The 57,671-nt window shown below is 70.5% G+C and carries 44 protein-coding genes and 1 pseudogene (2 of these 45 only partly in view); 19 read left to right on the top strand and 26 right to left on the bottom strand.

The features are described 5' to 3' along the window. The 4 genes in view from AB0I04_RS29040 to AB0I04_RS29025 are tightly spaced (at most 29 nt apart) and all read left to right on the top strand, a layout consistent with a single transcriptional unit that may run on beyond the window. On the top strand, positions 1-468 hold the 3' portion of the coding sequence (locus AB0I04_RS29040; protein ID WP_360891111.1) for a hypothetical protein. The gene continues 240 nt to the left of window position 1, outside the view; 468 of the gene's 708 nt are visible here — the last part of the coding sequence; its start codon lies off the left edge, out of view; it ends in the stop codon at positions 466-468. A gap of 29 nt (positions 469-497) precedes the next feature. Then, positions 498-1,226, top strand: coding sequence for a DUF899 domain-containing protein (locus AB0I04_RS29035; protein WP_360891108.1), 729 nt, complete (start codon positions 498-500; stop codon positions 1,224-1,226). After that, positions 1,223-2,176, top strand: coding sequence for a sigma-70 family RNA polymerase sigma factor (locus tag AB0I04_RS29030; RefSeq protein ID WP_360891106.1), 954 nt, complete (start codon positions 1,223-1,225; stop codon positions 2,174-2,176). Before AB0I04_RS29035 ends, AB0I04_RS29030 begins: the two co-directional genes overlap by 4 nt. Positions 2,177-2,189: 13 nt before the next feature. Next, positions 2,190-2,423: a hypothetical protein gene (locus AB0I04_RS29025; RefSeq protein ID WP_360891103.1), complete on the top strand. Its 234-nt coding sequence runs from the start codon at positions 2,190-2,192 to the stop codon at positions 2,421-2,423. 463 nt (positions 2,424-2,886) lie between these two features. Here the strand turns inward: AB0I04_RS29025 and AB0I04_RS29020 are convergent, their stop codons facing one another. The 3 genes from AB0I04_RS29020 to AB0I04_RS29010 are packed head-to-tail and all read right to left on the bottom strand — an operon-like array spanning position 2,887 to position 5,767. After that, a complete protein-coding gene (locus tag AB0I04_RS29020; protein ID WP_360891100.1) occupies positions 2,887-4,047 on the bottom strand; it encodes an SGNH/GDSL hydrolase family protein in 1,161 nt (386 codons plus the stop codon). Beyond that, the gene (locus tag AB0I04_RS29015; protein WP_360891097.1) at positions 4,044-4,376 is read right to left on the bottom strand and encodes a nuclear transport factor 2 family protein; all 333 of its coding nucleotides are present in this window, start codon (positions 4,374-4,376) and stop codon (positions 4,044-4,046) included. The genes AB0I04_RS29020 and AB0I04_RS29015 overlap by 4 nt, the downstream gene beginning before the upstream one ends. Beyond that, entirely contained in the window at positions 4,373-5,767 is a 1,395-nt protein-coding gene (locus AB0I04_RS29010) for an MFS transporter (RefSeq protein ID WP_360891094.1), read from the bottom strand. The genes AB0I04_RS29015 and AB0I04_RS29010 overlap by 4 nt, the downstream gene beginning before the upstream one ends. 84 nt (positions 5,768-5,851) lie before the next feature. Here AB0I04_RS29010 and AB0I04_RS29005 point away from each other — a divergent pair, with 84 nt between their 5' ends. Further along, complete coding sequence (locus AB0I04_RS29005) at positions 5,852-6,562, top strand: TetR/AcrR family transcriptional regulator (RefSeq protein ID WP_360891091.1); 711 nt, start codon at positions 5,852-5,854, stop codon at positions 6,560-6,562. A 289-nt stretch (positions 6,563-6,851) separates the two neighbouring features. Here AB0I04_RS29005 and AB0I04_RS29000 read toward each other — a convergent pair whose 3' ends face one another. Both AB0I04_RS29000 and AB0I04_RS28995 read right to left on the bottom strand, forming a co-directional pair. Next, positions 6,852-8,351, bottom strand: a complete 1,500-nt coding sequence (locus AB0I04_RS29000; RefSeq protein WP_360891088.1) for an MFS transporter — start codon at positions 8,349-8,351, stop codon at positions 6,852-6,854. Positions 8,352-8,502: 151 nt separating this feature from the next. Beyond that, positions 8,503-9,207 carry an NAD(P)H-binding protein gene (locus tag AB0I04_RS28995; RefSeq protein WP_360891085.1) on the bottom strand — a complete coding sequence of 235 codons (705 nt, stop codon included), beginning with the start codon at positions 9,205-9,207 and terminating at the stop codon, positions 8,503-8,505. Positions 9,208-9,331: 124 nt separating this feature from the next. Here AB0I04_RS28995 and AB0I04_RS28990 point away from each other — a divergent pair, with 124 nt between their 5' ends. From AB0I04_RS28990 to AB0I04_RS28980, 3 genes are all read left to right on the top strand, one after another. After that, a complete protein-coding gene (locus AB0I04_RS28990) occupies positions 9,332-10,060 on the top strand; it encodes a TetR/AcrR family transcriptional regulator (RefSeq protein ID WP_360891082.1) in 729 nt (242 codons plus the stop codon). 104 nt (positions 10,061-10,164) lie between these two features. Further along, entirely contained in the window at positions 10,165-10,326 is a 162-nt protein-coding gene (locus AB0I04_RS28985; protein ID WP_360891079.1) for a hypothetical protein, read from the top strand. 53 nt (positions 10,327-10,379) lie between these two features. Next, positions 10,380-10,841 (top strand): GNAT family N-acetyltransferase, encoded by a 462-nt coding sequence (locus tag AB0I04_RS28980; protein ID WP_360891076.1) that lies wholly within the window; start codon positions 10,380-10,382, stop codon positions 10,839-10,841. A gap of 40 nt (positions 10,842-10,881) precedes the next feature. On the opposite strand, the gene AB0I04_RS28975 is transcribed toward AB0I04_RS28980, so the two are convergent. After that, positions 10,882-11,232 (bottom strand): hypothetical protein, encoded by a 351-nt coding sequence (locus tag AB0I04_RS28975; protein WP_360891073.1) that lies wholly within the window; start codon positions 11,230-11,232, stop codon positions 10,882-10,884. 117 nt (positions 11,233-11,349) lie between these two features. Here AB0I04_RS28975 and AB0I04_RS28970 point away from each other — a divergent pair, with 117 nt between their 5' ends. From AB0I04_RS28970 to AB0I04_RS28960, 3 genes are read left to right on the top strand one after another with little or no spacing between them, the layout of a single operon-like run. Beyond that, on the top strand, positions 11,350-12,288 hold the full coding sequence (locus tag AB0I04_RS28970; protein ID WP_360891071.1) for a MerR family transcriptional regulator: 939 nt from the start codon (positions 11,350-11,352) through the stop codon (positions 12,286-12,288). 53 nt (positions 12,289-12,341) lie between these two features. Continuing rightward, positions 12,342-12,908, top strand: coding sequence for a GNAT family N-acetyltransferase (locus AB0I04_RS28965; RefSeq protein ID WP_360891068.1), 567 nt, complete (start codon positions 12,342-12,344; stop codon positions 12,906-12,908). Next, a complete protein-coding gene (locus AB0I04_RS28960) occupies positions 12,901-13,089 on the top strand; it encodes a hypothetical protein (RefSeq protein WP_360891065.1) in 189 nt (62 codons plus the stop codon). The genes AB0I04_RS28965 and AB0I04_RS28960 overlap by 8 nt, the downstream gene beginning before the upstream one ends. Here the strand turns inward: AB0I04_RS28960 and AB0I04_RS28955 are convergent, their stop codons facing one another. The 5 genes from AB0I04_RS28955 to AB0I04_RS28935 all read right to left on the bottom strand — a co-directional run bounded on the left by AB0I04_RS28955 (position 13,090) and on the right by AB0I04_RS28935 (position 24,737). Then, the gene (locus tag AB0I04_RS28955) at positions 13,090-13,860 is read right to left on the bottom strand and encodes a GNAT family N-acetyltransferase (RefSeq protein ID WP_360891062.1); all 771 of its coding nucleotides are present in this window, start codon (positions 13,858-13,860) and stop codon (positions 13,090-13,092) included. A 382-nt stretch (positions 13,861-14,242) separates the two neighbouring features. After that, the gene (locus AB0I04_RS28950; protein WP_360891059.1) at positions 14,243-16,912 is read right to left on the bottom strand and encodes a family 78 glycoside hydrolase catalytic domain; all 2,670 of its coding nucleotides are present in this window, start codon (positions 16,910-16,912) and stop codon (positions 14,243-14,245) included. 163 nt (positions 16,913-17,075) lie between these two features. Beyond that, a complete protein-coding gene (locus AB0I04_RS28945; protein WP_360891056.1) occupies positions 17,076-20,180 on the bottom strand; it encodes a family 78 glycoside hydrolase catalytic domain in 3,105 nt (1,034 codons plus the stop codon). Positions 20,181-20,223: 43 nt separating this feature from the next. After that, positions 20,224-22,725, bottom strand: a complete 2,502-nt coding sequence (locus AB0I04_RS28940; protein ID WP_360891053.1) for a beta-L-arabinofuranosidase domain-containing protein — start codon at positions 22,723-22,725, stop codon at positions 20,224-20,226. Then, positions 22,722-24,737: an alpha-L-rhamnosidase C-terminal domain-containing protein gene (locus AB0I04_RS28935; RefSeq protein WP_360891050.1), complete on the bottom strand. Its 2,016-nt coding sequence runs from the start codon at positions 24,735-24,737 to the stop codon at positions 22,722-22,724. The genes AB0I04_RS28940 and AB0I04_RS28935 overlap by 4 nt, the downstream gene beginning before the upstream one ends. A 161-nt stretch (positions 24,738-24,898) precedes the next feature. On the opposite strand from AB0I04_RS28935, the pseudogene AB0I04_RS28930 reads away from it, so the two are divergent. From AB0I04_RS28930 to AB0I04_RS28920, 3 genes and pseudogenes are all read left to right on the top strand, one after another. Then, a pseudogene (locus AB0I04_RS28930) lies at positions 24,899-25,027 on the top strand (IS607 family transposase); the annotation flags it as partial. Beyond that, complete coding sequence (locus AB0I04_RS28925) at positions 25,024-25,218, top strand: helix-turn-helix domain-containing protein (protein WP_360891047.1); 195 nt, start codon at positions 25,024-25,026, stop codon at positions 25,216-25,218. The pseudogene AB0I04_RS28930 and the gene AB0I04_RS28925, both read left to right, overlap by 4 nt. Positions 25,219-25,335: 117 nt before the next feature. Next, positions 25,336-26,241 (top strand): RNA-guided endonuclease TnpB family protein, encoded by a 906-nt coding sequence (locus AB0I04_RS28920; protein WP_360891044.1) that lies wholly within the window; start codon positions 25,336-25,338, stop codon positions 26,239-26,241. A 347-nt stretch (positions 26,242-26,588) separates the two neighbouring features. On the opposite strand, the gene AB0I04_RS28915 is transcribed toward AB0I04_RS28920, so the two are convergent. From AB0I04_RS28915 to AB0I04_RS28845, 15 genes are all read right to left on the bottom strand, one after another. Further along, a complete protein-coding gene (locus AB0I04_RS28915) occupies positions 26,589-29,579 on the bottom strand; it encodes a glycosyl hydrolase (RefSeq protein WP_360891041.1) in 2,991 nt (996 codons plus the stop codon). 108 nt (positions 29,580-29,687) lie between these two features. Beyond that, entirely contained in the window at positions 29,688-33,623 is a 3,936-nt protein-coding gene (locus tag AB0I04_RS28910; RefSeq protein ID WP_360891038.1) for a family 78 glycoside hydrolase catalytic domain, read from the bottom strand. A gap of 26 nt (positions 33,624-33,649) precedes the next feature. After that, complete coding sequence (locus AB0I04_RS28905; RefSeq protein WP_360891035.1) at positions 33,650-35,713, bottom strand: family 43 glycosylhydrolase; 2,064 nt, start codon at positions 35,711-35,713, stop codon at positions 33,650-33,652. 42 nt (positions 35,714-35,755) lie between these two features. Continuing rightward, positions 35,756-37,165, bottom strand: a complete 1,410-nt coding sequence (locus tag AB0I04_RS28900) for an L-fucose/L-arabinose isomerase family protein (RefSeq protein WP_360891032.1) — start codon at positions 37,163-37,165, stop codon at positions 35,756-35,758. Between the two features lie 203 nt (positions 37,166-37,368). Further along, the gene (locus tag AB0I04_RS28895; protein ID WP_360891029.1) at positions 37,369-37,584 is read right to left on the bottom strand and encodes a hypothetical protein; all 216 of its coding nucleotides are present in this window, start codon (positions 37,582-37,584) and stop codon (positions 37,369-37,371) included. Positions 37,585-37,654: 70 nt separating this feature from the next. Continuing rightward, positions 37,655-40,774 carry a family 78 glycoside hydrolase catalytic domain gene (locus AB0I04_RS28890; protein ID WP_360891026.1) on the bottom strand — a complete coding sequence of 1,040 codons (3,120 nt, stop codon included), beginning with the start codon at positions 40,772-40,774 and terminating at the stop codon, positions 37,655-37,657. A 160-nt stretch (positions 40,775-40,934) separates the two neighbouring features. After that, positions 40,935-43,529: a discoidin domain-containing protein gene (locus AB0I04_RS28885; protein WP_360891023.1), complete on the bottom strand. Its 2,595-nt coding sequence runs from the start codon at positions 43,527-43,529 to the stop codon at positions 40,935-40,937. A gap of 96 nt (positions 43,530-43,625) precedes the next feature. Beyond that, positions 43,626-45,677, bottom strand: a complete 2,052-nt coding sequence (locus AB0I04_RS28880; protein WP_360891020.1) for a bifunctional aldolase/short-chain dehydrogenase — start codon at positions 45,675-45,677, stop codon at positions 43,626-43,628. A 38-nt stretch (positions 45,678-45,715) separates the two neighbouring features. Continuing rightward, positions 45,716-47,137: a BNR repeat-containing protein gene (locus tag AB0I04_RS28875; protein ID WP_360891017.1), complete on the bottom strand. Its 1,422-nt coding sequence runs from the start codon at positions 47,135-47,137 to the stop codon at positions 45,716-45,718. A gap of 4 nt (positions 47,138-47,141) precedes the next feature. Continuing rightward, positions 47,142-48,305, bottom strand: coding sequence for an L-rhamnose isomerase (gene rhaI / locus AB0I04_RS28870; RefSeq protein WP_360891014.1), 1,164 nt, complete (start codon positions 48,303-48,305; stop codon positions 47,142-47,144). Positions 48,306-48,324: 19 nt separating this feature from the next. Continuing rightward, complete coding sequence (locus AB0I04_RS28865) at positions 48,325-48,645, bottom strand: L-rhamnose mutarotase (RefSeq protein ID WP_360891011.1); 321 nt, start codon at positions 48,643-48,645, stop codon at positions 48,325-48,327. A gap of 57 nt (positions 48,646-48,702) precedes the next feature. Beyond that, on the bottom strand, positions 48,703-49,776 hold the full coding sequence (rhaS, locus tag AB0I04_RS28860; protein WP_360891009.1) for a rhamnose ABC transporter substrate-binding protein: 1,074 nt from the start codon (positions 49,774-49,776) through the stop codon (positions 48,703-48,705). 19 nt (positions 49,777-49,795) lie between these two features. Further along, positions 49,796-50,839 carry an ABC transporter permease gene (locus AB0I04_RS28855; RefSeq protein WP_360891006.1) on the bottom strand — a complete coding sequence of 348 codons (1,044 nt, stop codon included), beginning with the start codon at positions 50,837-50,839 and terminating at the stop codon, positions 49,796-49,798. Continuing rightward, the gene (locus AB0I04_RS28850) at positions 50,829-51,848 is read right to left on the bottom strand and encodes an ABC transporter permease (protein WP_360891003.1); all 1,020 of its coding nucleotides are present in this window, start codon (positions 51,846-51,848) and stop codon (positions 50,829-50,831) included. Before AB0I04_RS28850 ends, AB0I04_RS28855 begins: the two co-directional genes overlap by 11 nt. Further along, positions 51,849-53,360 carry a sugar ABC transporter ATP-binding protein gene (locus tag AB0I04_RS28845; protein WP_360891001.1) on the bottom strand — a complete coding sequence of 504 codons (1,512 nt, stop codon included), beginning with the start codon at positions 53,358-53,360 and terminating at the stop codon, positions 51,849-51,851. Between the two features lie 344 nt (positions 53,361-53,704). Here AB0I04_RS28845 and AB0I04_RS28840 point away from each other — a divergent pair, with 344 nt between their 5' ends. The 5 genes from AB0I04_RS28840 to AB0I04_RS28820 form a co-directional block, all read left to right on the top strand. After that, positions 53,705-54,694, top strand: a complete 990-nt coding sequence (locus tag AB0I04_RS28840; RefSeq protein ID WP_360890999.1) for a substrate-binding domain-containing protein — start codon at positions 53,705-53,707, stop codon at positions 54,692-54,694. 1 nt (position 54,695) lies between these two features. Continuing rightward, a complete protein-coding gene (locus tag AB0I04_RS28835; protein ID WP_360890996.1) occupies positions 54,696-55,424 on the top strand; it encodes a (Fe-S)-binding protein in 729 nt (242 codons plus the stop codon). A 116-nt stretch (positions 55,425-55,540) separates the two neighbouring features. Beyond that, entirely contained in the window at positions 55,541-56,917 is a 1,377-nt protein-coding gene (locus AB0I04_RS28830; RefSeq protein WP_360891229.1) for a lactate utilization protein B, read from the top strand. After that, positions 56,914-57,507, top strand: a complete 594-nt coding sequence (locus tag AB0I04_RS28825) for an LUD domain-containing protein (RefSeq protein WP_360890993.1) — start codon at positions 56,914-56,916, stop codon at positions 57,505-57,507. Before AB0I04_RS28830 ends, AB0I04_RS28825 begins: the two co-directional genes overlap by 4 nt. 12 nt (positions 57,508-57,519) lie before the next feature. After that, on the top strand, positions 57,520-57,671 hold the 5' end (the start) of the coding sequence (locus tag AB0I04_RS28820) for a rhamnulokinase family protein (RefSeq protein ID WP_360890990.1). The gene runs 1,276 nt beyond the window's last position; 152 of the gene's 1,428 nt are visible here — the first part of the coding sequence; its start codon is at positions 57,520-57,522; its stop codon lies beyond the right edge, outside the window.

Genomic DNA, 57,671 nt, shown 5'->3' with positions numbered 1-57,671 from the left:
CCGATCGGCACGGTGGTCGAGGCACGCGACGACCCGGAACGGTCGTTCGACGGCCACCAGTTCGGGACGCCGTGGGACGACCTGCATCTCGCGTACTTCACCGGTGAAGCACTGTGGACGTACCTGAATACGCCGTTCTTGTTCACCTGGCCGGGGTTCGTCTGCGAGGAGATCGCCCCGATTGAGGCCGACGGTGAAACATGGCGGCGGCTGAAAGTGACCTTCCCCGAACACATCAAGAGCCACACCCGCACGCAGGTGTTCTGCTTCGGCCCGGACGGGTTGCTGCGCCGCCACGACTTCACCATCGACATCGTCGGCCGGACGGTCGAGTCGCAGCTTTACGCCGCCGACTACCGCGACGTCGACGGCATCGTCATCCCCGCCACGCGACGGGCCTACGCCCCAATGGGCGACGACCAGATCGTCTTCGTCGCCATCGACATGGCTGACATCGCCGTCCACTGATCCGAATTCCTCTCACAAGGGACATCACGATGAACAACACCTCCCGGGCCCAGGTCGTCACGCCGGCGGAATGGGAGGCCGCCCGGCTGCGCCTGTTGACGAAGGAGCAGGAGCTGACCCGCGCCCGGGACGCGTTGGCCGCTCAGCGCAGGCGGATGCCGTGGCTGAAAGTGGACCAGGAATACGCCTTCGACGGTCCGAACGGCGCCGCCCGGCTGCTCGACCTGTTCGAGGGCCGTCGTCAGCTGCTGCTCTACCGCGCCTTCTTCGAGCCAGGCGTGGACGGCTGGCCCGACCACGCCTGCGTCGGCTGCTCGCTGATGGCCGACCAGGTCGCCCATCTCGCGCATCTCCACGCCCGCGACACCACGCTCGCGTTCGCCTCACGCGCACCGCAACCCGACATCGAACGGATGAAAGCGCGCATGGGCTGGGCCATGCCCTGGTACACGATCACCGACAGCTTCGACGCCGACTTCGGCGTGGCCGAGTGGTACGGCACCAACGCATTCATCCGCGACGGCGACAACGTCTACCGCACGTACTTCATCAACGATCGCGAACACGAGCCGATGGGAGCAACGTTGGGTTTCCTCGACTTCACCGCACTCGGACGCCAAGAGGACTGGGAGGACTCCCCCGACGGATACCCCCAGGTGCCGCGATATTCGTGGCTGAAGCGACACGACGAATACGGCCCGACCGGGGCGAGCCGCGCACCCCACCACCACAGAATCGGCGGATCATGCACACCATGACTGAAGCCAAGGCCGGCGACAAGGATTTCGGAAGGCTGAGCGAACCGTTCCGGCGTGAGCTGCTCGCCTACTGCTACCGCATGCTCGGCTCGGTCGACGAGGCCGAAGAGGTGGTGCAAGACGTCTACCTCGACGCCTGGCGTGCCTACGACGCGTTCGAGGGACGGTCGTCGCTGCGTACCTGGCTGTACCGTATCGCGACCCGGGCGTGTTTCAAGGCGCTGGAAAAAAGTAGACGCAGGCCTCTGCCCGCGGATCTCGGCGCCCCCCAGACAGACCTGGATGCGGCGCTCGGCGCACAAGCTCGGGAGGTGCCGTGGCTCCAGCCGATACCCGACTTCCTGTTCACCACCGCACCGGCCGATCCGGCGACGGTCGTGGTAGAACGACAGACTTTGCGGCTCGCGCTGGTGGGAGCGCTCCAGCAGCTGCCGCCGCGACAGCGAGCCGTGCTGATTCTTCGCGACGTGCTGCAATGGCGTACCGCCGAGGTCGCGCAACTGCTGGAGATGACGACGGCGGCCGTCAACAGCGCGCTCCAGCGCGCCCGAGCCCAGGTTCCGCTCAGCCAAGACGACCTGACCGAACCCGCCGAGCCACGACAGCGGGCCCTGCTCGACCGATACGTCACCGCCTTCGAAACCGCGGACGTCGATCAACTCGTCGCGGTATTGACCGCGGACGCCAGATGGGAAATGCCGCCGATCGCGACCTGGTTCGAAGGCCGCGACACCATCCTCGCCTTCCTGGCCAAACAGATGCGAGTGATCGGACCGGCCGCACTGGTCCCCACCTCCGCCAACGGACAACCCGCCTTCGCGGTGTACGCCCGCGGCCACGACGGCGCACACCACCCACATGCGCTACACGTACTGACACTCACAACCGAGGGCGTCTGCCGGATCGTCGCGTTCCACGGCTCAGGGCTGTTTCCACTGTTCGGGCTCTGACGCGGCCAACGGCATGTCCGAACCAGAAAACATCACCCAGCACAACGAGGAGCTTCACGCACAGCTGCGACTGTTCTGCCACCTCATGCTCGGTTCGGCCGACGCCGCCGACCGCGTCATGCGGCAGATCTACCATCGCGCACTCGATCACCAAAACGATCAACAGCATCGGCAATCAGAACGCGCCCGACTATTCAGTATCGCCGCCGACCTCTGCGGGGCCCGCGGTCATTCATCGCACGAATAAGCCACGCGACGAACTCCAACGCCTGCATCTGGGCACCGTCACCGGCCCGCCAGGTCCTTCCGCCAGCGCACCGAGCTGACCCCGGCCGTCAAGAAGACCCTCGCCGCACTCGGCCTGCCCGAACCACGCCGCGTCTACGAGGCCACGCCAACAACCCACTGACCGGCGACGGGGCGAAGCAGCAACTACTGAGGCCATCCATGCTTGCGGAGGGCAGCGATGGGGAGGCGCTGACTGCTGATGGGTTCGACAGAGCCCTGATCGGCTCGGCTGAGGGGTGGTTCGGCAGGAGCCGGCGGATCGTCGCTTTGTATGATCTCGGGCTACCGGCGGAACTCCTTGACCTGCGAGAACACCGGCTTGTTAGATCGTCGATTCCACGTTGGGAAAGAGCGTCTTCCGTTCTCTGCGGGATCTGTGGGGAGGCTGCTGGGGCCGGTCGGTGACCGGCCCCAGCGCGGCGTTAGAGGACGGTGAGGTCGACGGCGTCGGCCATTGCCTGGTAGCCGGCATCGTTGAGGTGTAGGTGGTCGCCGGAGTCGTGGGCGGGGTCCAGCGTGTGGCCCATTGCCTGGGCCAGGTCGATGACGGCGTCGTACTCTCGCGACTCGCGGATCCAGGCATTGACTGCGGCGCGTTTGGCCTCGCTGTGCGGGGTGGAGAAGGCTGAGCCCTGCATCGGCAGCAATGTCGCCCCGACCGTCCGTAGGCCGGCGGCGTGGGCTTGGCGGATCATGTCCCGGTGCCCGGCGATGACCTGGTCTGCAGAGACCTGGGTGTAGGGCGCCAGGACCGGGAACGGTGACTGTGCTGCCATCTCGCTGATGGCGATGTCGTTGACCCCGGCGAGGATGATGACCGTGCTCACGCCGGGCTGGGTCAGCACGTCGTGCTGGAATCGGAGGGTGGCCCGGTCGCCCAGCCACGCTGAGTCGATCGTCACGCGGTTGCCGCCGATGCCCTGGTTCAGCACGGCGCGTGGTGGGCCCGCGGCCACCAGGCGCTGCGCGAGACGATCGGGGAACCGGTGGTCGGTGTCGGGAGTACTGCCAGTCCCGTCGATCAGCGAGTCACCGAGTACCACGATGCCGTTGCCGGGAGCTCCGGTCACCTCGACTCCACTGAGGTGGTACCAGGATTGTGAGGTCTCGGTGAAGACGGCACCGTCGCTGTCGGTGTGGTGTTCGCCCGCCGCGCGGTAGGTCGTCGCGAGCGCCTGGGCGTGGTAGGTCGCCGGTCCGGATGGCTCGGCCACGTGCATCGTGATGGTCACCCGGTCCAGTGCGTCGGTGTGAAACGGCACGGTGTCGGTGGCCAGGTCGGTGCCGGTCGGGACGGCGAAGGCGGGTTTACCGTCCAGGGTGAGCTCTTGCAGGGTGTCGGCCTTGACTGTGGCATCGCCCGCGGCGGCGGCGACGGTGAGGCCGGCGACCTGGAGAGGCCTGGTGCCGTGACGGTTGGACAGCCGTACTCTCAGTGCGTCGCCGCCGGCGCTGAGCCGGACGGTCTGGCGGATCGTCTGGTCGGCGAAGCCCTCTTCGGACCAATTGGGGGCGAAGCTGATGCCCGGTCGTTGCGGTGAGGTGGTCCAGGCGGCGGTCCAGCCGTGTCCCTGGCGGCTCATGCGAAGAACCCGACGACGCTGCGGATGCGGTCTTCGGAGAACTCCACGACGTCGTAGCCGGTGGCGATCGTTCCCAGCCGCCAGGTGAACAGTGCCCGGTCGTGGTGGGCGCCGATCACGGTGTCGAGGGTGAATCGCAGATCACCGAACTTCTGCTGGGCCCGGCCGATCGCCTCCGATAGTTCGGCGTGTCCTCGCAGCCCCGCGTAGTCGGGGTCGGCGTAGACCGAGTCCTCGGTGAGGACGGACTTCATCAGTGTCTCCCGGGCGGCGGTGTCGCGCTCGTTCCAGACGTCGAGGTAGGTGAGGATCAGGTCGGTGGTGCTCACTTGCCGACTCCTTCGAGGGTGGGGGACTGCTGTGTCCGGGGAGCGGGGCGGGAGGGGTCGAGGGCGAGGGCGATCAGGCCGCCGACGGCGGTGACGGCCGCAGCCGTCCCTCCGGCGACATGCAGACCGTGGAGGAGATGGCGCGAGCCGGTGGCGATCGCGACGAAGCAGGCCAGGCTCATCGCGCCGCCTACTTCCTTGGCGGTGGTGGCCAGTCCTGACGCGACGCCCTGCTCGTGGGGCGCGACGCCGGATCCGGCGGAGGCGAACAAGGTGACGAAGGCGATACCGCCGAACAGGCCCCAGACGACGCTGCCGGGCAGCAGGGTCCAGAAGCCGCCTCTGGCCGTGGTGCCCGCGACCATGACGGCGATGCCCGCGCCGGTCCCGATCGTCGAGACGGCGAGCGTGGTGCGGATCCCCCAGCGGCCGAGCAGCGCCGGGGTGAGTTTCAGAGCGGCGAGCATGCAGACCAGCGTGAGCGGCAGGAACGTCAGCCCCGCCTGCAGGGAGTTGTAGCCCCGTACGGTCTGCAGGTAGGAGGTGAGGACGTAGTAGCCGCCGCCGAGCGTGCCCTGGAAGATGGCGATCACGATCATGGTGGTGGCCAGCCCGCGGCCGCGCGCCAGCCGTAGTGGGATCAGTGGATCGCGGGTGCGGGCCTCCACCACCAGCAGCAGCGCGAGCAGGACCGACCCGGCGGCCAGTGCCCCTGTACCGCGCAGCGACACCCATCCGGCGTCCGGGCCGCTTGCCAGCCCGAACACCAGCAGCGCCGAACCCGCGGTGGCCAGCACCGCGCCCGGCACGTCGAACCCGCCGGGCGTGCGGCCGGGGTCGGCGGGCAGCAGCCGTGGCGCGGCCAGGGCGCAGCCCAGTGCCAGCGGAACGTTGACGAAGAACACCCACTCCCAGCCCAGGTAATTGGTCAGCACCCCGCCCAGCAGGGACCCGGCGGCCAGTCCCGCACTGCCCGCCATGCCCCAGGCGCCGAGCGCCCGGTTGCGCGCGGGCCCTTCGGCGAACCCCCGGTAGATGAGGGTGAGGGTCGCTGGTGTCAGCAGGGCCCCGCCCATGCCCTGCACCGCACGGGCGGCGACGAGCACGCCGGAGCCGGACGCCAGGCCGCCCGCCAGAGAGGCGACGCCGTACAGCGCCAGCCCTGTTATGAACATCCGGCGTGCCCCGAGCCGGTCCACGGCCCGCCCGCCGAACAGCAGGAGCCCGCCGAGCCCGACCGAGTAGGCGCTGACCACCCACTGCACCGACGACGGACTGAAGTCCAAGGCCTTTCCGATGTCGGGTAGCGCCACGTACACGATGTTGTAGTCGAGGGCCACGATGAGCTGCGTCAACGCCAGCAGCCCGAGCCGAAGCCGATCCCGTTCCATAACTCTCCTACACGCCGATAATTCTCTACACGCCGTTTAATGTAAGCACGTCGTACAGTAGCCCAACGCTGTAGAGTGTCAAGGGTGGAAGAACAGACCATGAGCCGCCGCGCCCGGCTACGCGCGCAGACCAGCGCCGAGATCAAGACGATCGCGCTCAAGCTCATGGTCGGCGGCGGCCCGGACGCCATCTCGCTGCGTGCCATCGCCCGCGAGATGGGCATGACGGCCGGCGCTATCTACAGCTACTTCGCCACCCGCGACGATCTGATCACCACGCTGGTCGGCGACGTCTACATCTCCGCCGTGCGGACCGCGGAGTCCGCACGCGATGCCGTGCCCGAGTCCGACCCGGGCGGCCGGATCCTGGCCTGGGCACAGGCCATGCGCGAGTGGGCGCTAGCCAACCCCGAGGGCTTCCGGCTGATCTACGGCGACCCGGTGCCCGGCTACCATCCACCCGAAGACGGCCCCGGCAAGGACGCCGAACTGCGCGCCTGCACCGGTCTGGTCGGCCTCGTCGCCGCCGCCTGGCCCACCACCCGCACACTCCAACGCGACGACCGGCAGTACGACTGGGCCGACTTCGCTCCAAGCCTGGTCACCCATGTCCGCGAGGACTTCCCCGACCTGCCGCCGACGGCACTCGCGCTGACCCTGCGCGTATGGGGCCGCATGCACGGCCTGATGGCCCTGGAGATCTACGGCCACCTGCGCACGCTCATCAACGACCCGGCCACCGTCTACCGCGACGAAATACGCGACCTCATCGCCTCCCTCGGCCTCACCTCGTGAACCCCGCCCGTCGGCAGAAACCCCGTTGCTCTCCACCCAAGCCATTCAGCGAGTCCCCAAAGCCGTCAGGTTGCCCTGCGAGACCCACAGACACAAAGCGGCCCCGAACGCGAAACGAGCAGGTTCGCAGATTCCTACAGGTCCAACGTCGTGAAACCCGTAAGGGATGGCGGCTCAGGGGGCGTTCGCCGTACGGGTTCGCGGGCGCTCTCAACGGTTGCACCTTCAGGCCACCGCTGCCGGGGCCGGCACCGATGCGAGGCTGCGCGTAGGCATCGGCTGGATGTGATCAGTCGGCGGGGGCGGCTGCCGGAGTCTTTGGTTGCATGGTGGCTGCGGCCTGGGCGATTTCGGTGCGCCGGATGAGGAGGAGCCCGATGGGGACGGCGGTCAGGCCGACGAGCCCGCAGACCCACAGTGCCGAGTGGAATCCGCCGGTGAGCGCGTCCGCGACAGCGTGGCCGTGGCCGAGCAGGTGACGGGAGCGCGTGGCCGCGACGGTTGACGCGACGGCTATGCCGATCGCCCCGCCGAGCTGCTGGGACGAGTCGATGAGGCCGGAGGCGATACCCGCGTCCCGCTCGGTGACGCCGGCCAGGGCCCCGATCGATACCGGGATGAACACCCAGGTGACGGTGCCGGTCAGGAAGAACGGGCCGAGCAGGTCCGCCACGAAGTTCCCGTGGACGGGCACCTGGGTCGCCCACAAGATCCCGGCCCCGGTCAGGGTCAGCCCGGCGGCCATCACCAGCTTGGCCGACACCCGGGTGACGAGCGCCTGCGCCAGCCCGGCGAACAGTACCCCGGTCACGCCGACGACCAGCCAGGCCAGGCCGGTCGTCATCGCGGAATATCGCAGGACCTGCTGCATGTACAGGGTGCCGACGAAGATGTACCCGTAGAAGCTGACCCCGAGCAGAAAGCCGACCGCATTGGACCCGGCCAGGGTCTTCAGCCGGAACAGCCGCAGCGGCAGCAGCGGCGCCTCCGCCCTGGCCTCGATGACCAGGAACGCGGCCAGCAGGACCGCCGCCGCCGCGAGCAGGCCCAGGGTCCGGGCGGCCGTCCACCCGACGATCGGCGCCTGCGAGATCGCGTAGACAAGGATCACCAGGGCACCGGTCACGGTGATAGCGCCGAGCGGGTCGTAGCGGCGGCGGGCTCCGTCCAGCCTGCTTTCGGGCACCACCCGCCTGGCCAGCAACAGCGCGGCACCGCCGACGACGACGTTGAGGTAGAAGATGTACGGCCAGCCCGCGTACCGGGTGAGGGCACCGCCGGCCAGCACACCAACAGTCGCGCCGCTGGCGCCGATGGCGCCCCACAGGCCGAGCGCCTTGTTGCGCTCGGCGCCCTCGGGGAAGATGTTCATCACAGTCGACAGCGCCGCGGGCAGCACCAGCGCGGCACCCAGGCCCTGAGCACCACGCATGACGACCAGGAACATGCCGCCGGTGGCCAGCGCGCAGGCCAGCGACGCCGCGGTGAACAGCGCCAGCCCGGCCATGAACATGCGCCTGCGGCCGAGCAGGTCGGCGGCCCGGCCGCCGAGCAGCAGGAACCCGCCGAAGGTGAGCGCGTACGCGGTCACCACCCACTGCAGGTCGGACTCGGCGAAGTGCAGCTTGGTGCCGATCGTCGGCAGCGCGACGTTGACGATCAGCAGATCGACCGCGGTCATGAAGTAAGCCAGGGCAAGCAGCGAAAACGCCCGCCACCGGCGGACTTCGCCGGGTGCTGCAGCATTCCCATCGCCGGTGTCGTACCTGGCGGCTGAGGCGTTACTCATTGCGGCCACCTGGGGTGGCTGGTCCTGCCGGGACCTTATCTGGCGGATCCGTCCTGTTCAGCACGGCGATTCCCTTCGAGAGCGGGTGCGGGCCGGAGGGCCCAGTGATTCGAGTGACAGGTGTCGCGTCCGCGGGTACCGCGGGTGGTGCTCAGTAGCCCACCGTGAACCGGCGCTGGACGAAGCGGGGCAGCTCCGCTTCGTCGATCACTGCGATGGCCGCGTCCTCGGCGGAGATGCGGCTGCGTCCGTCAGCGTCCATGACCGGCTGATGGTTGTCGCCGATGCGGAAACGGCCGGTGCGCTGCCCAGGCTCGGTCTCCACGGCGGGACTGAGGTAGGTCCACAGCCGGTTGGAGGTACGCAGCAGGTTCAGCGCGTCCCCGTGGCCGCGCATCGCGGCGGCGTACTCCTTGGGTAGCCCGAACTGCTCCAGCGCCGCGTGCAGGAGCTCGTCGGAGTCGGTGAACACCAGCCCGGGTTCGGCTTCCAGGCTCGCGGCTCCGCCGATCACGATGAGCCGCAGCCCGGGTCGGCTGTTCAACGCGGTCAGCAGCGCGGTGGCGGCCTGGGCGTAGAGGGTGGGGTCGGCGATGGACAACTCGATGCTGTCGGCCAGGTCCTTGGCGGCGTTACCGGGCCCGAATCCGCTGATCAGCACGTCCAGGCCGGGCAGGATCTGAGCGATGGCCGCGGCGTCCAGGACGTCGAGGCTCTGCCAGGTGAGGTTCTCCCGGCCGTCCTCGATGTGCGACGCGTCGCGGCTGAACGCGGTGACCCGGTGTCCGCGGCTGAGTGCTTCGGTGACGACCCGGCTGCCGATGGTGCCGGTGGCCCCGATGACTCCGATCTGCATGGTTCTCCCTGCTCGCACACGAATTTGTGGTTGACGCCGTCCCCGTGGGTGACGCCATGAGGAAACTATACGGCGTGAAGTTAAGATACGGCAACATGCAAGGTGACGCTGTAGACTCAGGTGCATGGCAGGCGGAAGAAGTAACGGGGCAACCACCGGACGGCGCGAGCGCCTACGAGCCGAAACGACCGCAGAGATCAAGACCGTGGCACTGGAACTCATGGCCTCGGGCGGACCCGACGCCATCACCCTGCGGGCCATCGCCCGCGAGATGGGCATGACCGCCAACGCCATCTACGGCTACTTCGCCACCCGCGACGACCTGGTCACCACACTCATCAACGACGTGTGCACCGCCCTGGCCGACGCCGTCGATTCCGCCTGGCAAGCCACCACGGCCGAAGACCCGGCTACCCGGATCCGGGCCTGGGCGTGCGCCTTCCGGAACTGGTCGCAGGTCAACCCCCAAGGCTTCCGGCTCATCTTCGGCGACCCCGTACCCGGCTACCACCCGCCCGAAGGCGGCCTCGCCCCGGACGCCATCCGCCGCATCTGCCTAGGGCTCACAGCGATGGCGGCGGCCGCCTGGCCCCACGCCGAACACCTCTACCAAGACAGCGACTTCGAATGGGCCGACTTCGACTCCGGCCTCGTCAATGAGATACGCCCCGCGTTCCCGGACCTGCCACCCGCCGCCGTCGCCCTCGCCCTGCGCATCCGCGGACATCTCCACGGCTTTGTGTCACTAGAGGTCTACGGGCACATGCAGGGCCAGACCCACAGCCCCGACAAGCTCTTCCACGAAGAACTCACCCAGCTCCTACGCGCCCTGGCCCTCCCCCCACGCATCTGACGGGCTTGCGCCTATCGGCCCGGTCGAGAGGCCGACCGACGAGGCGGTGTGTCCGGACCCTACCTGGGTAGTTTCTCCGTTCGTTCAGGGTGGGCGGCCGCGACGTGCCTCATCGCGGTCCGCTGGTGATTCGCGGCGCCGGCTTCGTCGGCCAGCCGATGTGGATCATCAACCTGCAGATGGAAGGGTCCTCGGGATCCCCCGGCCCGACCGCCGACACCTACTACCGGGCGCGCAACCTCTACGTCGGCCGGACCCGAGCCTGAGGCTCACCGCCCTTCTCAGGGGATGGAGGCAGGCACCTGCGATGATTCCTGTCATGCACGCACGGATCACACCGGCCGAGATGACCGACATCCAGCAGGTCCTTGTTGATCATCACCGGTACTGGGGAGAACGTGACCTTCGGCACCAGCACCTTCTGACGCTGGTGCGCGAGTTCGGTGAAACGTGCCTTGTCGCCCGAGCCGAGGATGAAATCCACGGGTATGTCATCGGGTTCGTCACACCAGCTGGTACCGGGTATGTACACCTCATCGCTACTCGAGACGACACCCGCGGCACCGGCCTCGGGCGCCGCCTGTATACGGCGTTCGCCGACGCCGCGTATCGCCAAGGCGCACGGCGATTGAAGGCGATCACGTCACCCGGAAACACCACCTCGATCGCATTCCATCGCAGCCTCGGCTTCGACGCGGAGGTCGTCGACGACTACAGCGGCCCCGGCCAAGCCAGAGTCGTCTTCCACCGCGTTCTGCCGCTCGACCCGGCGCAGCCCTGACCAGCCAGCCGTCCCCTCACCTGCAATCGCCCCCAGGTCGTTAGACGTCGCGAGTCCTCAGCAGATACGTGTGCAACTCGTCGGCGGTCGTTTCGTCGAACCGCGCCAGGGCCACGTCGAGGAATCGCAGTTGGTCAATGTCGCCGTTCGCCACGCAGACCTGGCCGTCAGCCCATCGCCACAGCGGGCGCCCGCCCGTGTCCGGAGCCGGTGACCATTTGGGGAGCGCGGGCAGGGCGGCTTGGGTCCGTTGCCGGCGTTGCAGGCTCGTCCAGGCGGCGGCCGGATACCTGCGAATCAGGAAGTCGAGTTGCAGGAGTTCCCTCGCTTCCGACGGCGATCGTTTCGCCAACGAGTCGACCAGTTCCCGCAGCGCCGGTAGAGAGCGCATGAGCCGTTCCTCGGGGGTCATCGTCACATCCCCTTTCGCCGGACCGGAACGAGACGGCGACGCTCGGCGGGCGGATGGGCTTGAGTCTCCCGTAGAGGGAGACGCCAAGGTGGGGGCATGGACGGCGACACTCTCTACTCGATCGGCGAGCTGGCCCGGCGGACCGGTCTGACGGTCAAGACCATTCGGTTCTACTCCGATCGTGGAATCGTGGCGCCGGTGGACCGTAGCCCGGCCGGCTACCGCCTCTACGACATTGACGCCGTCGCGCGGCTGGAGCTTGTGCGGACGCTGCGGGACCTGGGGCTGGATCTGCCCACGATCCGCAGGGTCGTGGACCGGGAGCTCTCGCTTCCCGAGGTCGCCGCAGCGCACGCCGAAGCCCTGGCCGTACAGATCCGCGTCCTGCGCCTCCGGCATGCGGTGCTGACGGCGGTGGCCGAGCGGGCGCTCACTGCTGAGGAGACGGATCTCATGCATAAGCTGGCCCAGCTCTCCGAGGACGAACGCCAACGTCTGATCGGCGATTTCCTCGATGCTGTTTTCGGCGGTCTCGGCGCCGACTCCGCGTTCGCTGGGGTCAGGCGCTCGATGACACCCGAGATACCCGACAACCCCGAGACGCAACAGATCCAGGCATGGGTGCAGTGGGCCGAACTCGCCCTGGACCCGGACTTCCGCGCCAGCGTGCGGCGGATGGCCGAGGACCACGCGGCCGAACAGGCACAAGGCGACACCATGCGCTTGCGCCGCGATTTTGCCGCAGTCGTCCGTGACCAGGCCGGCCCCGCTCTGGCGGCGGGTATCACCCCGGCCTCTCACCAGGCCGATCCGATCGTTGCGGCGCTCGCGGCTCACTATGCCCACGTCCTCGGCCGCCCCGACGACGCCGAGCTGCGCCGCCTGCTGCTGCTCCGGCTGGACAGCGTGACCGACCCGCGCTGGGATCGGCACTTCCAACTGCTCGCAGTGATCAACGGCTGGCCCGCTCCAGAGAGCCTGGCACCGGCGTTCGACTGGGCCGCCGAGGCCGTACGCGTCCGAATGGACCGGTAGTGGGCCGGTGGCCGTCGGCAGTGGAGCAGAACGCTGCCGCATACGATCGGCCGGTGAACGACACCGTCACCCTGCATGCGGGCGCGACGCCGTCCGCTCCCGCCCTCGTCCTTCGCCCCTGGTGCACGGAGGACGTCGCCGACCTCGTCGACGCGTACCGGGATCCCGCACTACGCCACTGGACCAGGTCGGCCGTGGAGAACGAGGCCGATGCGATGCGGTGGGTACGGCGCCAGGAGCGAGGCTGGGCAGCAGGGGACCGGTTCGGATTCGCGGTCCTTGAAATGCGACCTGATGCGATTCGCGGGCCGTTGGTGGGCCATGCGGTCCTCAAGGAAGTGGCCTCCGGCAAACCGTCGGCCGAGGTGGGCTACTGGACCACGGCCCATGCCCGCGGGCGGGGTGTGGCACCGCGCGCGTTGGAGGCTCTCACCGGCTGGGCCTTCGACGCCATGGGGAGCGACGGGCTGGAGCGTCTGGAACTCCTGCATCAGGTGGACAACCCGGCCTCGTGCCGCGTCGCGCACAAGAGCCGGTACACCCTCGACACGGTCCTGCCCGCAGCGCCGCCCTCCTTTCCTCGCGAGGGTCATCTGCACATACGGCGCAGTAATGCCTGATCTCGTCTGGACTACGTCGATCGCGACGGGCAGCGGCGCGGTCATCGCCCTCACCGGCGCCCTTCTGAACGACCACCTGCGCGACCGCCGCGAGACCCGGCACAGCCGCCAGAGCCGGACCCGCGATCTGTACGCCGAGTTCATCGTGGCGGCCGGCATCTGCCTCAGCATCGCGCCCTGACTACACTGCCGCTGCTTCGAGCGACATGTACCGGCGAGTGCCTCGCGGCCGGTAGCCGATGCGTTCATAGACACGTCGGGATCCCTCTCCCGAGTACTCCAGCCACACCGACCGCGCTCCCCTGACGAACATGGCCTCGGTCAACGCCGCCGTGACCGCGGCGGCGATGCCGCGGCCGCGGAAGGCGGGCCGGGTGCCGACGCCCGCCAGTTCCGCCGTTCCGACGGCGGGCGCGGAGCAGGTCGCCCCGCCGGCGCAGCCGCCATCGGGGGCGCGGACGAAACGGACGGCTCCGCCGTTCTCCTGGGTGCGGCGAAGTCGGGCTGCGCCTTCCGGAGACGGATCGAACTCGCCGCTGAACGCCTCCGACAAGGCGGCGTCGATCGCGGCGTAGTCCTCGTCCGAGCATGGGCTCTCCACGAGAGGGATGCCCGCACCGTCATTTCGCGGCACCGTCAGCGTTTCCGGGGTGCAGACCAGGTATTCGTGCACCGCCTCAGTGGCGAAGCCGGCCGTACGCAGCGCGGGTTCTACCGCGGGCGCGGCGTCGGGCGCGAACTCGAGCCGGGGTTTGAGACGTCGCGTACGGAACGCCCTGATCAGTGCGGCGACGTCCTGACGGGTCGGCTCGGCGCCGGGCAGCGGCGTCGCGTAGTTGACGTACGGGCTGGTGGTGCCGGGGTCGAAGCCCGCGACGAAGCCACCCGTCTCAACGACGACGGGGCGGCGGCGCAGGTTGGCGACGGCGAAACTCTGGACGTTGATGTCCACGGTGGTGTCGACCTCACGTAGCTGGTGGAGCGCTCGCCCCGCCGTACCGAGCAGGGGGGTGAGCAGCGCATGCGAACGGTGCGTCAGGCACCGGATCGTGGGCCGCCGTGGGATGGCGTGGCACTGATGCCGCGAGAAGAGCAGACCGGCTCAGTGCCGACGGCGGCCGCTGAGGGACGCCGGGATCAATGGCTTCAGTCCTTTGCCGTGTGTACGCATTCCGTGAAGCGCGGTAACCCTCTCACGACGGCTGAGAACGACGCAACGGAGCAGGTCCGGCGGTGCCTGGACATGAACGGCCGATGCGTCGAGGTCGCTCGTGGGCCTAAGACCGCCCGCCCCTCGCGTATGGAGAGGCGGGCGGTCTGCCGTCAGGCCGAGCTCAGCTCTGGGTACTGAAGGTGACGCGGCCGGAGCCGGCCTCGTAGACCGTGTGGCCGTCGCGTACGCCCAGGGACTGGGCGTCGCCGGTCGACCGGACCTCGCCGGTGGTGGGCAGGTCGATCTCGGCCTTCACGTTGACGGGAACGTCGACGGACAGCGTCATGTGGCCGCCGGTCTTGTGCCAGGACACCCGGACGTCGCCACGCTGGGTGGGGACCGTGCCGGATGCCGAGGTGAGGCCGGACGCCGGCGGGCGTACGCGGATCTGGGCCGCGCCCGGGGCGGTGACCGTCACGCCGAGCAGCGTCTGCTGGACGTCGATCACCGGGGACGCGCCCCAGCCGTGCGACAGGCTGTCGCCGGTCTCCGGTGCCTCCCATGACTCCCACGTGAACGTGCCGCCCGAGGCGAGGATCTTCGCCCAGCCGATGCTGTTCGGGTCGGTGAGGCGGGTGACGAAGGCGTCCGGGCGGGCGGCCAGGGCGGTCATCAGCCAGTGGACGGTCATCGGGCTCATCTGCAGGCCGAGGCTCGCCATGTAGTCGACCACCGCGGCATCCGAAGTGAGCCCGTACGCGACCGCGAAGGCGTTGGCGAGCTGGGAGGCGTGGGTGCTCTGTGTGCCGTCGGCCTCCAGACCGTCGATGTAGACGCCGTCCGCGCGGCGCAGCTTGTGGTTGATCGCACTCCTCAGACCGGCGGCGTCGCGCTGGAACCCGCTCGGGTCCTTGCCGAGGGTCTGGGCGGCGCGGGCGGTGGCGTTCAGGACGTCGACCGCGAGGATGTTGACGGCGGTCCGGGCCACGGTGTCGGTGTCGTAGCCGTAGCGGTTCGGCCAGTCGATGATGCCGTACTGGTACGCGCCGGACCCTCCGGCGAGCTTGGTGACCAGGCCGGTGGAGGGGTCGATGTAGCGGCGGACGTAGTCGGCGACGGCCGTCATGACCGGGTACGCATCGTTCAGGGTGGCGGCGTCGCCGGACTGCAGGTAGTACTCCCACACCCAGCCCGGGAACATCTCGGTGTAGTCCGGGATGTCGCGCTTGCCGTCGCCGTTCGGGTAGACGGCGTTGAGCCGGCCGTCCGGCCAGTAGCGTGCCTGGGAGGCGATGAACTCGTGGATCGCCTTGCGGGTGAGGCGGCGTTCGCCCCAGCCGGACATGGTGGCCAGGGACACGTCGACGGAGTCGCCGAGGAACTGGCCCTTCTCCCGGGTCGGCGTGTCGAGGAACTGCTCCTGCGAGTCGTACAGCGCCGACCGCTGCATCAGGTCGTACGCGGCGTCGACGCCGGAGTTCGACGTACGCAGCCGAGCCCGGGACGGCACGTCGGTGTACTGGACGATCGCGCTGATGTCGTCCGCGGCGACATCGGCGTTGATCTGCAGGTAGCGGAAGCCTTCGTAGGTGTAGTAGCGGACCGTCTGGTCGCCGGCCCGCTCGGTGTACCGGTAGGTCAGGTCGGTGGTCTGGTTGTCGTGCTTGGAGTTGGAGACCGTCCCGTCGCCGGCCAGCAGGTAGCCGGCGGTCATCGTCACCGCCGTGTCCTTGACGCCGTCCCGGAACCGGATGACCGGCACGGCCGGGATGATTTTGCCGAAGTCGGCGACGACCCCGCCAGCGACCTTGGTGACCTTGACCGGGTGCACCGTCTCATAGGCGAGCCCGGACTCCTGGCCCTGGAGGTGGGTGAAGACACCCGCCGGGTGGGCGCCGACCACCTGCGGCGCGGTCCAGGACGCGTCGTCGAAGCCGGGCCGGTCCCAGCCGAGCGGTTCGGCGGTGCCGTCGATGTCCTCGATGTAGTCGCGGCCGTCGCCGTTGCGGTACGACGTGGTCTTCCACTGCGCGCGGGCGACCTTCCAGGAACCGTCGGTGACGACGACCTGGCGGGTGCCGTCGGCGTGGTCGACGACGACGCGCATCAGCAGGCCCGGTTCGCCCGACGGGCGTCCCTGGCCGGGGCCGTACCAGTGGTAGAGCGCGCCGACGGCGGCCGTCCCGCCCGGCTTGAGCAGGCGGGTGACGTCGACCGCCCTGTAGTAACCCTCGCCGGGGTAGGAGAACGCCGCGCCCCGGTCGACGAGCCGCCCGTTGACGTGCAGGTCGTACTGCTGGCTCGCGGCGACGTAGACGCGGGCGCGGACGACCGGGCTGCGGCCGACCGCGAACTCTTTGCGGGCGTAGGTGTAGTCGTCCTTCTCCCCCGTCGTGCGGCGGATCCAGTTCGCCTGCCAGTCGGCGTCCGCGAGGCCGGTGTCGAAGGCGGCCGGCCTGGCCCACGGCGACGTCCTGCCCGCGCGGTCCCAGGTGCGGACGGTCCAGGTGTACGACGCGCCGTGCGGGAGGTCGGTCGGGCCGGGGACGTACGACTGCTGAGAGGACGCGACCTTTTCGCTGTCCCAGACGACGCGGCGGCCGCCGGAGATCCTGATCTGGTACGCGGTCTGGACCTCGCCCGGGTCGACGTCGCGGGGCAGCCAGCCGAAAGCCGGACGGCCCTCGACGTTCAGCGGCCGGGTCTGGTCGCCGATGGTCAGGCCCGATGGCGCGAGGGGGGCGTGGTCCACCCCCGCCCACGCCGGGGCGGTCCCCGGCGCGCTCAGCGCGGCCAGCAGTGTGGCCGCGGCTCCAGCGGCCGTCAAGGCCGCGGGGAGACGGTTCCTCATTCTGACTCCTTCCCTGAACTGAGATCACGGCCGGGTCGGCCGCCGTGCTCTTCCGCTTGGCGCCGTGCTCTCCCGCCCGGCGCCGCGCGATTCCGTCGGGTACCGCGCGATTCCGTCCGGTACCGCGCGCTTCCGCGCCCGGTGAGGCGGGAGCACGCGCGGGTCACTTCGACCGGAACGTCCACGTTCCGGAGCCGACCTGGCGCACCTCGCCGGAGCCGGGGACGTCGGCGGTGCTGCCCGGCGGCACGGTGACCGTCAGCCGGATGCCGTCGTCCGTCTTGGTCCAGGACGTACGGGCCTCGCCGTACGGGGTGCGGTAGGTGGCCGAAGCCCGGGTCAGGTCGCCGACGACGGCCGGGGCGATGAGGAGCTTGCGGTAGCCGACCGAGCCGGGGGCCTGCTGGATGCCGGCGAGCCGCCCGGTGAACCACGAGTCGATCGAGCCGAGCATGAAGTGGTCCTGCGACTGGCCGCTGCCGCCGTCCCAGCCCTCGCCGAGCGTGGTGTTGCCGTGTACGACCTGGTAGCCGTAGCTGGGGCTGTCGGTCTGCGTGGCGATCTTGTAGATGACGTCGTCGGGCAGTACGCGGAACGCGCTGGGCAGCGAGATCTCGCCGAGCTGCAGGTGGTACCCGGCCACGGTGACGCTGCCGACCAGGTGGTCGAGCAGGCGCTGCCGCTGGTCGGCCGGGACGGCGCCCATGTCGAGGGCGAGCGCCTCGGCGCCCTGGCCGCCGCCGGCGAACGTACCGCTCGCGGCGTCGTAGTACTTGTCGGACAGGGCCTTCGCGCTGGCGTCCGCCTTGGCCCGGTACGCCGCCGCCTCGTCCTTCTTCCCGAGCGCCCCGGCGATCTTGGACATGGTGTCGAGGACCCGCCAGTAGCCGTACGTCCCGGAGACGAACTTCGGGAACGTCCGGTCCGGCGTGATCCAGTCGCCCAGGCTGTAGTCGGTGAGCCCGTTCACCGCCCGGGCCTCCAGGTAGGAGGCGTACTTCTGCATCGCCGGGTAGTAGGCGCGCATGGTCTCGGCGTCGCCGTAGGTGAGGTACAGGTCCCACGGCACGACGACGAACGCGCCGCCCCAGTTCGGGTCGTCGCGGTACGCCCCGGCCAGCACCGTGTAGTCCGGCACCGTCGACGGGATCAGGCCGGTGTCGGTCTGTGCCTCGGCCATGTCCCGGACGACCTTGCGGAGCTGGGCCGCCATGTCGTAGTTGAACGCCAGGCCGCCGAAGACGAGGTGGTCCTGTTCGAGCCAGCCGAGCTTCTCCCGGCTCGGGCAGTCGGTGAGGATGCTCTGCATGTTGTTCTCGATCGCCCGGCGGATCAGGGTGTGGATACCGTCGAGGAGGTCGTTGGACGAGGAGAAGGAACCGGCCGAGGGGTTGTCGGCGTGCAGCGCCAGACCGCGGACGGAGACGGTCGCGCCGGCGGGCACACCGCGGACCTCGACGTAGCGGAGGGCGTGGTAGGCGAAGTGCGGGTGCCAGGTCTCGGCGCCGTCGGTCCGCGTCGTGTACTGGTCCCAGATCGGTGCGCCGACGTTGCTGGTCAGCTGGTAGGCGCGGCCGTTGCCCAGGCTCTCGGCCGGGTACATGCGCACCGTCGTCCCGGCGGGGGCCGTGACGGTCAGCTCGGGCCAGCCGGCGATGTTCCGGCCGAGGTCGAAGACCTGATAGCCGTCGCCGGAGCCGACCTGGGTCGCCTGGAGGGTGTCCTGGACGCGGACCGGCTCCTCGATGCGGCCCGTCAGCCTGCCGCCGGGGCCGGGAACGGCGATCGGCTGCTGCCAGCCCGGCCGTTTCGCGCCGGGACGGTCCCAGCCGGGCGGCTCACGGCGGGCGTCGAAGTCCTCCCCGCCGTACCAGTTGGAGAAGGTGGTGCCGCCAAGGGTGGTCTGCCAGTCGGCGCCGCTGACGACGCGGCGCACGCTGCCGTCGGCGAGGGTGACCTCGAGCTGGGCGATCAGCTCCGGGTCGCTCTGGGTCCCGCCGAACTTGCGGTACCGGTCGGCGGTGGAGATGACGTTGGCGGTGCCGTTGCCGAGCCGGACCCCGATCGAGTTCCGCCCGGGCCGCAGCAGCCGCGTCACGTCGTACGTCGCGTACGGGACCTGGTCGGTGACGTCGGTGTTGCCCGGTTCGAGCACGGCGTCCCCGAGCCTGCGGCCGTTCAGCCCGGCCTCGTAGACGCCGACGCCGCTGACGTACAGGCGGGCGGAGCGGATCCTGGAGGGCAGCGCGAAGTCCTTGGCGAAGATCGGCATCGCCTCCGGGACCGGTGACGCCGGGGGCTCCTGGCCGGCGACGGTCTTAAGGCTCGTGAACGGCCCGGCGGCGTCGTCGCCCGTCGAGACGGAGTAGTCGACGGGCGCGTACGGGACCTTGTCGCCGGCCGCCGGGACGTCGGTGCGCGGGAACAGCAGCACCTGGTCGAACGTCTTCGCGGACTTCAGGTCGACGGTGAGCGTGATCGGCTTGGCGGAGACGTCGTCGGAGGGGTACGCGGAGCTGGACCAGCCGGCGAGCTCCTGGTTCGTCGTCTCGGTCCCGTCGGTCAGGTACCGCGGGAGCCACTTGTGGTTGACCTGGTTGCCGGTGTCGGAGCTGGTGACCGTCGTGTTCGCGGCCAGGTTCGTCCCGGAGGAGTCGCGGACCTCGAGCTCGGCGAGCTGCAGCCTCCAGGCCTTGTCCGGAAGGTTCTCCACGAGCGGCAGGCCGAGCCTCGTCACGTTGAGCCGGACGTACCGGGCGGTCGTCTCGGGCAGCTTCACCACGATCGGGGTCGGCTGCTTCTCCTTGAACCGCCAGTCCGGGTGGGTGATCCACTGGCCGGACCAGTCGGACGCCGACGTCAGGCCGGTCTCGAACCAGGCCGGTTCGCTCCACTCCGACGCGCCGCCCGAGCCGGTCCACACGCGCACCCGCCAGTAGACGCGGGTACGGCTGCCGAGCGCCTTCCCGGCGTAGTCGACGCGCTGGCCGGCCGAGGCGACCCGGCCGGTGTCCCACAGATCGGGCCGGCCGAACCCGTCCGGGCTCGTCGCGGCCTGGATCTGATACGCCGTCTGCGCGACGTCGCGCCCCGAGGCCAGGCGCCAGGTCAGCGGCGGGGTCGTGTCCTCGATGCCGAGCGGTTCGGTGAGGTCGGCGGCGCGCAGGCCGATCACGCCGGGGCGTTCACCGGCGTGCGCGGGCACGGCGGTGCCGAACACCACCGCCAGCGCGGCAGCCGAGGCGGCGAACCGTCGCAGCGTGCTCATGCGGCCTCCTTCGTCAAGGAAGCGGCCGTGCCGATCCGCTCGCTCATGCGTTCCGTCCTTGGGCGTGCAGGGCCGCGACGTCGGCGGCGGTGAGGGCGTGGTTGTAGACGCGGAAGTCGTCGACCTGGCCGTGCAGGTAGGGGTGGGTGGGGTTCTGGGAGCGGCCGAGGTAGTTCTGGGTGGTCGCGCCGAGCAGCAGCGGGCTCATCACGAGCGCGTCGTTGCGGCCGGACTCGGCGCCGTCGACGTACAGCACGCCCTTGCCGTCGGCGATGGTCACCGCGACGTGGCTCCAGGTGCCCGCCGGGATCGGGCCGGCGGCGTCGATGAAGTCCTCCCCGTCCATTCCGGCGATCTTCATGGCGAAACGCGCCTTGCCCGTGCCGGTCCGTACGGCGAGGAACAGGTAGGTCATCTTGTGGAAGCCCAGGTCGAAGACGCGGGCGGAGTTGGCGAGCTCCTCCGGCCGTACCCAGGCCGCGATGGTCAGGGCGTCGAGCCCGCTGATCAGCCCGGGTGGCAGGGCGACGTGGCCGTCCTTGCCGTCGAGCGCGACCGCGCCGTCGCCGGTCCAGGTCGCGCCGCCGGCGAGCGTCGCGGCGGGCCAGGTCCGGGTGGCGTCCGCCGCCGTCGTGCCGCTGCCCTCCCCGAACGAGTAGCGGGCGATCAGGCGCGGCCGGGACCGGTCCGGTGGGGTCGCCCAGTACACCGTGTACCGCTGGTGCTGGATCTCCGAGAACGGCATGAGCGTCACGTCGGTGCCGTCCGCCGTCGCGGTGAAGCGCAGGGAGTCCTCGGCGGCACGCACGGAGCGCGGTTCGATCGCCGGGATCGTCTTCAGCTGCTGGGCGCCGTACCCGCCGGCCAGCACGACCGGGCCGTAGCTGACCGCCTGGACCTTCGGGTTGTCGGGTGCCTTCCGCCAGGTCAGCGCCATGGGCAGGGTGACCTCGACGATGTCGCCGTCGAGCCAGCGCCGCTCGATCGTCAGGTACGTGCCGGGCCGGGGCCGGCCCGCCTCGTGGCCGTTGATCCGGACCCGGGGGTGCCGGGTCCAGCCGGGGATGCGGATCTTCATGGTGAACCGCGCGTCGCCGCGCACGGTCAGCCGGGTCGTGTCCTCCTGCGGGTAGCGGGTCTCCTGGCGGACGTGGATCCCGCGCTCGGCCCAGGTCACCTCCGAGGGGATGAACAGGTTGACGTACAGCGTGCCGCCGGTGTGGAAGTAGATGGAGTCGGCGAACTTCGTGTGCGTCTCCATGCCCGTGCCGTGGTCGCACGAGAAGTTGGTGTAGTCGCTGCTGTAGCTGCCCGGGTCGGCGCCGAGACCGCCCTTGACCTGCCGCTGCGTGCCCGGCCACAGGCCGGTGTAGTACGTGCAGAACCCGTGCGCGGAGTCCGGGTCCTGCTCGCCGAGCAGCTGGTTGTACAGGGTCCACTCGTAGTAGTCCATGTACGCCGGGCTCGGGCGGTGGAAGAACAGCAGCCGCGACAGCTTGAGCATGTTGTAGCTGTTGCAGTTCTCGCAGGTGTTCTCGCCGAGCTGGGAGATGATCTGGTCCGGCGGGCAGAACATCTCCGCGTTGCTGTTGCCGCCGATGACGTAGGTGTGGTGGCGGACGACCGTCTCCCAGAAGTACGCCGCGATGTCGAGGTAGCGCGGGTCCCCAGTGGCCTCGTACTCCCGCACCGCGCCGACGATCTTGGGGATCTGGGTGTTGGCGTGCAGGCCGGCCAGCTGGTCCTGCCGGTCGGCGAGCGGGCCGTAGACGGCCTCGTGGTCGAAGCGGCGGGCGGTGCGCAGGTGCGCGGGGTCGCGGGTCTGCAGGTAGAGGGCGGCGAGCACGTCGTTCATGCCGCCGAACTCCACGTTCAACAGCGACTGCATCTGCTCGCTCGTCAGCTTCGAGGTGCGCGCGTCGGCCCAGGCGGCCATGCCGAGCAGCACGTCGAGGGCCTGGCGGTTCCCGCTGAGCTGGTACTGGTCGAGCAGCCCCGCCATGATCTTGTGGAGGGTGTAGTACGGCGCCCACGGATGGCCGCCCGCCTCGAGCTGGTCGAAAACCTTTTCCTCGAAGGCCGACAGATATCCGGTCGTGTAGCCCGCTCCCGGCCCCGCGGCCTGGCACTTGGCGAGCTCGCCGACGATGTACCGGGCCTTGGCGGCGTAGGCGTCGTCGCCGGTGTTCGCGTGCGCCTGGGCGAGGGCGGACAGCAGGTGCCCGGTGGAGTGGCCGCGCAGCTGGACGTTCGGGGCCTCCCAGCCGCCGCAGGGCTGCGCCGCCGACGGCAGTCCGACGGTGAGCCGGAAGGTGTGCAGCAGCCGGTCCGGGTCGACGAACGTCAGGTAGGAGCAGGTCCGCGCCATGTTGTCGCGGAACCTGCTGTCGAGGAGGGTGACGCCGCGCAGCGGAAACGGCGCGACGGCCGGGCCCCCGCCGGTCGCGGCGACGGCGGCCCGCCCCGGCAGGTCCAGCAGGCCGGCGGCGGCCACCGCGCCGCCCGCGACGCCGAGGAACCCGCGCCGGCTGAACGGTGTGCTCATCGCTCCCCCACTCGCTCGCTCGTGATCGTGTAGTGGCCCGCGCGCAGGCCCTCGAGGTAGACGTAGTCGCCGTCGGCGTGCGCGCCGTACGCCGTGGCCCGCGTGCCGGTCCAGGCGAGCCGCCCGTTGACGAAGACCCGGACCTTGCCGCCGAACGTCGGCACGCCGGCCCGGCCGGTCGTGCCGCGCGGCGCGGTCAGCCGCGCCCGGAACGCTCCGTGGTCGACGCGCCAGGAGGCGTCGACCGGCCCGTACTCGGTGGTGATGCGGCCCTCGGTAAAGGTCAGGTCCGCCGGGTGCGGGACGAAGTGGAAGGTGCGCCCGCCCGGCGAGTCGGGTGCGACGCCGAGGACGTAGAAGCTCAGCGCGGGCGTCGGGCCGGTCGCCCAGCCGTGCGCGAGGCTGACGTACGTGCTGCAGAACACGCACGACTCCCCCGCCCGGTAGGACTCCCAGAAGGTGCTCTGGGTGCCGTGCGGGCTGGTCAGCATGTAGCCCCACTGGCGGCGGATCAGGTCCACGCCCGCCTGGTCGGCGGCCTGGCCGCCCGCCGCGAAGTGCGCGTTGACCTCCATGGACCCGGAGAAGACGCCGGGGTTGCCCTTGTTCTCTGGCGCGGTGGAGCCGACGTCGTTCCAGTTGCCCTTGAGCACCGCGCTGATCCGCTGGGCCTTGTCCTGACCGGCCAGGCCGTACCAGACCGCGAGGGCGTTGCCGTCCTGCGGGTGGATGGTCGAGGTCGGGTAGAACTTGTACGCCCCGGCGGCGTCGTCCCAGAAGTTCGCGTCGATGGCGGTGCGCAGCGCGGCCGCCCGGCTCGCGTACGACGCGGCGAGGGCCGTGTCACCGCGTACGGTGGCCAGCTCGGAGCCGGTGCTGAGCACCCGCCACAGCAGGACGTTGGCGATGAGGTTCTCGCCCTTGGCGAGGATGCGCACCGAGTCGCCGGTGCCGGTGATGGACAGCAGCCCGTTGGCGTCGACCTTCGCGGTGCTGTAGTCGACGCCGTGCTTGTAGGCGTCCCACACGCTCGCCAGCCACGCCGTGTCGCCGGTGTAGCGGTAGTAGTCGTAGCTCGCCGACAGGGTCCACAGGTGGTAGGTGTCGGAGCCGTACTTGTTCATCATCGGCCCGGAGTACGGCAGCTCGCCGGTGTCCTTCTGGTGCTGGTACACCGTGGTGAGCGCGTTGCGCGCCGACACCGTGTCGCCGAAGGCGGCGTACGCGGCGGGGATCTCGATGCCCAGGTCGCCGGGCCACACGGTCCGGTCGCGCTTGGCGCCGTCCACGAGGATCGTGTCGCCCACGCCGACGTCGCCCGTGTTGTCCCACAGCGCCGCGGGCGGCTCCCAGACCCTGCCCGTTTTGGGATCGATCGTGTTGAGCTGCATCGTGTACGCGCCCGCGTACCAGATGCGGTTGAGCAGCGGGTCGCTGGAGTAGAAGTGGTTCGCGTAGTCGGCCGGGTGCTTCATGGTCGGCGCGGCCGTGAAGTGCAGGGACGCGCGGTCGAGGTCGACGCTGCCGGCGGAGTCCAGGAAGACGGTCAGGTAGCGGAAGCCGCCGCGCAGGTACTGGGCGGGCATCGTGTAGGTGGTCGCGCCGTTCACGTCGGCGTACAGGACGCCGTCGCGGCTGCGCGGGCCGCCGGTGGAGGTGTCGGAGTTGGTCCCGACGTAGTCCGGGGACTCGTTGAACGCCAGGCCGACCCGCTGCGCACCGTCCGAGGCGGCGAAGTGCAGCGTGACGAGGCCACTGACGTCCTTACCGAAGTCGAGCGTGACGTACGAGCCGGCGCCGGTCAGGCGGGTGCGCCGGCCCTTGAGCACGGCGGACGGGTCGGTCACGGTGCCGTTCGTGTTGTAGATGGCGACGGGTCGTACGGTCCGGGTCCGTGGCGAGAGGTTGTAGGCGTCCCACGGCCGGGCCGCGTGCCGGGACGGGGACGGCGCGGGACCCGCGGTGGCGGGCGGTACGGACAGGACCGGCGCGACGAGGGCGGCCAGTCCCATCGCGGTGAGAGGAAGACGGTGACGTCGCTTCCTGGAGCTATGAATTGATGCGCCATTCATCAGGATTCCTCGGTTTCTCTCTGTCATGATTTCCGTATGCGACTCAGTGACGGGGCGCGCATTCAGGGCGTTCATTACCAAACAGCTGGAAATGGGCGCATGTTGACGACGACCTGGTGCGCGGCATGACCGACGTACTCACCTCGTTCTGCGCCCGCCTGTTCGGCGTGCGTGCGGCCGGCGACGGTGGGCAGAAGGCGATCGCCGCCGCCCGGGAGAGTGAGACGTGAGTCACAAGCAAGGTTTCCGGATCGAACTTGCTCCCACCCAGGAGCAGGCCGCATTGATGGGCCGTCATGCGGGCCTGTCGCGGGTGGTGGAGAACTTTTGCCTGGAGATCGTCCAGAAGAAAAAGGCTCAGCAGGAAGCCGAGAAGACCTACGGTATCTCCCAGGACCGGCTCACCAAGGTCCCTTGGTGAGCCCCAGCGCTGGAGAAGGAATGGCGCGCCGCCCACCCGGAGCGCTACCCGTGGTTTTCCGAAGCCAGGCTGTCCTCTCGTGTCCCGAAGGAGGCCTGCCGGGTACGGGCCGCCGGGTTGAAGAACTACTTCGACTCTAAGAACGGCAAGCGCAAGGGCGCACGGGTCGGCTGGCCGAAGTGGCGCAAGCGCAAGCACGGCTCCCGTTTCCGCTACGACGCCGACCGCGCCAGGCCGCTGGATGCCCGCACCGTGTGCCTGCCGGCCATCGGAAACGTCCAGACCCGGGAAGACATGTCGTGGCTCACCGACCGCATGAGCATCGGTGAGGCGCGGATACTCGGTGCCACCATTCGTGGGCAGGCTGGGCGCTGGTGGATCTCCTTCCAGATCGAGGTGGATCGCGAGGAGATCAACAAACGGAACGCGGCGGATGCCAGCGCGCCCGCGTGCGGCATCGATCTGGGCCTGAAGACATTCGCCGTCGTCAAGAACAGCGATGGCACCACCGAGGAGATCCATGCGCCCAAGCCGCTCAAGGCTGCTCAGCGGGCCCTCAAGCGCGCCAGCCGCAAGCTGTCTCGCAGTAAGGAGAACTCCGCCAACCGGGCCAAGGCCAAACACCGTGTCGGCCGCCTGCACCTGCGGGTGGCCGATCGGCGCCGGGACTTCCTGCACAAGACCACCACCAGGCTGACGAGAACCAAGTCGGCCATCGCCGTGGAGACCCTGAACATCAAGGGCATGGTCAAAAACCGCAGGCTGGCCCGCGCCATCTCCGATGCCGGGCTCGGCGAGTTCATCCGCCAGCTTGACTACAAGGCCGACTGGTACGGCTCTCGTATCTGGAAGGCCGACCGCTGGTTCCCGTCCTCCAAGACGTGCGGGGACTGCGACCGGATCAACCGTGCCCTGGCCCTGGCTGAGCGCACGTGGGTGGGCCCCGGCTGTGGCGTCGTACACGACAGAGACCAAAACGCGGCAGGCAACCTGCTCGCAGCGTTCCTCCATGACCAAGCCTGATAGCGGAACCCTCGCCGGGAAGTTCCCCGGAGAGGAAAAACGCCTTGTGGAGACCATGTAAGACCTCACCTTTCCGGGTTGGCAGCGGTCGATGAAGCAGGAAGAGCCTCGGCGAGAGAACCGCTGAGATTCACGCAACGGCTCATGCGATCTCTCAGGGGGCGTGCGGAAACGAGGGTTCGGGGCCGGACCGGGCGCGAGGAGACGGAGGATCCCCGCGACCGGCCCGGCCGGTCAGGGGGCGGAGGTGGCGGTGCAGTCGGCGCCGCGGGCGGCGGGCCGGGTGCTGCCGCTCAGGCAGTCGAGGAGTGTCGTTCTCATGGAGTGCCTCGTCTCTGTCGGGGGCGTCATCCGGCGATCGCCGCCTGCACGTACGGCACGAGGCGCACGGGGCCGATCAGTCCGTACGCCTGGCGGGGCGCGCCGCCGTAGACCGAGGGGTCGGACACGCGCAGCCGGTTGTTCAGGGTCGTCGCGACCTCGACCTCGATCGTGTTGGTGCCGCGCCGCAGGTACGGCCCGGCGTCGACGACCGGATCGATCTGGTCGACCGCCGGCAGGCGCCGTCCGTTGACCGTGACCCGGCAGGTGTCGAACACCTGGCCCAGCTGCAGGTACGCGCCATGCGCACGCGTCCAGGAGGCGGGCAGGTCGACCGTCGTGGTGTACCGGCCGATGCCCGAGACATCCGCGAGCTCCGGGATGTCGGGCCAGGCCTTGAGCGCGTCGAGCGTCAGCCGGTGGGTGACCGTGGCCGTCTCGCTGGCGGACGCGCCCGGCTCCCGGCTCTCGACCTCGAGTTGCCAGGTCCCCGGGGTGATCGGCGCGGGGACGTCCGCGACCGTCGTCCGTACGATCCGGCCGGTGGACAGCGTCGTGGCGTACGTCCCGGCCACCGTCGCGCGGATCACCAGGTCGCCGTCGGCGAAGCGCGCCTCGGCGGCCTCGGTGTTCGTGACGTGCGCCCGGCCGCCGCCGGAGCCGAACCGGCCCGGCCGGGCCAGCGCGACGACGGTCGCCTGACCCGGCTGGAGGGCCACGCGGACGGTGACCCGGTCACCGTCCTCGGCGTAGGTCGCGATCCGCTCGGCCGAACCGGTCCACGGGTCGAGCGCGTACGGCACCGCGTCCTCGACCGTGCGGGTGAACGACACGGCGTGGTCGATCGCGGCCACCGGCGGCTTCACCGTCTCGGCGTGCCTCCCGTTGCACAGGTAGTAGTAGTCGACGCCGTCGTCGTGGCGGTGGGCGTTCAGCAGCGTGGAGCTCTGCGCGTACGTCACGTCCGGCGCGACGCCGAGGTCGGCGAGCGCGGCCGGGACGTTCGCCTTGTCGCCGACGACCCGGACATTCGGCTCCTTGACCAGGTCGGCGACGACGGCACGAAGCCGGCCGTTCTCGGCGTCCGAACCGAGGCCCGGCACGGTCGGCGCGGACCAGTCGCCGAGCAGCACGATCGGCAGCCCCGCCTTGGCGTACCGCAGCAGCCGCGCGGCGGCGAACACCGTCAGCGTGCACTCCGAGCCCGCGAAGAAGTCGCCCTCGACGAAGATCGCCTTGTAGCGCGGCCCGTCCGGGGCGAGCCGCCCGCCGGAGACGGTGGCGTTCGGCAGCGCCAGCAGCGGCTCGCTGAGGAACTGGTGGGTCCAGCCGAGCGGGACGCCGCTCGCGGTGAACCAGGACGCCCCGATCCCGGTCGCCGTGTATCCGGTCTGCCGGAAGATCGCTACGTCGGCGCGGGCCGTGCCGGACTGCAGCACCTGGTGGACGCGGCTCAGGTAGCCGGAGATGTCCTCGGCGTGCTCCCAGGTGGGCTGGCGCGGACCCCAGGACTCGCTGTAGCCGATGGTGCCGTTGTACGGCGTGAAGGCCGCGAAGCCGGGCCACTTCACGCCCGGCGCGGTGGCGTAGGAGAAGCCGTGGATGACCGCGCGGTTCAGCCCGGCGGCGTACGCCCCGCCGACCGTCAGCAGGAAACGCTTCCACGTCGTGTTGTAGGCGCCCCCGTTGTACGCGCCGATCTCCCCGGACAGCACGGTCGTCCCGGCCATGTCCCGGCCGCCCGCGAGGCAGCGCCAGTCGTCGAGGTTCTTGAACCCGATCGACTCGCCCTCGGGAACGTCGAGGATCGCCGCGGAGGCGATCGCGTCGGTCTGCAGGCCGTACGGCTGGGCGCGCAGGTCCAGGCCGATCGAGTGCGCCCACTTCTTCAGCGCGGTGACGTGGTGCTCGTTGAACAGCTGGGACACGACGTCCCAGAAGTCGTGGCGGACGTGCCGGGTCGGCGCGGCCTCGTAGGCGAAGACCTGGTTGCCGCTCTTCTGGACGATCGCCGGCAGGTACGGCGCCAGCGCGTAGCCCTTGCGCCGGGCGAACTCCGCGGGCAGGTCCGGCGTCCACTGCAGCGCCTTGGTCTCGATCTCGATGGAGTCCTCGAACAGCGTGGCGCCCGCCCGGCGGATCAGACGCCGCACGTCCTGGGTGAGGATGTGGGACTCCCAGTAGTCGGTCACCGCCCGGGTGCCGGCCGCGCTGAAGTGGTCGACGACGTACGCCGCCGGGCTCGTGTGCGGGCCGGACTCGGGGGTCTGACCGGAACCGCGCTCCCAGTGGGCGATGACCACCCAGGAGCCGTCGGACGGAGCCGTCCAGCTCAGCCGCCCGTCGGCGATCCTGCCGGTCAGGTCCTGCACGGACGCGAGGTCCAGACCGGTCTCCTTGCGCGTGGAGTTGGCGGCGTCGACGCGTGCGGCCTGCACGAGCAGGAGCTTCTGAGCGGTCACCGTCGCGGCGGGCGCGATCGCGGGCGCGGGCACCGGGCCGTCGTACGTCGCGCCGGCGGCGACGGTCGCCGAGCCGTACGCCAGTTCCTTGACCGCCGCCGGGCCGTCCGGCGTGATGGTCGGGACGGCGGCGGGCCAGGCCGGGCCGATCGTCAGGTCGATCGTGACGCCGCGCCGGCGGGCCTGGTCGAGCGCGGCCTCGACGGCGTCGACCCACGCGGGGCTCCCCCAGCCGTGGCCGGCGGCGTCCAGCACCGACTTGTCGGCGATGCTGTGGTGCACGGCGGCGATCTCCGCGCCGCCGAAGCCGGCGTCGGCGATCTGGTCGACCTCGCGCCGGATCTCGGCGGGGTCGACGTTGCCGTCAGGCCACCACCAGCGGAACTTCGGCGCCACGGACACGTCGGGCCGGGTGAACCGCCCGGCCGTCCCGGCACGGGCGACGGCCCCGAATGGCGTGGCCGAGACGACCGCCGCTCCCGCCGCGGCCGTCCCGGCCGTCAACAGGAAGCCGCGGCGCGTGAAGCCCGCTGCGCCCACATCGCTGACTGACATCGTTCCTCGCATTCAGGGGACCCGGCGGGGAGGGCGACGCCACCTGGGCGGACGCCGCCCTCCCCACCGGCGACCGGCGGGTGCCGGCCGTGGTTCTTACGGGAGACCTCAGGAGGAGTAGCCCTCCAGCTCGATCACCCGGCTGTACTTGTGATCGTTGGAATCAAGGACGACGACCCGCAACGCGGACGCCTGCACCGGGTCGACCGTCCGCTCGACGACGCCGGCGGTGTTCCCGCGCACGGTCGCGAGCGTCCGCCAGGTGCCGTCGACCCGCGCCTCGAGGTCGAAGTCCCGGATCCCGGATTTCGCCGCGGACGATTTGCTGCTGTTCAGCGTGAAGACGCGCACCCGGCCGAGCGTGACCGGTGCGTCCCAGGTGGCGGTGAGCGTGTCGGGCCACTCGGCGGCGGTGTCGTCGTTCCAGCCGCCGACGCCGTTCAGCCAGGCCTCCGAGTCCGTGCCGCCGTCGTTGGTCCAGGCCGGGTCGGAGCCGCTGTGGGTGCTCGAGGCCGACATGGTCGCGAGGCGGACGAGGTTCCCGGTCACCGCGACCGGCGCGGACGCGCTGTCGTCGCCGGCCGTGAGCGTCACCGTCCCCGACGTGGCCCCCGCGTCCTCCTGTTTCAGCGCGACCGGGATCTCGGCCGAGCCGTGCGCCGGGACGCGTACCGGCGTGCCGGGCACCGTCGCCGCGAAGCCGGACGAGGCCGTGGCGCGCGGCCGTACGGTGACCGCGTCGTCCTCCAGGTTGGTCACCCGGAACCGCGCGGACGCCGGGTGGCCGGCCACGACCGGGACGTTCACGCCGAAGGGCGGCTCGACGGCGAGCTGCGTCCGGTCCGGGGCGACCGCGGACGCGGTCGTCACCGTGAACGACCAGTGCCCGGAGCCGACCTCGTAGACGCCGTAGCCGTTCTGCGCGCCAAGCGACGTGGCGCCGGCGGGCGCGGCCACCCGGTCGCCGCCGAGCAGCGGCACCTGGACGCGCGCCGGGGCGCCCGCCGGGACGGTCACGTCGAGCCGCAGCGTGCGGCCGTCGCGCCGCCAGGAGCTGGCGACCTCGCCGCGCGGCGTCTCGTACGTGCCGCTCGCTCGGGTAAGGTCCCCGACGACCGCCGGGCGGATCACCAGGTTCGTGTAGCCCGCGCCGCCGTCGGCCTGCCGGATGCCGGCCAGGCCGGCGTTGAACCACTCGTCGATCGCGCCGAGCATGAAGTGGTCCTGGGAGCCGTAGCCGGTCGGGCCGTCCCAGTACTCCGTCAGCGTGGTCGCGCCGTGCACGACCTGGTAGCCGTAGCTCGGCGCGGTGACCTGCTGCGCGACCTTGAGCAGTACGTCGTCCCGGCCCGCCGCCGACAGCACCCGGAACACCGAGGGCAGCGCGATCTCCCCGACAGTGAGGTGGTAGCCCTTCGCCTCGATGCCCTTGACGAGGTGGTCGGTGACGGCCTGCCGCTGGTCGGCGGGCACCACGCCCATGTCCAGGGCGAACGCGTCGCTCGCCTGGCTGCCCGAGCCGTACGTGCCGTCCTTGAGGTACTTGGCGTTGAACGCCGCACCGATCTTCTGCGCCGCGCTCTCGTACCCGGAGGCGTCCTCGCCGAGCAGCTTGGCGATCTTCGCGAGGGCGACGGCGTCGCGGTAGTAGCCGTAGCTCGCCGCGAGCCCGACGGGAGTGGAGGAGTCGGTGGTGGCCCAGTCGCCGTAGCCGTAGTCGAGCAGGTTCCCGCTCGCCTTCGACGTCAGGTAGTCGAAGTACTTCCGCATGGCCGGGAAGTAGGTGCGCAGCGTCCCGGCGTCGCCGTACGACTGGTAGTGCTGCCAGGCCGAGAGGATGATCGCGCTGCCCCAGTTCGGGTCGTCGCGGGCCGCGCCGCTGAAGACGACGTACTCGGGCGCGATGTCGGGCACGTGCCCGTCGGGCAGCTGCGCCTCGGCGACGTTCTGGAGGAAGTCGCGGTAGTACGCCTCGACGTCGAAGTCACGGGCGACCGAGCCCTGCACCAGGTGCGTCTGCTCCAGCCAGCCGAGCTTCTCCCGGTCCGGGCAGTCGGTGAGGATGCTGAACATGTTGCCGGCGATCGACGCCTCGACGATCTGGTGGATGTCGTTCAGTAGCAGGTCGGAGCTGGCGAACGTGCCGGCCGTCGCGTTGCCGGCCCGCAGCACGATCGCCTCGGCCGTGTCCTTGTCCGGCGCCGACGGCAGGCCGGTCACCTGGAGGTACCGGAAGCCGTGGTAGACGAACCGCGGACGCCAGGTCTCGTCGCCGTTCCCGGCGAAGGTGTAGTGGTCCTCGACCGGCGGCTGCCGGCTGCCACCGGCGATCATGGTGCCCTGGTCGACGAGGCCGTCGTCGCCGAGCCGTTCCCCTGGTGTGACGGTGATGGTCGTGCCGCGCGGGCCGCTGACGTGCAGGACCGGCCAGCCGGAGACGTTCTTGCCGAGGTCGAAGACGTACGTCCCGGACTTCGGCCGGGTGATCCGTACGGTGTGCTCCCGGCCGACCGGGACGATCGGCGGGGACATCCGCGCCGCGACGGCGATGCCCGGGTCGGCGGTCTCCGCGGCGGTCTTCCAGCCGCTCAGGTCCGCGCCGGGCCGGTCCCAGCCGGGCTGGTCGCGCCGCGCGTCCTCGTCCTCGCCGCCGTACCACTGTGAGAACGTCGTCGGGCCCAGGTCGGTGCGCCAGGAGCCGTCGGTGGCGATCCGTTGCGTCGTGCCGTCCTTGAGCGTGACCTCGAGCTGGGCGAGTAGCCGCGGCGGGCCCTGCGCGCCGACGTACTTGGTGTACCGGTCGGCGGTCGGCGCGACGTTGTAGGTGCCGTTGCCGAGCCGGACGCCGATGGCGTTGCCGCCCTTGCGCAGCAGCTTCGTGACGTCGTACGTGGAGTAGACGACGCGCTTGCGGTAGTCGGTGTTCGGCGGCTCGAGCACCGCGTCACTGACCGGGCGGCCGTTTACCGTGGCGTCGTAGATGCCGAGCGCGGTGACGTAGAGGCGGGCGGAGCGCACGCTCTTCGCCAGGTCGAACTGCCGGGCCAACAGCGGCAGCGGCGGGAAGGTCGTGTGGTACGCGGGCGGCGGCTCCTGGCCGGTGACCGTCGCGGCGGTGGCGAGGTTCGCGGCGTCGTTCCCGGTCTGCACGGTGAAGTCGACGGGGAAGTTCGGGGTCTTCTCGTCGTCGGTCATCACGTCGGTGCGCGGGTAGAGCACGACCTGGTCGAAGTGCCGGCTCTGCCCGAGGTCCAGCTGCAGCCAGATGTGGTGGCCGGGATCCTGGGACTTGTACGAGGGGCTGGTGTAGCCGTACGGCGCCTGTTCGCTGGTGAGCGACCCGTCGGTGACGTACGCCGGCTGCCACTTGCCCGGGTAGTTGCCGATCTCGGAGGCGGTGACGGCGGCGCCCTTGGCCAGGTCATCGTCCGGGTGCGCGGAGTCGGCGACGACGATCTCGGCGAGCTGCAGCCGGGAGACGAGCGAGCTCCCCTCGGTGATGGGCAGCCCGAGCTTCGTCACGTCGACCCGGACATAGCGGGCGTCCTGCGCCGGGACCTTGACCGTGACCGGCTCTGGTTTCCGGTTCACCCACCGGTCGTCGCCGATCCACTTGGCCGACCAGTCCGTCTTGGCCAGCAGGCCCATCTCCCACCAGGCGGTGCGGCTCCACGACGACGCGCGGCCCGCGCCGTCCCAGACGCGCACGCGCCACCACACCCGCCGTCGGGACGTCAGCGCCGCGCCCTTGTAGACCGCGCTCACGCCCGTGGCGGCTACCTTGCCGGAGTCCCACAGGTCGGGGTGGTCCAGCCGGTCCGGGGCGGTGGCGGCCTGCACCTGGTAGGCGGCCTGGGCCTCGTTCCGGCCGGTCGCCGTGGGCTTCCAGCTCAGCGTCGGCGTCGTGTCGTCGATGCCGAGTGCCGTGTCGAGCGCGTCGGTGCGCAGCCCGGCGACGCCGAGCGGCCCGGTGTCCGCGTGGGCGGGCAAGCCCGGCGTCAGGGCCAGCGCGACCGCGGTCGCGCAGGCCGGGATGAACCTCATAGGGGCTCCTCGTTCTCCTGGTGATGTCAGCGCTCGACGGACGTGTGGAACTTCAGGTCCCGGGCGGGTTCGGGGGTGAAGTCCGCGCCGCCGGTGCTGATGGCGGAGGTACCGCCGGAGTAAGGGTTCTCGTCGTTGAAGGCGACGCCGTAGCAGCCGGTGGCGGCCGGCGTGCCGAGGCGCAGGGCGTACTGGGCGCCCCGCCGCACCCGGACGCCGGGTCGCACGGTCAGGTTCCGGGCGGACCAGCCGATCGTGCTCGCCGGCACGGACGCCGACCACACCGTCGTGCCGGTGCTCCGGTCGACGAGCTCCACGTCGAGGGGATCGGACGGCGGCGTCCGGAAAACCCGCCCGCTCTCCGTGCCGTCCTTGAAGACGGTCACGGCGAGCGAGGTGAGCCGGCCCGTACGCCCGGCCGTGAAGCCCTGCTCGCGTCGGGTCGTCCCGGCGATGTCGCAGGTGGTGCGGAATCCGGTCACGCCGCTGGTCTGGTCGAGGGCCCGGATGGGGCGCTGGTGGCCCGGGTGGCCCGGGTCGAGGTGGACCCGCGAGTTCGCGCAGGTCAGTGGCTGGATCGCGCCGTCGGAGCCGAACGAGAGCGGCTGCCAGTAGTAGTTGGCCAGCGCCTCGTTGGTGTGGAAGTCCCACAGGTCGCTGAAGTACAGGTACGTCGGCGCGCCGTGCCGGGAGGGCAGCGTCGCGACCTGCGCCGGCTGCCCGCCGCAGGAGTCATCACTGATCTTGATGCCGCTGGTCGGGACCACCCACCGGGAGAAGTCCCCGGAGAAGTCGTCGGACAGCAGCGTCCGGCCGTCGGCCGAGGTGACGTTGACGTTGTCGAACCGGGCGGACTCCAGGTTGGCGCCGTTCCACTCGCGGAAGCCGACCTTGCCGGTGGCGTACGTGGTGTCGGTGTACCGGTCCACCTGGACGCCGTCGATCGACGTGGTCAGCGTCGCACCGGCCGCCGTGACCGCGACGTGGTGCCACTCCCCCGCGACGATGGGCTTGTCCAGCGGCACGACGTGGCTCGCCTGGGTGGCCCCGGCCCGGCGCAGCACGCTCAGCTTCCCGTTCGCCGTACCGGAGCCGGTCAGCAGGAACAGGTAGCCGTAGTCGTCGCGGTTCATCCGCACCGAGAACCCGGCCTGCGCCGACGTCCCCGAGGAGGTGGACAGTGGCGCGACGTCGAAGGAGAACGTGTAGTCGCTCCAGTCCTCGCCCTGCTGGGACAGCCCGTACAGCCCGCCGCGCGCGGTCAGCGCGCCGTCCTCGGCCGTCCACGCGTCCCGCCCGCGCCACGGGCCGAGCGGGCTCTTCGCGGTCAGGTAGGCGGTGCCGGTGCCGGTGCAGTACCCGCAGTTCGGGTCCGACATCGTCAGGTAGTACGTGCCGTTCCGCTTGAAGATCGACGGCGCCTCGACGCGGGTGACGCCGGTGATGTCGTACGGCCCGGCGGCGCGCAGGTAGTCGGCGGTGAGCTGGATGACCGCGATGTGCCAGCCGGCGTTGCTGCAGGTGAGGTAGCCCGTCCCGTCGTCGTCGACGAACACGGCGAGGTCGGCGGTGCAGTGCGTCTGGTCCGGCAGGTCGGGGACGGGCTGCTCGGTGAAGGGCCCGGTCGGCGTGCGGCTCGTGTAGACCCGGAACTTGTCGGTGGCGTCCTGGTCGTTGACCCACATGACGTACCTACTGGTCGCCCTGTTGTAGACGACGTGCGGGCGGAAGCAGTACCGGCACGAGCGGGGCGCCGCGACGTGCCCGCGGTCGGTCCAGTGGACCAGGTCGGGCGACGAGTAGACCTTGAAACCGCAGAACGTGTCGTTGTACGTCCATTGGTAGCCACAGTCGTAGCTGGTGCCGTACAGGTAGTAGGTGCCGCCGAACCGCGCGATCGCCCCGTCGTGCGCGTCCACCGCGTTGCCGTCGGTGTCGAACCGCACCACTTGGTTCCCGGCCGCGTCGAAACTGGTCAGATCCGTGTCGACCGCGGCCCGGGCGGGCGCCGTGAGGATCAGCAGCCCGCCCAGCGCCATGGTCAGCGCGAGTACGAAGCGGATTCCGCGCATGCCGAAGAAACTCGTCACACCGTCTCCTATGCGTGAGTCCCCCGACCCGAAACAGAACTGTCAGCTGCGTACGTCGATCAGTTCCACCTCCAGGAGGTCCGCGAGGGCGCGCAGGTCGGCGATCCGGTGGCCGGTGCCGAGGGCCCAGTGGTGGGAGATGCCCGTGGCGCTCCAGGCGTCGGTCCAGTCCCCCGGGTCGCAGCCGAAGTCGACGCGCGAGGTGGTGTTGCCGATCTGCAGCAGCGGCCCGTCGACGACCTCGCCCTCGGAGGCGACGAACGCGAACCGGCCGTCCCGTCCCTGGCGGATGCCGAACGCCGTCACCGGCCCGTGCTTGACGTCGAACTCCACCGACACGCCCCAGCCGCGCTTGCCGTGGTAGACGCCCAGGCCGCGCAGCAGCGGCTTGGAATCGCTGATGGCCAGGTGGGCCGGGCCGTCGTGGCCCATCTCGACGTGGCCCCGCTGGAAGTCCAGCGCCTGCAGCTCGGTGAACGAGCCGCCCGCGCCGAGCCGGTCCATGATCAGCATTGCGAGGGAGGTCCGCAGCTCGTACTCGCCCGCGGCCGGAACGCCGCGCGCGGTCAGCAGCGACGAACCGAGGATCATGCCCGCGCCGAGACGTTCGTGGATCTCGCCGTCCAGGCCCCGGTGGTAGTAGGCGAGGCTGTCGAGCTCGAAGTCCTCGACGAGCCGGTCGAGGCCGGCCGCGACGCGCGCGGCCCAGGAGAAGTCCTCGTCGTTGACCGAGTCGGCCAGCTCGAAGATCTCCGCGGCCTCCTTCTTCTTGGCCTCGGCCTCGGCGTCGGTGACCTTCTCCACGCGGACCCGCAGGTCGTCGAACTCCAGCACCTCCATGTGGCCGCCGAAGTTCGCCGGCACCAGGGTCAGGTCGGTCGAGACGTCGAGCATGCCCGGGTACAGGTGGCCCATGAGGCCGTGCCGTCCCCGGCGAAGCGCCGCCCGTACGCCCGCCGCTCGCACCCAGCGGCCGATCTTCGCCCAGGCCCGCTCGTCCTCGACGTACCCGGACACCGAGCGGAACGGGATGCCGCAGCGCTGGAACGCGTTGGCCATCTCCGGCAGCGGGCAGGCCCCGCAGTAGGCCAGCCACTGACCGGTGTCGAAGGTCGCGTGGTCCATCGACTCGGTCGGCTGCAGGTTGATCAGCAGCACGGGGGCGCCGCTGCGCTGGGCGATCGGCACCAGCATCGTCGCGGTCATGTAGGTGGTGAGGAAGCCGACAATGATGTCGCAGCCTGCGGCCCGCAGCCGTTCAGCCGCGGCCGCTCCCTCCTGGGCGTCGGAGATAAATCCGGCGTCGACGACCTCGGCGCCGAGCCCGCGCATCCGCTCCGACACTCGCTGGGCGGACCTACGCAGTTGTGGCAGCAGGTCGGGGAACTGCGGCCAGTAGGCGCCCAGTCCGCCCGCGACGAGCCCGACCCGGACGCTGGTGTCAACGGTCATCGAGATCGCGGCGCAAGCCCTGCGCTTTCGAAACGTAGAGGGTGCACCGCTCCCTCCCTTCTGTTACGGTAAGTGAGTCTGCGATAGCCAAGCGGATTCGCGGCCGGGCGGGCCGTGACCGCGCGGGGAGCCCTCCAGCCGTTGGGCGGGGCCGTGAACCGCGAACCATGACTTCTCCTTCGGGAGAGGTTTAAATCTCCTGCTTAGGCGGGAGAGGACGCCAAGTACGTCGTCAGGAACCCGACGATCATGTCGCAGCGCGGCGGCCGCAGTCGCTCGGCCGCCGCCGCGACCTCGGTATCAAGCAGGGTGCGTTCGGCGGTTCGCTGCAGTCGCAACAGCAGGTCGGCGAACTGCGGCCAGTACGCGCCCAGCCCGCCCGCAACGAGACCCACGCGGACCTGGTTGTCGGTCGTCATCTCTCCACCCTTCGTTCTGGTGACGGCGGGCCCGCGGCGGCCGGTGCCGCGAGCCCGCCGTCGGTCTCTGTCAGGTCCGGGTGCTGAAGTGCCAGCGGCCCGAGCCGACGGTGTACACGGCGTTGCCGTCCTGCATGCGCACGAACCGTGCGCCGTCCTGGGTGACCTGACTCGCGCTTCCGGCGGGCACCGACACCTCCGCGGTCGTGTTGACCGGAACGGTGACGTCGAGGGTGAAGCGGCCGCCGGAGAGCGACCAGCGGCTCGCGATCTCGCCGTAGTCGGACCGGTAGGTCGCCGACGCCCTGGTCAGGGAGCCGCCGGGCCTCGGGTGGATGACGACGCTCCGGTAACCGGGCGACGCCGGGGCGATGCCGGCGATGTTCTGGTACATCCAGTCGCCGACCGAGCCGAGGCCATAGTGGTTGAAGGAGTTCATGCCGGGGTCGTTGAACGTGCCGTCCGGCTTGATGCCGTCCCAGCGCTCCCAGATGGTGGTCGCGCCCTTGTCGATCTCATAGCCCCACGACGGGAACGTCTTCTGCTCCAGCAGCCGGTACGCCACGTCGGTGTGCCCGGTACGGGTCAGCGTCGGCAGCAGCTCACCGGTGCCGAGGAACCCGGTCGTGAGGTGCCCGCCGTGGGCGTCGATGTTCGCGACCAGCTTGTCGGCGGCGGGCTTGACCTGGCCGTCCGGCAGAAGGTTGCCGGCGAGCGCCAGGACGTGGGCGGTCTGGCTGCCACCGCCGACGGTGCCGTCGGACTTGACGTACTTCGCGTCGAACGCGTCCCGGATCTGCCCCCACAGCGTGCGGTAGGAGGCCGCGGCGGCGTGGTCGCCGATCGCGTCCGCCATCTGCGCGACCAGGTCGGTCGAGTGCGCGAAGTACGCGGTGCCGATCAGGTCGAGCGGGGTGTCGTCGCCGACGTTGAGCCAGTCGCCGTAGCCCTGAGCGGGCCTGATCAACCCGGTGCTGTGCGCCTTCAGGTAGTCGATCCACTTCTTCATCGCCGGATAGCGGTCGCGCACGACCTGCAGGTCGCCGTAGCGCTGCCAGAGCGTGAACGGAATGATCACGCCCGCGTCGCCCCAGCCCGCCGTGCCCGAGCCTCCTGCGACGGCCGGGGCGACGTCGGTGAACGCACCGTCGGCGGTCTGGTCGTCGGCCAGGTCGGTGGTGAACTTGGCGAGGAAGCCGTCGGCGTCCATGTTGAACGTCGAGGTCGGCGCGAACGCGGCGATGTCGCCCGTCCAGCCGAGCCGCTCGTCGCGCTGCGGGCAGTCGGTCGGGACGCTGAAGAAGTTGCCCTTCTGGCCCCACACGATGTTGTGCTGGATCTGGTTCACCAGCGGGTCGGAGGTGGTCAGCGTGCCGTTGGCGGGAGCGTCGGCGTGCGCGACGACGCCGGCGACGGCGTCCAGACTCGGCGTGCCCGGATAGCCGGTGACCTCGACGTACCGGTAGCCGCGGTAGGTGAAGCGCGGCTCGTACGTCTCGGTGCCGTTGCCCTTGAGCGTGTAGCGGTCGGTGTCGACGGCGCCGCGCAGATTCGCGGTGTAGAGCGTGCCGTCCGGGTTCAGCACCTCGCCGTTCCGCAGGGTCACGGTCGTACCGGCCGAGCCGGAGACCGTCAGGCGGTTCCAGCCGACCATGTTCTGGCCGAGGTCGAAGATGAACACGCCCGGCTTGGGCTCGGTCCGCTTCACCGGGTGCAGCACCGTGTCCTGCCGCACCGGCGGACCGGCCTGGGCGACGAGGTTCGGCCGTACGGTGGTGTTCACCTTGACCGGCTGCCAGGCGTGGTCGTCGAATCCGGCGTCGTCCCAGCCGCCCTGCTCGTTCCGGGCGTCATAGGTCTCGCCGGCGTAGATGTCGGACGAGGCCAGCGGACTGGCGGCCGCCTTCCAGGAGTCGTCGGTCCCGATGGTCTGCGAGGTGCCGTCGGTGAAGTCCAGGCGGAGCTGGGCGAGGAACCACGGCTGCTGCCCGTAGATGTGCGAACCGGCGAAGCCGATGTTCCCGGAGTACCAGCCGGGCGCCAGCAGCGCCCCGATCGCGTTGTTCCCGCGGTGCAGCATCGTGGTCACGTCGTAGGCCTGGTACTGGACGCGCTTGTTGTAGTCCGTCCAGCCAGGGGTGAAGTCGTCATCGCCGACGCGACGGCCGTTGACGTGCGCCTCGTACAGGCCGAGCGAGGTGACGTACAGGCGGGCCGCCGCGACCGGCTTGGCAAGCTGGAATCCGTGCCGTAGGTACGGCACCGGCGGCGACGGCTGGACGACCTGGCTCCCCCACGGGCCCGAGCCGTACGCGGCGGCGTCCTTGGCCGCGGGCCAGGAGGAGTCGTCGAAGCCCGGCTTCTCCCAGCCGTCCGGCACGGTCTGCGCGGCCTTGAACGAGCCGTCGGTGACAACGTCGAGCGGGTCCGCGCCGGAGCGTTCGACGTGCAGCCGCCCGACGATGCCCGCGGGGCTCACCGAGGTGTTCACCGCCTGGATCGCGATGGTGTTGGCACCGGGATGCAGGACGGAGGTGAGGTCCGCGAGCTGTCCCTGCTTCCAGCTGTCCGTGACCTGCGGCGACGACGCGACACGCGCGCCGTTGACGTACAGGACGAAGCCGTCGTCCGCGGTCAGGGTGAACAACGCCTTGGTGATCGAGGCTGAGCCCAGGTCGACGGTGCGGCGGAAGTACCGGGTCGAGGCGGGCTCGCTGGACGCCGGGTCGCCCTCCGGGTACCAGATCCAGTGGGCGCCGGTCAGGCTCGGCGTCGTGTCCGGACTGCCGATCCAGTTGGCCGTCCAGTCCTGCTGGGCCAGGCCGGTCTCGAAGAACGACGTCCTGCTCCAGCCCGAGGGCCTGCCCTGGGCGTCCCAGACGCGGACCTGCCAGTAGTACCGGTGGCCGGACCGCAGCGCGGGCCCGCCATAGGACACGTCGACGGACTGGCCGCTCGCGACGCGGCCGCTGTCCCAGACGTCGGCCGCGCGTGCCTTGGTGCCGACGGCCACCTCGTACGCGGTCTCGGACTGGCCTCGCGCGGTGGAGTCCAGCCGCCAGCCGAGGCGGGGCTTGGCGGCGTCGATGCCGATCGGGTTCGTCTCACGTTCGGTCGTCGTCGCCGTCACCCGTACGGGCGAGGACGACGACGCGAACGCCGGCACGGCGCCGGCCACGCCGGTGGTCATGAGAGCCACGGTCAGGACGGACAGTGATCGTCGGCGGAAACTCGGTATCAGGTGCATTCTCGGGCTCCCTTTCTGGGATCCGGCGGAAGGAAAACCCCCGATGAGGCGGGCGGCCGGGGCCGCCGCCCGCCGTCGGTCACTCAGGCGCTGGCGTCTCCCGTCATGCGTCGGTCACCTGGACCGTGTGCGAACCGGCGCGGACGCCGTGCAAGGTGATGTGGCCGCCGTCGTTCGTCGCCCGGTAGGCGAGCGCGGCGCCGCCGTTCCAGGCCACCTTGCCGTCGACGCGCACGGTGACCCGCTTTCCGCCGGTCGGCACCGCGATGTCGCCGGAGGTGCCGGCCGGGGCCGTGACGGCGAGGGTGAGGACGGCGCCGTGACCCTGCGTCCAGGTCACCCGCAGCGGGCCGTGCGGGGTGGGCACCTGGCCGCGGGCCCACGTCACCGAGCCGGGGTGCGGCTGCACCGCCCAGGTGGCGAACCCGGGTCCGGTCGGCACGGCGCCGAGCAGGTCGTTGCTGAGCGCCGGCACGACGCCCGTGGACCAGCCGTGCGCCATGGAGGTGTAGGCGCCCTCGTACAGGGAGCCGTTCTCGCCGATGCCCTCCCAGTCGGTGATGCCGGGGTCGTGGTTCGTCATCCAGCCGTACAGCCGCTTGATCTCCTCGATCGCGGAGTCGGCCTGACCGGACCGGAAGCGCGCCTGGATCTCCGGGTAGGAGGTGAACGCGTAGACCCGCTTGCTGCCGTCCGACACGAGCGTGTCGTTGTCCATGAAGGCGTTGCCGTACGGCTGGGCCGTCGTCTTGGCGAGGTGGCCGAGCGCGGACACCGCCTGCTCCGGGGATGCGACTCCGGCGACGATCGCGAGGCCGTTGCCGTCCTGGCCGTGGCGGACCGCGCCGGTGCCGGAGTCCAGGTAGGCGCCGGTCGTGGCGTCCCACAGGTAGGTGTTGATCGCCTTCGCGACGGTCTGCGCGCGCTGCTGCCAGCGGTCGGCGTCGGCGGGGTGGCCGAGGGCGCGGGCCAGGCCGGCCGCGTCGTTCAGCGCCTGGACGTAGAGGGCGTTGTAGTAGGTGACCTCGCCGGTGCGGGGCAGGAACGCGTAGTCGCCGTAACCGCCGGTGCCGTTCAGGCCCTTCGCCAGCAGGCCGCGGGAGTCGGTGACCGACGGGTACCAGGTGTCGAGGGTCTTGACGAGGTTCGGGTAGTACTTCGCGGCGTAGCCGGTGTCGCCCGAATAGAGCACGTAGTCCGAGCCGGAGGTCACCCACCACAGCGGGTAGTCGAACAGCGGGAGCGTGTAGTTGTTGATCGACGCCGGTGGGATCCAGCCGTCGGCGCGCTGGTGGTCGGCCAGGTCGGCGAGGACGTTGCGGGCGGCCTCGGGCACCGCGTGGGTGAGGTAGTCGGTGCGGCCCGACACGGCGACGTCGCCGACGTACGGGTCGCGGTCGCGCTTGGCGCCGTCGTGCAGCACCAGCTTGCCGTCCAGGGACGGGCTGTCGGCGTTCCGCGGCTCGACGTCGGTCGGGCGGAACGTGTCGGTGACCAGCTCGTTGGTGTAGGACGCGTTGTACCAGTACTGGTTGAGGGCCGGGTCCGAGGACTCGAACCAGCCCTTGTAGGTCCCGGGCGCGCCCGGGAGCGCGGTCGACTCGACGGTGACGTCCGTGAGCTTCACGGTGCCGTACGGCTCCGCGGCGGGAGCGTCGCCGTCCAGGGCGTCAAGGCTGATCTTGACGTACCGGAAGCCGTGCAGGCCGTCCGCGCAGACCTTCGTGCCGCTCTGGCAGCCCTTGGTGTCGGTCCAGGTGGTGGACTTCTCGGGTGGGGCGTACTGGTCGGTGCCGGGGCCGCCGGCGAAGTCGGAGCGGGCGAAGTCGGAACGGTCGGTGAGGTACTGCAGGGTCTCGGAGAACGCCAGCCGTACGCCGGGGTGGTCGGCCGAGGCTCCGCGGAACCGGATCTTCGGGTAGCCGACCACGACCTTGCCGAAGTCCAGGGTGACGCTCGCCCGCGCCGGGTCGGTGACGACGCCGGGCCAGACCTCGTTGATCCGGGTGAAGTCCCCCCGGGAGCTGGGCTGGTCCTTGGTGACGGTGATCCGCACCCGGTCGGCGGTGACCTCCTGCGGGAACGTCACGGCCCGCTGCACGTCGGTGTTGCCGGTCACCGTCACCTGGGTGACCCAGTCCGTGCCGTTCCAGGTGGAGACGGTGAAGTCCATCGGGACGCCGTCGCTGTTGGACAGCAGGGTGATCCCCGGCAGCTTCACCGGGGTGGGGCTGGTGATCTCCAGCCAGGCCGGATACGTGTCGGGGTTCGCGTCGTTCCAGAACGTCTTGACATCGCCGTCGACGGCGTGCGCGGGCTCGTACGAGGTGGGAGTGCCGTTGTTGCCGCCGTTCGCGTCGTGGTACGAGGAGGCGGTGGCCGTGGTGCCGGACGGCCAGGCCGGCTTGGGCTTCGGCGCCTCCCGGTGCAGGGTGGTCGTCCCCGCACCGAGCAGGCCCTTCGGGTTGGTCACGTCGCCGACGGTGGACACGACCCGGACCGGCGACACCTCGCGGTGGGAGGTCCCCTGGACGTAGTGGCGCCAGTTCGGCGGGGGCAGTTGGGCGAGCGCGTTCGCGGCCCGCGAGTCTCCGTCGGCCCGCGTGGGCGACGTGGCGACGAGCGTGGTGGTGGCGCCGAGCGCGAGGCAGGCGAGGACGTGCAAGGGTCGTCGTCGAATATTCAAAGCCAGTCGCATCCCTGGGCTCTCCCTCTCTGGGATCCGGCGGATTGAGCAACCCCGATGTGTGCGGCCGTGGGGGCGGCGCGTGGCGGCGCGCCGCCCCCTGGCGGTTCAGCGGAGGAAGGCGGCGGCCACTCCGGCGTCGACCGGGACGTGCAGTCCCGTGGTGTGGGTCAGGTCCCCGCCGGTGAGGGCGAAGACGGCGTTCGCGACGTGCTCGGGCAGCACCTCGCGCTTGAGCAGGGTGCGCTGGGCGTAGTACTCGCCGAGCTTCTCCTCCGGCACGCCGTACACGGCGGCGCGCTTGGCGCCCCAGCCGCCGGCGAAGATGCCGGAGCCGCGGACGACGCCGTCGGGGTTGATGCCGTTGACGCGGATGCCGTGCTTGCCGAGCTCGGCGGCCAGCAACCGGACCTGGTGCGCCTGGTCGGCCTTTGCCGCGCTGTAGGCGATGTTGTTCGGTCCGGCGAACACGGCGTTCTTCGAGGAGATGTAGACGATGTCGCCGCCCATGACCTGCTCCATCATGACGCGGGCGGCCTCGCGGGAGACGAGGAACGAGCCGCGGGCCATGACGTCGTGCTGCAGGTCCCAGTCGGCGACGGTCGTCTCGAGCAGCGGTTTGGACAGCGACAGCCCGGCGTTGTTGACGACCAGGTCGACGCCGCCGAAGGCCAGCACCGCCTCGCGGAGCGCGGCGGCGATCTGCTCCTCGTCGGTCACGTCCACGGCCACCGCGACGGCCACGTCCGTGGCACGGAGCGCGGAGGCGCCGAGTTCGGCGGCGACCTTCTCCGCCGCGCCGGCGTCGCGGTCGGCGACGACGACGCAGGCGCCCTCGGCGGCCAGCCTGTGGGCGGTGGCCGCGCCGATGCCGGAGCCGCCGCCGGTCACGAACGCGACGCGGGTGGCGAGGGGCTTGGGCTTCGGCATGCGCCGCAGCTTGGCCTCCTCCAGCTCCCAGTACTCGATGCGGAACTTCTCCGACTCCGCGATCGGGGCGTAGGAGGACAGCGCCTCCGCGCCGCGCATCACGTTGATCGCGTTGACGTAGAACTCGCCGGCGACCCGGGCGGTCTGCTTGTCCTTGCCGAAGCTGAACATGCCGACGCCGGGAACGAGCACGATCGCGGGGTCCGCGCCGCGCATGGCCGGGCTGTTCTCGTCGGCGTACCGCTCGTAGTAGGCGCGGTACTCCTCGCGGTACGCCCCGTGCAGCTCGTGCAGCCGGTCCCGTACGTCGTCCAGCGGGGCGGTCGGCGGCAGGTCCAGGACGAGCGGGCGGACCTTGGTGCGCAGGAAGTGGTCCGGGCAGGAGGTGCCGAGCGCGGCGAGCCGCGGGTGCTCGGCCCGCGCCACGAAGTCCAGGACCTCCGGGGAGTCGGTGTAGTGGCCGACCTGCGGCCGGTCGGTCGAGGCCAGCCCGCGGATCAGCGGGAACAGCGCGGCGGCCCGCTCACGCCGCTCGGCCTCCGGCAGCGGCTCGTGGATCACCGCGCCGAACGGGTCGGGCCGGCCGTGCTCGGCGATGTACGCCTCGGCCGTACGGATGATCTCCAGGGAGTTGGCCTGGCACTCCTCGGTGGTGTCGCCCCACGCGGTGATGCCGTGGCCGCCGAGGATCACGCCGATCGCCTGCGGGTTGTCCTTCTTGATCGCCGCGATGTCGAGGCCGAGCTGGAAGCCGGGCCGCCGCCAGGGCACCCACGCGACCCGGTCGCCGAACACGCGGCGGGCCAGCTCCTCGCCGTCGGCGGCGGTCGCGATGGCGATGCCGGAGTCCGGGTGCAGGTGGTCGACGTGAACGGCGTCGACCAGGCCGTGCATGGCCGTGTCGATCGACGGCGCCGCGCCGCCCTTGCCGTGCAGGCAGAAGTCGAACGCGGCGACCATCTCGTCCTCGCGCTCGACGCCCGGGTAGACGTTCACCATCGCGCGCAGCCGGTCCAGGCGCAGCACCGCCAGGCCCGACTCCTTGAGCGTGCCGAGGTCGCCGCCGGAGCCCTTCACCCACATCAGCTCGACGTCGCCGCCGGTCACCGGGTCCTGCGTGACGCCCTTGGCGGAGGCGTTGCCGCCGGCGTAGTTCGTGTTGCGCGGGTCCGAGCCGAGCGCGTGCGCGCGCTCGAGCAGCTGGTCCACCTCGGGCGGGTTGCCCGTCATCCGATCTCTCCTTGGGTGTTCGTGGGTACGGCCGGTGGTCACCGGCGCGCGCCGATCCGGAAGTCGATGACCCGGACGGCCGACGGCGTCGTCCCGGTCGATTTCTGCTGGTACATGTAGGACAGGACGCCCTGGGAGCGGAGCCGGGAGGCGTCGACGTCGACCTCGCCGAAGGCGTTCAGGTCCTTCGCGTCGTACAGGACCTTCCAGTCCGTCCAGCCGCTCGCCTTGCTCGCCGCGACGATCCGACCGAACGGCATGATCACGTACGCGTTGTCGCCCCGGTCGAAGACGATCTTCGACCGGCCGGTGGCGTTCAGCGGCACGGGGATCTGTGTCTTGTGCCAGGCCCCGGAGGAGTCCCGCCACAGGTGGTAGTCCCGTCCGTAGGCCGTACGGTCGGCGACGTAGTTCGTCACGCAGGACTTGGACTCTTCGGGCACGTAACTCTCGATCACGTGCGGGCGGCCGGCGGAGTCGACGGCCTGGCCCTCCTGGTTGATGAGTCCGCGGTCGACGCCGATCGGGTCGACCGTGAGCCCCGGCGCGTCGATCGACACGGGCGCGGAGCCGGTGGCGCCGACGGCCTGTCCGGCGCTGTTGCGCCAGGTACGGCCGCGGTCGTCGCTGTAGATGTAGCCGATGTCGTGGTTGTCCAGCCCGCCCGGGGCGCACAGGACCTTCTGGTCGCCCTCCCGCCAGGTGAACGCGACGGACAGGCGGCCGTCCGGGCCGTAGTCCAGGCCGTGGATGTACATGTTGCGGGTCGTGCTGGTCACGCCGTTCGCGGTGTAGTTCCCGGTCGCGCTCGACCACGTGCCGACCTGCCGCCACGTCCCGCCGTCGTACTCGGCCAGCTGGTTGACGCCGTTGCCGGAGCCCTGGCCCGTCCGGTACACGAACTGCAGCTTCTTCTCCGGCGTGACGATGAACTGCGGATAGGTGATGTTCCCGAGGTCGAGGCCGCCGAGGGTCTGCCGCACCGGCCCGAAGTCGCTCGCGTCCCACTTCCCCGGATGGTTCGCCAGCCCCGCGACGGACTGGACGTAGAAGACGGGCGTGTTGTGGGTGTCCATCGCGATGTGGATGCGGCCGTCGCGCGGCGAGATCCCCATCGAGATGACGTTGTGGGAGTCGTCGGTCGTCAGCTGGTGCGGCAGCGTGATGGTCTGCCACACGCCCTCCGGCGCGCGCCGCCGGGCGATCTTGACGTAGCGGTCCGCGTGGTACCAGGCGACGTACTGGTAGCCGCCGTAGGTGAGGATGCCGCTCATCTGGAACGGATCCTGGTTGACCAGCCCGTCGTAGGAGACGAAGTAGATGCCGGACGGGTCCAGCAGCGTGTCGCGCAGCACCCGCGCCGAGGGCCCCGATCGGGTGGCCGACGCCGCCGGCGCGGCGTCGACCAGGCCGCCGGCGAGCGCCGCGACGGCGGCCACGGCCAGCGCTCTGCGGAACATCAGGTCACGCTCCCCAGCCGGCCGCCTGGCCGTCCTTGCGGCCGTCGCGGATCTTCTCGAAGTACCCGGACCGGGCGTAGGCCGCCATCGGGTCCGGGTCCAGGCCCATCTCCGCGCGCAGTTCGGCGAGCAGCGGCCGGACGTCGGTGTTGTAGGCGTCCATGAACACGGCGTTCGCGCCGAGGACGTCACCCGCCTGCTGGGCCGCCCGCAGCGCCTCGACATCGATCAGGAGCGCCTTGGCGGTGGCCTCCTGGACGTTCAGCACCGAGCGGATCTGGCCGGGGATCTTCGGCTCGATGTTGTGGCACTGGTCGAGCATGAACGCGATCTCGTCGGTGTACCCGCCGCCCTGGATCACCTGGTCCATGATCCGGTACAGCTGGAACGGGTCCGCGGCGCCGACCATCAGGTCGTCGTCGGCGTAGAAGCGGGAGTTGAAGTCGAAGCCGCCGAGCTTCCCCTCGCGCAGCAGGAACGCCACGATGAACTCGATGTTCGTGCCCGGCGCGTGGTGCCCGGTGTCGACCACCACCTGCGCCTTCGGGCCGAGCTTGAGGCAGTGCGCGTACGACGTGCCCCAGTCCGGCAGGTCGGTGGTGTAGAACGCCGGCTCGAACAGCTTGTACTCCAGCAGGAACCGCTGGTCGTCGCCGAGCCGCTCGTACACGGCGGCCAGGGCCTCGGCGAGGCGGTCCTGCCGGGCGCGGATGTCGTCCTGGCCCGGGTAGTTCGTGCCGTCGGAGAACCACAGCTTCAGGTCGCGCGAGCCCGTCTCGTCCATGATGTCGACGCACTCGAGCAGGTGCTTCAGCGCCTTCTCCCGCACCTTCGGGTCGGGGTGGGTGACGCTGCCCAGCATGTAGTCGTCGTCCTGGAAGACGTTCGAGTTGATCGCGCCCACCTGGACGCCCCGCTCGCGGGCGTGCTCCGCCAGGGCGGCGTAGTCGTCCACCTTGTCCCAGGGGATGTGCAACGCGACGGTCGGCGCGATGCCGGTGTACTTGTGCACCTGCGCCGCGTCGTCGATCTTCTCCTGCGGCGTGCGCGGCACGCCCTGCTGGGCGAAGACCTTGAACCGGGTGCCGGAGTTGCCGTACGCCCACGACGGCGTCTCGATGCGCTGGGTCCGCAGTGCCGCCTTGACCTGGGCGCTGTCCGTTGTCATTGTTCGTGATCCCCGATCGTCAGTCGAGATGGAAGACTTCGTCGAGCCGCAGCAGGCCCTCATCCGGGCGCTGTCCTTCGAGGTCTTCGAAGAACGGCGCCATCTCCGCCTGCCAGCGAGCGTTCACCTCGGTGTTCTCCATGGCCGCGCGCGCCGCGTCGAAGTCGTCGGTCTCCAGGTAGCCGACGAGCAGCCCGTCGTCGCGCAGGAACAAGCTGTAGTTGCGCCAGCCTGCCGCGCGCAGGGTGGTGAGCATGTCCGGCCACACCGCCTGATGCCGTTCGCGGTACTCCTTGAGGCGGTCCTGCTTGACCTTGAGCAGGAAGCAGACGCGCTGCACGGGAACTCCTCCCACGACGGGCGCGGGGCCGCACTAGGCGGCCCCGCCACCGGCCGCCTAGAAGTTGTAGTTGTCGATGTTGCTCTTGTCGAAGACCGTCGGCGGGCCGAGGATGACCTCGCCGTCCTTGCCGATGGTGCGCTCGCCGAGCTTGCCGGCCTTGAACTTCTCGCCCTCCGCGCCGGTGATCTGGCCGGAGGCGAGGGCGGCGGCGGCGTACGACGCGAGGTAGCCGAGGTTCTTCGGGTCCCACAGCTCGAACTTGCCGACCGTGCCGTCCTTGACGAACTTGCGCATCTGGTTCGGCGTGCCGAGGCCGGAGACCGCGACCTTGCCCTTGTACTTCGAGCCGGAGATGTAGCGGGCCGCGGCGGCGATGCCGACCGTGGTCGGGGCGATGATGCCCTTCAGGTCCGGGTACGCCTGCAGCAGACCCTGCGTCTGCTGGAAGGACTTCTGGTCGTCGTCGTCACCGTAGGCGACCTTGACCAGCTGGATGCCGGAGTACTCCGGCTTCTTCAGCTCGTCCTTCATGAAGCCGATCCAGGTGTTCTGGTTCGTGGCGTTCGCGGTCGCCGACAGGATCGCGATCTTGCCCTTGCCGCCGATCAGGTCGGACATGACCTTGATCTCGCTGCGGCCGATCTCCTCGGAGCTGGCCTGGTTGATGAAGACGTCGCGGCAGTCCTTGGACGCGTCCGAGTCGTACGACACGACCTTGATCTTGCGGGACATCGCCTGCTTGAGCGGGCCGCAGACGGCGTTCGGGTCGTTGGCCGCGATGAGGATCGCGTCCATCCGCTGCTGGATCAGCGTGTTGATGTAGGAGATCTGCGAGGAGGCGGACGCGTCGGACGGGCCGACCTCCTTCGCGTCGCCCCCGTACTCCTTGGCCCCGGCGATGCCGGCGTTGTCGACGATCGTCTCGTACGGGTTGTTGACCTGTTTGGGCAGGAAGGCGACCTTCAGGCCCTTCTTGAGCGGCGCGTTCGGGTCCGCCTTCGCGCCGGTCGTCGCGGCGCCGTTGCCGTCCTTGGAATCCGAGGAGTTCTTCGTCGTACCACCGCAGGCGGCGGCACTGACGGCGAGGGCGGTGGCGATCGCCACGGCCGCCAGGGGGCGCATGATCATGGGGGGTTCCTTTTCGTGATTAGGAGGCGGCGGAGGAGGTGCTGCGGTGGTGTCGTCTTGCCTCGCGTACGGCGGCCGCGATCCGCGGCGTGAGCACCGAGACGATGAGGAGGACGCCGGTGACGATCGACTGGATCTCGGTCGCGACGTCACGGAGCATGAGCAGGTTGCGGAGCAGGCCGATCAGCAGCACACCGGCCACGACACCGCCGAGCGTGCCCTTGCCGCCGTCGAAGTCGACGCCGCCGAGCAGCACCGAGGCGATGACCGCCAACTCCAGGCCGAGGCCGTTGTCGGCGCGGGCGCTGCCGTACCGCAGCGTGTAGACGGCGCCGGCGAACGCCGACACGATCCCGGAGACCACGAACAGCAGCAGCTTGATGCGCTTGACACGGATCCCGGCGAAGAACGCCGCCTCCTCCTGCGCGCCGATCGCGAACAGCGCGCGGCCGAGGCCGGTGGCGTGCAACACGATCGCGGTGACGATGGCGAGCAGGATGAACAGCGCGAAGGGGTACGGGATCGGCGTGCCGGGCACCGTCTTGGTGGCCATGTCGGCGTAGTTCTGCGGGAACTGCGCGACCGCCTTGGTGCCGAGCACGACGTACGCGAGGCCTCGGTAGAGGGTCAGCGTGCCGATCGTGACGGCCAGGGACGGAAGTCCCAGCCGGGTGACGAGCAGGCCGTTGATCAGGCCGGCCACCGCGCCGACGACCAGGAGCAGCGGGATGATCATCTCGATCGCCCACCCGGCGTCCCAGAGCGCGCCGAACAGCGCGCTGCACAGGCCCAGCACCGAGGCCACGGACAGGTCGACCTCGGCGGCCACGACCAGCAGCGTCATCGGCAGCGCGATCAGCGCGATCTCGCTGAGGTCGTCCAGGGCGAAGGACAGGTTGTCGCTCGTGGCGAAGTCCGACGTGCCGAGCGCGCCGCCGGCGAACACGACGATCAGCAGGGCCGTGACGATGACGTCCCAGCGGATGAACCGGGTCAGCGGCCGGGGGGCCTCGGCGCGTGCCGGCACGCGGCGGGCCTCGGCGGCGGGGGCTTCAGGCGCCATGGCGGGCGTTCCTCCTTCGCAGGGCGCGGGTGACGCGCAGGCCGAGCAGGCGGTCGACGCTGATCGCGAGGAGCAGCAGCAGACCGGCGATGGCGTCCTGCCAGAAGGAGTTCACCTTCAGCACCACCAGGACACTGCCGATCGTGGTGAGCAGGAGCGCGCCGAGCGCGGCGCCGTACACGCTGCCGAGGCCGCCGACGATGGCCACGCCACCGACCACGACGGCGGCGACCACCCGCAGCTCCCAGCCGTGCGCGGCGTCCGCGACGACCGTGCCGAACCGGGCGAGCCACAGCACCCCGGCGAGCCCGGCGAGGACACCGCTGACGAGGTACGCCGTGAGGATCCGCTTGCGGATGGCGATGCCGGCGAGCCGCGCGGCGTCCGGGTTCGAGCCGATCGCGTAGAACTCCCGGCCCGACGGGTAGGCCCGCAGGTAGTGCCCGACCGCGAGCATCACGACCACCGTGATGAGCGGCAGGTATGGCACGCCAAGCACGCTGCCGTTGCCCAGGTCGAGCAGGGAGGACGGCACGTCGGCGGCGTTGATCTGCTGGCCGTGCGCCCAGTAGTAGTCCAGGCCCTGGATGACGTACAGCGTGCCGAGCGTCACCACCAGCGCCGGGACCTTGAAGAAGCTGACGAGCACGCCGTTGACGAGTCCGCAGACCGCGCCGATGGCCATCCCGATGAGGAGGACCAGCAGCACGTTGCGGTCGTGCCCGGCGACGAACTTTCCGGACGCGAACGCCACCAGGCCGACCACCGACCCGACGGACAGGTCGATGTTGCGGGTGACGACCACCATCGTCTGCCCGACGGCCAGCAGGGCCAGGATCGAGGCGTTGAGGAAGATGTCCTTGACACCCTGCGTCGACAGGAACGAGGAGTTCACCAGCGTCGTCACGACGACGAGGACGATCAGTGCGGCGAGGATGCTCAGCTCCCGCGCCCGCAGGACGGTGTCGACGAGCCTGCGCCCGCCGGCGTCGGCGGTTACGGCTGCCATTTACACGGCCTCCTGTTGGGTACGGCCGGTGGCGGCGGCCATGACGGTCTCCTCGGTGGCCTCTTCGCGGGGGATCTCGGCGGCGAGCCGGCCCTCGTGCATGACCAGCACGCGGTCGGCCATGCCGAGCACCTCCGGCAGGTCGGAGGAGATCATCAGGACGGCGAGGCCCTGGCCGGCCAGCTCCGACAGCAGGCGGTGCACCTCGGCCTTGGTGCCGACGTCGATGCCGCGCGTGGGCTCGTCGACGATCAGCACGGACGGCTCGGTCGACAGCCACTTGGCGAGGACGACCTTCTGCTGGTTACCGCCGGACAGCACGCCGACGGCGTCGCTGAGCCGCGCGTACTTCAGCTGCAGCCGGATCGCCCAGTCGGCTGCCCGGTCGCGTTCGACCTTCCGGGAGATGATCGGGCCGCGGCGCAGCGTGCGCAGCTGGGTGAGGCCGATGTTCCGCTCGATCGAGCCGTCCATGACGAGGCCCTGCTGGCGCCGGTCCTCGGGGACCAGGGCGATCCCGGCGGACATCGCGGCGGTGGGGCTGCCGGCCGGCAGCCGGGTCGTGCCGACCTGGACGCCGCCCGCGTCGTAGCGGTCGACCCCGAAGATCGCGCGGGCGACCTCGCTGCGCCCGGCGCCGACGAGGCCGGCCAGCGCGACGATCTCCCCGGCGCGCACCTCGAAGGAGACGTCGGTGAAGACGCCCTCGCGGGTCAGCCGGGAGACCGTCAGAACCGTCTCGCCCGGCGTCGTCTCCTGCTTGGGATAGAGCGTGTCCAGCTCGCGGCCGACCATCCGCTGCACGAGGTCGTCGGGGGTGAGCCCGTCGAGCGTCTCGGTGGAGATGTAGCGGCCGTCGCGCAGCGTCGTCACCCGCTGGCAGAGGTCGAAGATCTCCTCCAGCCGGTGGGAGATGAACAGCAGCGCGCAGCCCTGCTCCTGGAGGGTGCGGGCGACGGCGAACAGCCGCGCGACCTCGTTGCCGGACAGCGCCGCCGTCGGCTCGTCCATGATCAGTACGCGGGCGTCGCGGGAGATCGCCTTGGCGATCTCCACGATCTGCTGGTCGGCGATGGACAGACCGCGTGCGGGCCGGTCCGGGTCGAGCGCGACGCCCAGCCGCTCGAACAGCTTCGCGGTCTCGGTCCGGAGGGCGCGGCGGTCGATGCGGCCGAAGCGGGCGCGCGGCTGGCGGCCCATGAAGATGTTCTCCGCGACCGACAGGTCGGGGAACAGCGTGGGCTCCTGGTAGATCACGGCGACGCCGGCGTGCTGCGCGTCGCCGGGACCGTGGAACTCGTGCGGGCGGCCGTCCAGCAGCACCTGCCCCTCGTCGGGCCGGTGCACCCCCGCCAGGATCTTGACGAGGGTGGACTTGCCCGCCCCGTTCTCGCCGGCGAGCGCGTGGATCTCTCCGCCCCACAGCTCCAGGGAGACGTCCTGCAGAGCCCGCACCGCGCCGAACGCCTTGCTGACGCTCGCCAGGGCGAGGATCGGAGGCGACTCGGTCACGCGGCCTCCTTCGTCGGCCTGGTGACCAGGTGCGCTGCGCTTTCGATTCGCTCGCTCCGCTCGCTCATGGTTCCTCCGGAAGTGAACGGAATAAAAACGTTTTAACGCGATTGACCCGGGACGCTAGGTCTGTGAGCGCGGTCACGTCAAGAGTGAGTTTCCCGTGCAGCCTCACCGAGGGTGATCGTTATGCGCTCTGAGCTGGGAAAATATCGCTGAGATAACGAGCCGGTCACCGCCGGGTCTCGTTGAACGGTCCTCACGGGACGTGTTGACACGTTTTAATTCAGTCGTCACAGTGAACGCCATCACATTCGGAGAAGAGGTACAAGGCGTTGGGGACCGTGGGGATCAGGGAGGTCGCGCAGCGCGCGGGCGTGTCACCGGGCACGGTCTCGAACGTGCTGAACCGGCCCGAACGCGTCGCCGCGGCGACACGCGCCCGCGTTGAGCAGGCCATCCGTGAGCTGGGCTTCGTTCGCAACGGCTCGGCCGCGACCCTGCGGGCCGGGCAGAGCCGGGCCATCGGCCTGGTCGTGCTCGACGTCGGCAACCCCTTCTTCGTCGCGGTCGCGCGCGGCGTCGAGGACGTCGTCAGCGACCGGGACCACGCGGTCATCCTGTGCAACTCCGGCGAGTCGCCCGAGCGGGAGGGCCGCAACCTGCGGGTCCTCGCCGAGCAGCGGGTCCGCGGCGTCCTGATCACGCCGACCGACGAGGATCTCTCCCGCCTGGACCTGCTGCGGCAGCGCGGAGTCGCCGTCGTCCTGGTCGACCATCCGGCGACCGGGGACGTGTGCTCGGTGTCCGTCGACGACGTCGCCGGCGGGGACCTGGCCGTCGCCCACCTCCTCGACCGGGGCGCGCGGCGGCTCGCGTACGTCACCGGCCCCCTGGCGATCCGGCAGTGCGCGGACCGGCGCAAGGGCGCCCGGCGCGCACTGCGCACGGCGGGGCTGCCCGCCCGCGCCCTGGAGGACGTGGTCGTGCCGGAGATGAACGCGAGCGGCGGCGCGCTCGCCGCCGAGAAGCTCCTGGCCGGCGACCTCCCGGACGCGATCTTCTGCGCGAACGACCTGCTCGCGCTGGGCGTGCTGCGCGCGCTGTCGCAGGCGGGGGTGCGGGTGCCGGAGGACGTTGCCCTCATCGGCTACGACGACATCGAGTTCTCCTCGGCCGCGGCGGTGCCGCTGAGCTCGATCCGCCAGCCGACCTACCAGCTCGGCAAGATCGCCACCGAGCTCCTGCTGGACGAGTGCGACGCCCCGGCGGGCCACGCGCACCAGCAGATCATGTTCCAGCCCGAGCTCGTCATCCGCGAATCGAGCCGCTGACATGCGCGTCGCCCTGTTCGTCACCTGCTTCAACGACACGCTGTACCCCGGCACCGGCAAGGCGGTCGTGACCCTGTTCGAGCGGCTGGGGCACGAGGTCGTCTTCCCCGCCGCGCAGACCTGCTGCGGTCAGATGCACTACAACACCGGGTACGACCGAGAGTGCGAACCACTGGTCAGAGATTTCGTTAAAACGTTCCAACCGTACGACGCGATCGTCGTCCCGTCGGCGTCCTGCGCGGGGATGATCCGTGAGAACCACGCGCGGGTGGCCCGCACCGTCGGGGACGACGCGCTGGCCGAGGAGGCCGGTCGGACCGCGCCGCGCGTCCACGAGCTGTCCGAGCTGCTCATCGACGTGCTCGGCGTCGAGGACGTCGGCGCGTACTTCCCGCACCGCGTCACCTACCACCCGACCTGCCACTCCCTGCGCGCCCTCGGCCTCGGGGACCGGCCGCTGCGGCTGCTGCGCGCGGTGCGCGGCATCGACCTCGTCGAGCTGCCCGACGCGGCCGAGTGCTGCGGCTTCGGCGGCACCTTCGCGCTGAAGAACCCCGACGTGTCGACCGCGATGGGCGCGGACAAGGTCGCCCGGATCCGGCAGACCGGGGCCGAGGTGGTGTGCGCGGCGGACAACTCCTGCCTCGCCCACCTCGGCGGCCTGCTGTCCCGGCTCCGGACCGGCGTACGGACCCTGCACCTGGCCGAGATCCTGGCGGCGACGGAATGAATCACCGCACCGGCGAACAGGGGGCACCCATGTCCAGGCACGATCGGACGGCCGGACCCGCCTCTCCGGCCGGACCCGCGTCTCCGGCCGGCGCGCGGATGCCGACGTACGTCGGGATGCCCGCCTTCCCGGACGCCGCGCGAGCCGCCGTACGTGACACGCAGCTGCGCCGGAACCTCGCGCACGCCACGACCACGATCCGCGCCAAGCGAGCCGCAGCCGTGGCCGAACTGCCGGACTGGGCGGAGCTGCGGGAGGCGGGGAAGCGCATCAAGGACCACACGATCGAGCACCTCGGCCACTACCTGCGGCTCCTGGAGGAGCAGGTGACGGCCCGGGGCGGCACGGTGCACTGGGCGCGGGACGCCGCCGAGGCCAACCGGATCATCACGGACCTGATCAAGGCCACCGGCGAGACCGACGTCGTCAAGGTCAAGTCGATGGCCACCCAGGAGATCGGCCTGAACGAGGCGCTCGCCGCCGAGGGCATCCGCGCGCACGAGACGGACCTGGCCGAGCTGATCGTCCAGCTCGGGAACGACCGCCCGTCCCACATCCTCGTCCCGGCGATCCACCGCAACCGCGCGGAGATCCGGGAGATCTTCCGCCGGGAGATGCCCGGCGTGCCCGGCGACCTCACCGACGAGCCCGCCCGGCTCGCCGATGCGGCCCGCTCCCACCTGCGGGAGCGGTTCCTGGCGGCGAAGGTCGCCGTGTCGGGCGTGAACTTCGCGGTGGCCGAGACCGGCTCGCTCGTCGTGGTCGAGTCCGAGGGCAACGGCCGGATGTGCCTGACCCTCCCCGAGACGCTGATCTCGGTGATGGGTGTCGAGAAGGTCGTGCCCGCCTGGCGGGACCTGGAGGTGTTCCTCCAGCTACTGCCGCGCTCGTCGACCGCCGAGCGGATGAACCCCTACACCTCGATCTGGTCGGGCGCGACCGAGGGCCAGACCTTCCACCTGGTGCTGCTCGACAACGGCCGGACGGCCACGCGCGACGACGAGGTCGGCCGGCAGGCACTGCGCTGCATCCGCTGTTCGGCCTGCCTCAACGTGTGCCCCGTCTACCAGCGGGCGGGCGGGCACGCGTACGGGTCGCCGTACCCCGGGCCGATCGGCGCGATCCTGTCGCCGCAGCTGCGCGGCGGCGGCTCGCCGGTGGACGACTCGCTGCCGTACGCCTCGACGCTGTGCGGCGCCTGCTACGAGGTCTGCCCGGTCGCGATCGACATCCCGGAGGTGCTCGTGCACCTGCGGTCGCGTGCCGTGCACGGCCGCGCCGAGCGGGCGGCCATGCGGTTCGCCGCCTGGACGCTGCGCTCCCCCGCCCGGCTCGCCTTCGGGCAGCGTCTGGCGGGCACGGCCGGGCGGGCCCTCGGCCGCAAGGGCGGCATCCGGCGGCTGCCGGGCCCGCTCTCGCGCTGGACCGACACCCGTGACGCCCCCGTCCCCGCGACCGAGACCTTCCGCGACTGGTGGGAGAAACGATCGTGAACGCCCGCGAGGAGATCCTGCGCCGGCTCGGCGACGCGCCGCCGGACGCCGCCGCGTACGACGCGATCCCGAGGCCGTACCTCCGCCGCCACCACGACGGCGACGTCGTCGGCCTGTTCGCCGAACGCGCCGCCGACTACCGCGCCGAGGTCCACCGGATCGCCCGCGCCGACCTGCCGGGCGTCCTCGGCGCGCTGCACGGCCGCTACCTCGCCCCGGCCGGCCTCCCCGAGCCGTGGACCGCAGAGGCCAGCACCGTACGGGACGATCCGCCGGTGTCGATCGCCGAGTTGGACGCCCTGGACGGCGTGATCACCGGCTGCGCGGTCGCGATCGCCGAGACCGGCACGGTCGTGCTCGATCACGGCCCCGGCCAGGGCCGCCGCGCGGTCACGCTCGTCCCCGACCACCACGTCGTCGTGGTCGAGGCGGCGCGGATCGCGGCGGACGTGCCCGAGGCCCTCGAACGCCTCTCCCCCGACCGGCCGCTGACGTTCGTGTCCGGCCCCTCGGCCACCAGCGACATCGAGCTGTCCCGCGTCGAGGGTGTGCACGGGCCGCGCCGGCTCACCATCGTGATCATCGACTGAGGAGAAGCAGCCATGCCCCCGCGTTCGTTCGCCGCCGTGGACCTGGGCGCCTCCAGCGGGCGCGTCATGATCGCCCGCGTCGGGGACGACGAGCTGACGTTGCGTGAGGCGCACCGCTTCCGGAACCGCCCGGTCCGCGCGGCGGGCACCCTCCACTGGGACGT

Source organism: Actinoallomurus sp. NPDC050550 (genome assembly GCF_040655075.1).
GTDB lineage: Bacteria > Actinomycetota > Actinomycetes > Streptosporangiales > Streptosporangiaceae > Actinoallomurus.
Note: the sequence above shows the minus strand (reverse complement) of the source record. Positions and strands in the feature narration are given on the sequence as shown.

Coding starts and splice junctions, on each gene's coding strand:
- AB0I04_RS29035 (WP_360891108.1), top strand. CDS start 498: ATGAACAACACCTCCCGGGCCCAGGTCGTCACGCCGGCGGAATGGGAG.
- AB0I04_RS29030 (WP_360891106.1), top strand. CDS start 1,223: ATGACTGAAGCCAAGGCCGGCGACAAGGATTTCGGAAGGCTGAGCGAA.
- AB0I04_RS29025 (WP_360891103.1), top strand. CDS start 2,190: ATGTCCGAACCAGAAAACATCACCCAGCACAACGAGGAGCTTCACGCA.
- AB0I04_RS29020 (WP_360891100.1), bottom strand. CDS start 4,047: ATGAGCCGCCAGGGACACGGCTGGACCGCCGCCTGGACCACCTCACCG.
- AB0I04_RS29010 (WP_360891094.1), bottom strand. CDS start 5,767: ATGGAACGGGATCGGCTTCGGCTCGGGCTGCTGGCGTTGACGCAGCTC.
- AB0I04_RS29000 (WP_360891088.1), bottom strand. CDS start 8,351: ATGAGTAACGCCTCAGCCGCCAGGTACGACACCGGCGATGGGAATGCT.
- AB0I04_RS28995 (WP_360891085.1), bottom strand. CDS start 9,207: ATGCAGATCGGAGTCATCGGGGCCACCGGCACCATCGGCAGCCGGGTC.
- AB0I04_RS28990 (WP_360891082.1), top strand. CDS start 9,332: ATGGCAGGCGGAAGAAGTAACGGGGCAACCACCGGACGGCGCGAGCGC.
- AB0I04_RS28980 (WP_360891076.1), top strand. CDS start 10,380: ATGCACGCACGGATCACACCGGCCGAGATGACCGACATCCAGCAGGTC.
- AB0I04_RS28975 (WP_360891073.1), bottom strand. CDS start 11,232: ATGCGCTCTCTACCGGCGCTGCGGGAACTGGTCGACTCGTTGGCGAAA.
- AB0I04_RS28970 (WP_360891071.1), top strand. CDS start 11,350: ATGGACGGCGACACTCTCTACTCGATCGGCGAGCTGGCCCGGCGGACC.
- AB0I04_RS28960 (WP_360891065.1), top strand. CDS start 12,901: ATGCCTGATCTCGTCTGGACTACGTCGATCGCGACGGGCAGCGGCGCG.
- AB0I04_RS28950 (WP_360891059.1), bottom strand. CDS start 16,912: ATGAGGAACCGTCTCCCCGCGGCCTTGACGGCCGCTGGAGCCGCGGCC.
- AB0I04_RS28945 (WP_360891056.1), bottom strand. CDS start 20,180: ATGAGCACGCTGCGACGGTTCGCCGCCTCGGCTGCCGCGCTGGCGGTG.
- AB0I04_RS28940 (WP_360891053.1), bottom strand. CDS start 22,725: ATGAGCACACCGTTCAGCCGGCGCGGGTTCCTCGGCGTCGCGGGCGGC.
- AB0I04_RS28935 (WP_360891050.1), bottom strand. CDS start 24,737: ATGGGACTGGCCGCCCTCGTCGCGCCGGTCCTGTCCGTACCGCCCGCC.
- AB0I04_RS28915 (WP_360891041.1), bottom strand. CDS start 29,579: ATGTCAGTCAGCGATGTGGGCGCAGCGGGCTTCACGCGCCGCGGCTTC.
- AB0I04_RS28910 (WP_360891038.1), bottom strand. CDS start 33,623: ATGAGGTTCATCCCGGCCTGCGCGACCGCGGTCGCGCTGGCCCTGACG.
- AB0I04_RS28900 (WP_360891032.1), bottom strand. CDS start 37,165: ATGACCGTTGACACCAGCGTCCGGGTCGGGCTCGTCGCGGGCGGACTG.
- AB0I04_RS28895 (WP_360891029.1), bottom strand. CDS start 37,584: ATGACGACCGACAACCAGGTCCGCGTGGGTCTCGTTGCGGGCGGGCTG.
- AB0I04_RS28890 (WP_360891026.1), bottom strand. CDS start 40,774: ATGACCACCGGCGTGGCCGGCGCCGTGCCGGCGTTCGCGTCGTCGTCC.
- AB0I04_RS28885 (WP_360891023.1), bottom strand. CDS start 43,529: ATGCGACTGGCTTTGAATATTCGACGACGACCCTTGCACGTCCTCGCC.
- AB0I04_RS28880 (WP_360891020.1), bottom strand. CDS start 45,677: ATGACGGGCAACCCGCCCGAGGTGGACCAGCTGCTCGAGCGCGCGCAC.
- AB0I04_RS28875 (WP_360891017.1), bottom strand. CDS start 47,137: ATGTTCCGCAGAGCGCTGGCCGTGGCCGCCGTCGCGGCGCTCGCCGGC.
- rhaI (WP_360891014.1), bottom strand. CDS start 48,305: ATGACAACGGACAGCGCCCAGGTCAAGGCGGCACTGCGGACCCAGCGC.
- rhaS (WP_360891009.1), bottom strand. CDS start 49,776: ATGATCATGCGCCCCCTGGCGGCCGTGGCGATCGCCACCGCCCTCGCC.
- AB0I04_RS28855 (WP_360891006.1), bottom strand. CDS start 50,839: ATGGCGCCTGAAGCCCCCGCCGCCGAGGCCCGCCGCGTGCCGGCACGC.
- AB0I04_RS28850 (WP_360891003.1), bottom strand. CDS start 51,848: ATGGCAGCCGTAACCGCCGACGCCGGCGGGCGCAGGCTCGTCGACACC.
- AB0I04_RS28835 (WP_360890996.1), top strand. CDS start 54,696: ATGCGCGTCGCCCTGTTCGTCACCTGCTTCAACGACACGCTGTACCCC.
- AB0I04_RS28830 (WP_360891229.1), top strand. CDS start 55,541: ATGCCCGCCTTCCCGGACGCCGCGCGAGCCGCCGTACGTGACACGCAG.